39 protein-coding genes (2 of these 39 only partly in view) are annotated in these 57,671 nt (G+C 42.4%); 24 read left to right on the top strand and 15 right to left on the bottom strand.

The window, feature by feature from the left end; genetic code table 11:
* The 8 genes from AB8P51_RS04365 to AB8P51_RS04400 all read left to right on the top strand — a co-directional run.
* Nucleotides 1-2,394, top strand: the 3' portion of a protein-coding gene (locus AB8P51_RS04365) for a substrate-binding domain-containing protein (protein WP_369747534.1). Its footprint begins 348 nt before the window's first position; the window shows 2,394 of its 2,742 coding nt (coding positions 349-2,742); its start codon lies off the left edge, out of view; the stop codon is at nt 2,392-2,394.
* Nucleotides 2,395-2,637: 243 nt separating this feature from the next.
* Entirely contained in the window at nt 2,638-4,005 is a 1,368-nt protein-coding gene (locus AB8P51_RS04370) for a sugar porter family MFS transporter (RefSeq protein WP_369747535.1), read from the top strand.
* Nucleotides 4,006-4,028: 23 nt separating this feature from the next.
* Nucleotides 4,029-5,648: a glycoside hydrolase family 32 protein gene (locus tag AB8P51_RS04375; RefSeq protein ID WP_369747536.1), complete on the top strand. Its 1,620-nt coding sequence runs from the start codon at nt 4,029-4,031 to the stop codon at nt 5,646-5,648.
* A gap of 6 nt (nt 5,649-5,654) precedes the next feature.
* On the top strand, nt 5,655-8,810 hold the full coding sequence (locus tag AB8P51_RS04380) for a SusC/RagA family TonB-linked outer membrane protein (RefSeq protein WP_369747537.1): 3,156 nt from the start codon (nt 5,655-5,657) through the stop codon (nt 8,808-8,810).
* A 16-nt stretch (nt 8,811-8,826) separates the two neighbouring features.
* A complete protein-coding gene (locus AB8P51_RS04385) occupies nt 8,827-10,569 on the top strand; it encodes a RagB/SusD family nutrient uptake outer membrane protein (RefSeq protein ID WP_369747538.1) in 1,743 nt (580 codons plus the stop codon).
* A gap of 102 nt (nt 10,570-10,671) precedes the next feature.
* Nucleotides 10,672-10,920 (top strand): ROK family protein, encoded by a 249-nt coding sequence (locus AB8P51_RS04390; RefSeq protein ID WP_369747539.1) that lies wholly within the window; start codon nt 10,672-10,674, stop codon nt 10,918-10,920.
* Complete coding sequence (locus AB8P51_RS04395) at nt 10,921-11,421, top strand: ROK family protein (RefSeq protein ID WP_369747698.1); 501 nt, start codon at nt 10,921-10,923, stop codon at nt 11,419-11,421.
* Between the two features lie 123 nt (nt 11,422-11,544).
* Nucleotides 11,545-12,348, top strand: coding sequence for a Cof-type HAD-IIB family hydrolase (locus AB8P51_RS04400; RefSeq protein ID WP_369747540.1), 804 nt, complete (start codon nt 11,545-11,547; stop codon nt 12,346-12,348).
* 283 nt (nt 12,349-12,631) lie between these two features.
* Here AB8P51_RS04400 and AB8P51_RS04405 read toward each other — a convergent pair whose 3' ends face one another.
* The gene (locus AB8P51_RS04405) at nt 12,632-13,879 is read right to left on the bottom strand and encodes a site-specific integrase (protein ID WP_369747541.1); all 1,248 of its coding nucleotides are present in this window, start codon (nt 13,877-13,879) and stop codon (nt 12,632-12,634) included.
* A 567-nt stretch (nt 13,880-14,446) separates the two neighbouring features.
* A complete protein-coding gene (locus tag AB8P51_RS04410) occupies nt 14,447-16,390 on the bottom strand; it encodes a helix-turn-helix domain-containing protein (RefSeq protein ID WP_369747542.1) in 1,944 nt (647 codons plus the stop codon).
* A 192-nt stretch (nt 16,391-16,582) separates the two neighbouring features.
* On the opposite strand from AB8P51_RS04410, the gene AB8P51_RS04415 reads away from it, so the two are divergent.
* Nucleotides 16,583-17,281 (top strand): hypothetical protein, encoded by a 699-nt coding sequence (locus tag AB8P51_RS04415; protein WP_369747543.1) that lies wholly within the window; start codon nt 16,583-16,585, stop codon nt 17,279-17,281.
* Nucleotides 17,282-17,386: 105 nt separating this feature from the next.
* Here AB8P51_RS04415 and AB8P51_RS04420 read toward each other — a convergent pair whose 3' ends face one another.
* Nucleotides 17,387-17,800, bottom strand: coding sequence for a hypothetical protein (locus AB8P51_RS04420; RefSeq protein ID WP_369747544.1), 414 nt, complete (start codon nt 17,798-17,800; stop codon nt 17,387-17,389).
* A 204-nt stretch (nt 17,801-18,004) separates the two neighbouring features.
* Here AB8P51_RS04420 and AB8P51_RS04425 point away from each other — a divergent pair, with 204 nt between their 5' ends.
* From AB8P51_RS04425 to AB8P51_RS04440, 4 genes are all read left to right on the top strand, one after another.
* Nucleotides 18,005-19,135, top strand: coding sequence for a glycerate kinase (locus AB8P51_RS04425; protein ID WP_369747545.1), 1,131 nt, complete (start codon nt 18,005-18,007; stop codon nt 19,133-19,135).
* A gap of 124 nt (nt 19,136-19,259) precedes the next feature.
* The gene (locus AB8P51_RS04430; protein ID WP_369747546.1) at nt 19,260-21,362 is read left to right on the top strand and encodes a DUF5916 domain-containing protein; all 2,103 of its coding nucleotides are present in this window, start codon (nt 19,260-19,262) and stop codon (nt 21,360-21,362) included.
* Between the two features lie 43 nt (nt 21,363-21,405).
* Entirely contained in the window at nt 21,406-22,143 is a 738-nt protein-coding gene (locus tag AB8P51_RS04435; RefSeq protein WP_369747547.1) for a PHB depolymerase family esterase, read from the top strand.
* 46 nt (nt 22,144-22,189) lie between these two features.
* The gene (locus tag AB8P51_RS04440) at nt 22,190-24,301 is read left to right on the top strand and encodes a thioredoxin domain-containing protein (protein WP_369747548.1); all 2,112 of its coding nucleotides are present in this window, start codon (nt 22,190-22,192) and stop codon (nt 24,299-24,301) included.
* Here AB8P51_RS04440 and AB8P51_RS04445 read toward each other — a convergent pair.
* The 3 genes from AB8P51_RS04445 to AB8P51_RS04455 all read right to left on the bottom strand — a co-directional run bounded on the left by AB8P51_RS04445 (nt 24,258) and on the right by AB8P51_RS04455 (nt 32,552).
* On the bottom strand, nt 24,258-27,584 hold the full coding sequence (locus AB8P51_RS04445) for an FG-GAP-like repeat-containing protein (RefSeq protein WP_369747549.1): 3,327 nt from the start codon (nt 27,582-27,584) through the stop codon (nt 24,258-24,260). The genes AB8P51_RS04440 and AB8P51_RS04445 overlap by 44 nt on opposite strands.
* Nucleotides 27,585-27,688: 104 nt before the next feature.
* Nucleotides 27,689-29,374 carry a RagB/SusD family nutrient uptake outer membrane protein gene (locus AB8P51_RS04450; RefSeq protein WP_369747550.1) on the bottom strand — a complete coding sequence of 562 codons (1,686 nt, stop codon included), beginning with the start codon at nt 29,372-29,374 and terminating at the stop codon, nt 27,689-27,691.
* 4 nt (nt 29,375-29,378) lie between these two features.
* Nucleotides 29,379-32,552, bottom strand: a complete 3,174-nt coding sequence (locus AB8P51_RS04455) for a SusC/RagA family TonB-linked outer membrane protein (RefSeq protein ID WP_369747551.1) — start codon at nt 32,550-32,552, stop codon at nt 29,379-29,381.
* A 304-nt stretch (nt 32,553-32,856) separates the two neighbouring features.
* On the opposite strand from AB8P51_RS04455, the gene AB8P51_RS04460 reads away from it, so the two are divergent.
* Genes AB8P51_RS04460 through AB8P51_RS04470 form a run of 3 tightly spaced genes read left to right on the top strand, consistent with a single transcriptional unit; the run spans nt 32,857 to nt 36,167 of the window.
* Nucleotides 32,857-34,575: a GMC oxidoreductase gene (locus AB8P51_RS04460; RefSeq protein WP_369747552.1), complete on the top strand. Its 1,719-nt coding sequence runs from the start codon at nt 32,857-32,859 to the stop codon at nt 34,573-34,575.
* Nucleotides 34,576-34,579: 4 nt separating this feature from the next.
* Nucleotides 34,580-35,293, top strand: a complete 714-nt coding sequence (locus AB8P51_RS04465; RefSeq protein WP_369747553.1) for a gluconate 2-dehydrogenase subunit 3 family protein — start codon at nt 34,580-34,582, stop codon at nt 35,291-35,293.
* A 37-nt stretch (nt 35,294-35,330) separates the two neighbouring features.
* Nucleotides 35,331-36,167, top strand: coding sequence for a sugar phosphate isomerase/epimerase family protein (locus AB8P51_RS04470; protein WP_369747554.1), 837 nt, complete (start codon nt 35,331-35,333; stop codon nt 36,165-36,167).
* Between the two features lie 5 nt (nt 36,168-36,172).
* Here the strand turns inward: AB8P51_RS04470 and AB8P51_RS04475 are convergent, their stop codons facing one another.
* A complete protein-coding gene (locus AB8P51_RS04475) occupies nt 36,173-37,276 on the bottom strand; it encodes a glycoside hydrolase family 130 protein (protein WP_369747555.1) in 1,104 nt (367 codons plus the stop codon).
* A gap of 79 nt (nt 37,277-37,355) precedes the next feature.
* Here AB8P51_RS04475 and AB8P51_RS04480 point away from each other — a divergent pair, with 79 nt between their 5' ends.
* Nucleotides 37,356-38,069, top strand: a complete 714-nt coding sequence (locus tag AB8P51_RS04480; RefSeq protein WP_369747556.1) for a M15 family metallopeptidase — start codon at nt 37,356-37,358, stop codon at nt 38,067-38,069.
* On the opposite strand, the gene AB8P51_RS04485 is transcribed toward AB8P51_RS04480, so the two are convergent.
* From AB8P51_RS04485 to tsaD, 6 genes are all read right to left on the bottom strand, one after another.
* On the bottom strand, nt 38,050-39,240 hold the full coding sequence (locus AB8P51_RS04485; protein ID WP_369747557.1) for a class I SAM-dependent methyltransferase: 1,191 nt from the start codon (nt 39,238-39,240) through the stop codon (nt 38,050-38,052). The two genes, AB8P51_RS04480 and AB8P51_RS04485, sit on opposite strands and share 20 nt — an antisense overlap.
* Nucleotides 39,241-39,247: 7 nt before the next feature.
* A complete protein-coding gene (locus AB8P51_RS04490; RefSeq protein WP_369747558.1) occupies nt 39,248-40,348 on the bottom strand; it encodes an AI-2E family transporter in 1,101 nt (366 codons plus the stop codon).
* A 3-nt stretch (nt 40,349-40,351) separates the two neighbouring features.
* On the bottom strand, nt 40,352-41,002 hold the full coding sequence (locus AB8P51_RS04495; RefSeq protein ID WP_369747559.1) for a DUF4159 domain-containing protein: 651 nt from the start codon (nt 41,000-41,002) through the stop codon (nt 40,352-40,354).
* A 93-nt stretch (nt 41,003-41,095) separates the two neighbouring features.
* Entirely contained in the window at nt 41,096-41,803 is a 708-nt protein-coding gene (locus AB8P51_RS04500) for a 16S rRNA (uracil(1498)-N(3))-methyltransferase (RefSeq protein WP_369747560.1), read from the bottom strand.
* A 14-nt stretch (nt 41,804-41,817) separates the two neighbouring features.
* Nucleotides 41,818-42,162, bottom strand: a complete 345-nt coding sequence (locus AB8P51_RS04505) for a TfoX/Sxy family protein (protein ID WP_369747561.1) — start codon at nt 42,160-42,162, stop codon at nt 41,818-41,820.
* A gap of 74 nt (nt 42,163-42,236) precedes the next feature.
* Complete coding sequence (tsaD, locus tag AB8P51_RS04510) at nt 42,237-43,262, bottom strand: tRNA (adenosine(37)-N6)-threonylcarbamoyltransferase complex transferase subunit TsaD (RefSeq protein WP_369747562.1); 1,026 nt, start codon at nt 43,260-43,262, stop codon at nt 42,237-42,239.
* A 130-nt stretch (nt 43,263-43,392) separates the two neighbouring features.
* Here tsaD and AB8P51_RS04515 point away from each other — a divergent pair, with 130 nt between their 5' ends.
* From AB8P51_RS04515 to AB8P51_RS04530, 4 genes are all read left to right on the top strand, one after another.
* Nucleotides 43,393-47,784 carry a translocation/assembly module TamB domain-containing protein gene (locus tag AB8P51_RS04515; protein WP_369747563.1) on the top strand — a complete coding sequence of 1,464 codons (4,392 nt, stop codon included), beginning with the start codon at nt 43,393-43,395 and terminating at the stop codon, nt 47,782-47,784.
* 148 nt (nt 47,785-47,932) lie between these two features.
* The gene (pfkA, locus tag AB8P51_RS04520; protein ID WP_369747564.1) at nt 47,933-48,922 is read left to right on the top strand and encodes a 6-phosphofructokinase; all 990 of its coding nucleotides are present in this window, start codon (nt 47,933-47,935) and stop codon (nt 48,920-48,922) included.
* Nucleotides 48,923-48,932: 10 nt separating this feature from the next.
* Nucleotides 48,933-49,934, top strand: coding sequence for a type I glyceraldehyde-3-phosphate dehydrogenase (gap, locus tag AB8P51_RS04525; protein ID WP_369747565.1), 1,002 nt, complete (start codon nt 48,933-48,935; stop codon nt 49,932-49,934).
* Between the two features lie 81 nt (nt 49,935-50,015).
* Nucleotides 50,016-50,867: an N-acetylglucosamine kinase gene (locus AB8P51_RS04530; protein ID WP_369747566.1), complete on the top strand. Its 852-nt coding sequence runs from the start codon at nt 50,016-50,018 to the stop codon at nt 50,865-50,867.
* On the opposite strand, the gene AB8P51_RS04535 is transcribed toward AB8P51_RS04530, so the two are convergent.
* Both AB8P51_RS04535 and AB8P51_RS04540 read right to left on the bottom strand, forming a co-directional pair.
* Nucleotides 50,860-51,246, bottom strand: a complete 387-nt coding sequence (locus tag AB8P51_RS04535; protein ID WP_369747567.1) for a RidA family protein — start codon at nt 51,244-51,246, stop codon at nt 50,860-50,862. The two genes, AB8P51_RS04530 and AB8P51_RS04535, sit on opposite strands and share 8 nt — an antisense overlap.
* A gap of 19 nt (nt 51,247-51,265) precedes the next feature.
* A complete protein-coding gene (locus tag AB8P51_RS04540) occupies nt 51,266-53,974 on the bottom strand; it encodes a putative LPS assembly protein LptD (protein WP_369747568.1) in 2,709 nt (902 codons plus the stop codon).
* Between the two features lie 170 nt (nt 53,975-54,144).
* On the opposite strand from AB8P51_RS04540, the gene AB8P51_RS04545 reads away from it, so the two are divergent.
* The 3 genes in view from AB8P51_RS04545 to AB8P51_RS04555 are tightly spaced (at most 54 nt apart) and all read left to right on the top strand, a layout consistent with a single transcriptional unit that may run on beyond the window.
* Nucleotides 54,145-55,386: an N-acetylmuramoyl-L-alanine amidase gene (locus AB8P51_RS04545; RefSeq protein ID WP_369747699.1), complete on the top strand. Its 1,242-nt coding sequence runs from the start codon at nt 54,145-54,147 to the stop codon at nt 55,384-55,386.
* 54 nt (nt 55,387-55,440) lie between these two features.
* The gene (locus AB8P51_RS04550; protein WP_369747569.1) at nt 55,441-56,403 is read left to right on the top strand and encodes an MlaD family protein; all 963 of its coding nucleotides are present in this window, start codon (nt 55,441-55,443) and stop codon (nt 56,401-56,403) included.
* Between the two features lie 3 nt (nt 56,404-56,406).
* A protein-coding gene (locus AB8P51_RS04555; protein WP_369747570.1) for a 4Fe-4S dicluster domain-containing protein crosses the window boundary here: on the top strand, nt 56,407-57,671 show its 5' portion. 64 nt of this gene lie beyond the right edge of the window; only the first 1,265 of its 1,329 coding nucleotides appear in the window; its start codon is at nt 56,407-56,409; its stop codon lies beyond the right edge, outside the window.

The following is a 57,671-nucleotide window of genomic DNA, read 5'->3' on the forward strand; positions in this document are numbered from 1 at the left end:
AGAAAAACAGAAAGCCAGCAATATACTGCCTATTTGGGTGCAGATAATATTGAGGTTGGAAGAAATGCGGCAAAGGAAATCATTGCATCCAACATTAAAGACTCCATTAGAATTATTGAAATAAAAGGTTTGGCCGGATCTTCGCCTGCCGAGGAAAGAGGCATGGGCTTTAATCAAATAATTAATCAGTTTAAGAAGGCACGTATTACAGCAACGATTGAAGGGGATTGGGAAAAAGAGTCTATTCAAGATCAATTAAGACTTCTGTTGAAGGAAGGCATTAAGGCAGATTATGTTTTTGCTCATAACGACAGAATGGCGGTCGGAGCATGGGAAGTCGCACACGATTTGGGAATGGAAAAATCAATCAGTTTCATTGGTGTCGACGGCCTTACCGGTGCCAATGGTGGAATAAAAGCAGTAAAGGATGGGATTCTAATGGCTACCATTCTTTATCCAACCGGCGGTGATGAAGCCATCAAATTGGCTTTGAAAATCTTTAACAAAGAAGCTATACCAAAGAATAACATCCTCTCAACGACTATTATCAATAAGTTGAACGCGGATATTATGAATAACCAATTTGAAAAGATAAATGAACAGCAAGATCAAATGGAAGAACAATTGGCAGCAATAAAAAAACAAGAAGAACTCTATTATTCGCAAAATAACCTTCTTAAAATTACAATGGCGTTGTTGGCAATTATCTTAAGCCTTGCTGTATATAGTGTATATTCCATTTTTGCAATTCGAAAGAAAAATAAGCAACTGGTATTGACGAACGATAAGGTTACCGTACAGCGGAATCAAATCGAGAAAATCGCGAAGGAAGTAAAAATAAGTAATGAGGCGAAACTTAATTTCTTTACAGGTCTTTCCCATGAATTTAAAACTCCCATTACTTTGATTTTAAGTTCTGTTGAATCCATGAGCGACTTTGTCAAGGAGAAAGGCTCAAAAATGCGTAACGAATTGGAGCTGATACACAACAACTCTAATCGACTGTTGAGATTGATCAATCAATTGCTTGATTTTAGGAAAATTGAAGACCGTAAGTTCAATCTAAAAGCATCCAAAACCAATTTATTCAGTTTTTCAAAAATCATTTTTAAAGATTTTGAACGAGAAGCGAAGAAAAGTAATATAGATTTCAAATTGACTTCCAATAATGAAGCGTTGGATGTTTTCATAGATAGGAATTTAATGGACAAAGTATATTTTAACCTACTTTCCAATGCCTTTAAGTTCACTCCTGATAATGGAACGATTGGAATTCATATTGAGGACGATGATAAAAAAAACATGGTTGTCATCCGCTTTAGAGATTCAGGCATTGGAATCCCTCCGAACGAAATTGATGGAGTATTTCAAGCATTTTTCAAAGGTTCGAACAACAGAAAGAACAGTTCTGGAATAGGTCTGCATTTAAGCAAGGAATTTGTGGAGATGCACAAAGGTACCATTCAGGTGAATTCCCTTCATGGCACAGAATTCATTATATCCCTATACAAAGGTCAGGCACACTTTGATGAAACGGAGATTATTTCAGAACAAGATTTGGTCGATTCCAATATTATCGATTTTTCTTCTGACCATTTGATTGACGATAATTACTTAATACAAGATCCGGGAAAAAACCAAGAAAAATATTCCGTATTAATTATAGAGGATAACAAGGATTTATCACAGTTTCTCAAAAACAAATTACAATTGGAGTATGATATCCATCTATCCGATGGCACGGATGCTATTGAAAAGGCTTTTGAAACCATTCCGGATATAATTTTGTGCGATATCAACCTTCCCGAGAAAGATGGTTTCGAAATCTGTGAAATCTTAAAAAAAGATCTACGGACCTCGCATATTCCTACGATAATACTGACCGCCTTGGGCAACAAAGAGTCCTATCTTAAAGGACTTCAATCAGGTGCCGATCTATATTTGACCAAACCTTTCAGCTATTCCATACTGGTTCAATCAATCAAATCTTTGCTTTATAATCGAGAGAAACTTCGGTATTACTATACCAGTAACATACATAAAATTGAAGAACTAAATACCTTTGGGAATATAGAACAAAAATTTATCAACCAATTGAATTCCCTTATCAATGAAAATTTGGGAAATTCTGACTATTCGGTTGAAAACCTAGCAGAAGACCTTACTATCTCAAGGGTGCAACTATACAGAAAAGTAAAGGCGATGATGGGAATTAGTATAAGTGATTATATTGGTAACATCAGATTGGAAAAAGCCAAAGTGATGCTCGAGACTGGCTCATTAACGGTAGCCGAAATTGCATATACCAACGGATTTTCTTCTCCAAATTACTTCTCAACCGCCTTCAAAAACAAATACGGCACCTCTCCCATAGCGTTTCTGAAATCTATCTAGTTTACATTTCATACTATCCTTACCTCGTAGTCCCTTTTGAATGTATCAATTTTAAACTTCATGTAACATGAGTGTAGTTAGTGCGTTTAAGCCCATGTTAAAATTCTATTTTTAAGTGCTGTTTATCAAGCACTTATCATTTTAAACATGCACCTTAACAAAAACATAACATATTGATACATCATCAAAATACCCTCTTGTTTTTTACGAATACTTTAGTAACCATACTAGAGAATTACGATTATGAAAAAAATATGGGTTTGGTCTATTACCGCAGCATTGGCAGGTTTCCTGTTCGGATTTGATACGGTAGTTATCTCTGGAGTAGATAAAAAGTTGCAGGCCTTGTGGGGTTCATCAGATGTTTTTCATGGTACTATAGTTATGGCGATGGCATTATGGGGTACTGTAGTAGGTGCAATTTTAGGCGGAATTCCCACGAACAAGATAGGCAGGAAGAAAACATTATTATGGATAGGTATACTTTATACTATATCCGCTCTTGGTTCTGCATTTGCCAATGATCCGATCACATTCGCCATTTTTAGATTTATAGGTGGGCTGGGGGTTGGTGCATCTACCATTGCTGCTCCTGCCTATATATCTGAAATAGCACCTGCCAAGGACAGGGGAAAATTAGTGGCCCTTTATCAATTTAATATCGTGTTCGGAATTTTGATTGCCTTCTTTTCCAATTATCTATTAAATGGTATAGGTGAAAACGCGTGGCGATGGATGGTGGGTGTTGAAGCCATACCTGCAATTATTTATACAGTCTTCGTATTGAGCGTTCCAAAAAGCCCTAGGTGGTTGTTGACCAAAATGAGAAACGAAGAGGCAAAAAAAGTGTTGCAATTAATCAATCCTGATCAGGATCCTGAGGTATTGATGTTAGAATTAAAGACTGAAAGTGAGAATACGGTTTCGGGAGAGAATATTTTTATTAAGAAATACCGGTTCCCTTTGTTATTGGCTTTTTTCATTGCCTTTTTCAATCAATTGTCAGGCATAAATGCCTTTTTGTACTATGCGCCAAGAATTTTCGTAGAAGCTGGCCTTGGTGAGAGCACTGCTCTTTTAAGCAGTATAGGAATAGGGGTGACCAATATGATTTTTACTCTTTTAGGGGTATTCCTCATTGACAGGCTAGGAAGAAAACAATTGATGTACGCAGGTTCTATTGGCTATATCATCTCTTTGACTTTGGTGGCCTGTGCATTCTTCCTGAATTGGGAAGGTATGGTCGTGCCCATTTTTCTTTTCCTTTTTATTGCTGCACATGCAATAGGCCAAGGCACCGTGATTTGGGTATTTATTTCAGAGATTTTCCCGAATCATTTAAGAGGGTCCGGTCAATCGTTCGGTAGTTCGGTGCATTGGATTTTAGCCGCTATCATACCCTCGTTAGTTCCCGTGTTGTTTACCTCGATCGGAGCGGGTACCGTATTTGCTTTTTTTGCCTTTATGATGTTCCTACAATTGCTCTTTGTGATTTTCGTAATGCCAGAAACCAAAGGTATCTCGCTAGAGGAACTTAGTAAAACACTAACAAAAGGAAGAAAGAATACAACCGATGATCTTATAGGTCTTGATGAACAAAAATTAAACTGAAGTATTGTAAAGAACCAACAAATATGAAAAATAAGATATACAAGTTCGTGATGACAATAGGAATTTTCGCAATGGTCTTTTCTTGCAAAAATACAACCGACAAGAAAGCTGATCAGGTTCAAAATGGACAAGATACTGTTGCCATTTCCAATGAAGACCTCTACCGCCCAAACTTTCATTTTTCGCCCGAGAAAGGATGGATGAACGACCCCAATGGTATGTTCTATTATAATGGATATTACCATCTCTATTTTCAACACTATCCAGATGGTACCACTTGGGGGCCAATGCATTGGGGGCATGCCATTAGTACGGATTTGTTTAATTGGAAAGAGCAACCTATCGCTTTGTTCCCAGATGAACTAGGCTATATATTTTCTGGTAGTGCTGTGGTAGATATTGAAAATACGTCAAGTTTTGGTGTCGATGGCAAAACGCCTATAGTGGCAATCTATACCAGTCATGATCCCAAAAAGGAAAAGACGGGTGACATAGATGTGGAAAATCAAAGTATTGCCTATTCGTTGGACGAAGGTCTTACATGGACAAAATATGAGGGTAATCCGGTTTTGAAAAATCCAGGCGTTAGAGATTTTAGGGATCCAAAAGTTAGTTGGGATGATGAGAGGAAAAGATGGAACATGGTTGTAGCTGCGGGCCAAGAAATTCAATTCTACATTTCCAAAGACCTAAAATCTTGGGAGAAACTTACAAGTTTTGGGGAAGGAATAGGAAATCATAGCGGCGTTTGGGAATGTCCAGATCTATTTCAATTACCGGTTATTGGCAGTTCAGAAAAAAAATGGGTCTTGTTGGTAAGTATAAATCCTGGCGGCCCTAATACAGGCTCTGCAACCCAATATTTTGTGGGTGATTTTAATGGTTCAAATTTTATTGTTGATGAATCATTTAAAGAAGAAATGAAAAGGGAACATAGTTTTTGGGTAGACCATGGCCGAGATAATTACGCAGGCGTTACTTTTTCAAATATTGAAAACAAAGATGGCGGCAAGCTGTTTATGGGATGGATGTCTAATTGGCTATATGCCAATGAGGTGCCCACTGAAAAATGGCGTAGTGCCACAACTACGGCAAGAACATTAGAATTAGTTAAAGGTAAAAATACATACCGTCTTATAGCGAATCCTGTACCTGAATTACATGAGTTTAAAAGCAAAAAGCTTGAAAGTTTAGATGTTGTATTGGAAGGAAATACCCTGCTGACCACTTCTAAGGCAATCGATTTAACAAGTGCCCAAATTAATTTTAAGGTTGAAGATTTAGTTGATGGCGTTTATACTTTTGAACTTTCCAACAGTGAAGGGGATAGTTTACGTTTCGGTTATGATGCCACAAAGGGTAATTATTTTGTGGATAGAAATAAGGCAGGAATTACTGATTTTTCTAACAAATTCAGTGACAGGATTGCTACAGCCCCAAAAATCGCTACTCAAAAGGATTGGACAGGAACAATAGTCCTTGACAAAACTTCCATAGAATTATTTTTTGATGACGGCCAAACCGTAATGACAGAAATATTCTTTCCAAAAGCCCCATTCGACAGTCTTTATTTTGAAGCTCCATTAGAAGAATCCAAACTCGATTACATAGAAATACATCAACTTAAATTTAACTTAAACTAAACAATTATGAAATTAAAACTCCTGCTATTATTAATGGTAATTGTTCCTATAGGTCTATTGGCCCAAGGACAAATTACAGGTACGGTCACCTCCTCAGATGATGGTTTTCCTTTACCTGGAACTTCGGTAATTATTAAAGGAACAACAACTGGTACCACCACTGACTTTGATGGTAATTATGAATTGAACGATGTAGCTGGTGATGCCACCCTTGTATTTAGCTATATTGGATTTACCACCATTGAAGTTCCCGTGAACGGCCAATCACAGATAAATGTTGCGCTACAAGAGGATGCACAACAGCTTGATGAAGTCGTATTGACAGGATATTCCACCGAACGTAAGGTAGATTTGACAGGAGCTGTAACCGTCGTGGATATTGCCCCAATAGAAGGTCAAAGTTTAAGTTCTGGTAATGCCATGCAGGCCTTACAAGGACGAGTCGGTGGTCTTTTTATAGAAAAATCCGGTGATCCTACGGGGCTGAACAGTAGAATACTTATACGGGGACTTACCACTTTAGGGAATAATGACCCGCTTTACATCATAGATGGTGTGCCCACAAAAAGGCAAGAGGTATTCGCAAGTTTAAATCCTGCTACAATTGAATCCATTCAAGTGTTGAAAGATGCTTCCGCCTCTTCAATATATGGGTCAAGGGCTGCAAATGGGGTTATCGTTGTAAGTACAAAAGGAGGTCTTAAAGGAGAACGTCTTACGGTTAGTATCAATTCCAATCTATCTGTACAATCAGAGCGTAAACAACGCTATGAAATGTTAAATTCCCAGCAACGCGGTGAAGCTTTGTGGAGAGCATCCGTAAATGATGGCGCAGATCCAAATGCGGGCTATGGTGAAATATACAATTTTGATTGGAACAATGATTTTACTAATCCAGTTCTTAACGGTGTAGCTGTTCAGCCTTTTGTTGGTGGGAACCCAGATGTACCGGCGGGTAATACGGATTGGCAAGACGAAGTTTATGAAACAGGATATGTTTTCAATAACGAAGTTACCGTTTCTGCGGGTTCGGAAAAATCCTCTTTATTGATAAATCTAGGCTATCTAAAGAATACTGGTATGTTAAAGTATACTGGTTATGATAGATATACTGCAAAAATTAATGGTACCACTAACCTTTTCAACGACAGGGTGAAATTTGGTGTTAATACTCAAATTTCAACATCCAATGAAACCTTGGTTGCAAGTGATGTTGGTGGTGCACCCACTACAGGTTTGTCTATTACCTTGGCACCAACAATTCCTGTATATGATGCGAATGGTGAATTTGCTGGGCCGTTGGGAGCGGGGTATTCAGATAGGAACAATCCGTTATTGATGCAATATTTGAACAGATGGGACAATGCTACTAAAAACAACTTCTTTGGAAATGTTTTTGCTGAGATAAGTATTCTTGATAACCTTAAATTTCGCTCTAGCTTAGGCATAGATTTCAGCGACTTCAAAAGGAAAAATATCGAGCCTAAAGTATTTAATGGTTTTGTTACCAGAAGTAATAATAGGTTGATTTTTGACACCAATAAGTTGAGAACATTAACTTTTTCAAATACGTTGAATTATAATTTAGAAGTTGGAAAGCACAGATTTGGAGCACTATTAGGTATTGAGTCGATAAGAGAGGATTTTGACACCATTTTTGCACAAGCCGATGATTTTGCAGTAGAGCAAGAATCCTATTTTGTACTTTCTGCTGCTACAGGTGCCCGCACCAACAATGGTATTTCCACTCAGTACAGCCTTGCTTCTCAGTTTGGAAAATTAAATTATACTTACGATGACAAGTATTTGGCATCATTTACTATTCGTAGAGATGGTTCTTCAAGATTTGGCGCGAATAATAGATATGGTGTTTTTCCGGCCGCAACTTTGGGTTGGAGAATTAGTCAGGAAGAGTTTTTAAAGGATAGTGAATTGATTTCCAATTTAAAGCTTAGGGCAGGTTATGGAGAAGTAGGAAACCAAGAAATTGGTAATACTGCAAGATTCGGTTTATACGAATCAAGATATGGTCAAAACCAAGCACAATTGACCGGTGGGTTTTTTGAAATTTACTATAATGTTGGTACAGCATATGACATTAATGGTAATAACACAGGTACATTACCATCAGGTTTTGTTTCTACTCAAGCACCTAACCCTAATTTAAAGTGGGAAACTACCAAAGAATGGAATTATGGTATCGATTTTGGGTTTTTAAATAACAAAATAAGCGGTTCCTTCGATTATTTTACAAGGGAAACTACGGATATTTTGACTACTCCTCCAATTGCCTCCGTTATAGGCGAAGGACAACAACGAGTATTGAACGGTGCCGCAACGGCCGCTAAAGGTTGGGAATTTAATGTTGGATATTCCAATGTTTGGGATAATGGATTTTCTTTAGGGGTTTCTACAAATTTTGGTGCCTTCAAGGATGAAATTACCTTTCTACCAGAAGAAGTTAGAGCAGCATTTCCCGGTACTGCCCAAAACTCAATCCTTGGACAGTCGCAAACAGCTATATTCGGTTATCGTACAGACGGACTGTTTCAAAGTCAGGCAGATGTTGATGCACATCCCACAGGAGGTGTACAAACTGGTAATGCTAGACCAGGTGGTATAAAAATAGTGGATGTAGACAATAATGGCGTTATCGATAGTAATGACCGTGATTTTATTGGTAATACCCTTCCTGATTTGGAGTATGGTATTCGATTGGATGTAGGTTACAAAAATTTCGATTTTTCAGTCTTCGGTTCAGGAGTTGCAGGTCGTATAGGAGTTGATTCCTATATGTTTTGGAACAATTTTGTTCAAGGAAGAGATAATGCAGGTCTTGGAGTCTTAAACGCATGGACACCACAAAACACAAGCTCTACAATACCTTCATTATCATTGGTGAACAATTTTACGGATACTTCAGACTATATCTTTAGAAACAATTCCTATTTTAAAATTAGAAATTTACAAGTAGGATATTCATTGCCAACTGATATTATAGGTAAGATGGCAGGTATGACCGGACTTCGAATCTATTTACAAGGGGAGAATTTATTTTGGTTTACTCCTAAAGGATATATAGGAGCCGATCCTGAAAGAATAGATGTAAATAGAATTCCCGTACCTACCGTGTATTCCGTAGGCTTGAACATTAACTTTTAATAAAAAATTGACAATCATGAAATATAATAAAATATTAGTTATAGTGATGTACACAGCCTTAGTGTTCACTTCATGTTCCGATGACTATTTGGAATATGAACCAGAAGGTGTTTTGTCTAGTGAAAACGTGGCAACTGCTGAGAATGCAGAATCTTTGGTCATTGCTGCATATGCAGGAATTGCAAATGATGAAATGATTGGACCATTAACACATCAATGGGTTTATGGTAGTGTACGTTCGGACGATGCCTATAAAGGTGGTGGTGGCCGAGGTGATGTTGACGTTGTTGATAAATATGAACAATATAATCTCACTATCGCAGATATGGGAGATTGGATGGCACCTAGAACGTGGACCGATTATTATAAGGCGATTTCTAGGGCGAACTTTGCACTATCTGTAATTAATGATATCCCGGATGGTGAATATGCTCAAAAAACTACTAGACAGGCAGAATTACGCTTTCTAAGGGCTCATTCTCATTTTATGCTTAAATTAATTTTTAAGAAAATCCCATATATCACGGAAAATTTAACACAGGAAGAGATTGCTCAAACTTCAAATGATGTGGATAATGATGCGTTATGGAATACGATTGCTGAGGATTTTCTTTTCGCGTATGACAATCTACCACAAGCTCAAGATGAAGTGGGTAGGGCAGACCGAAATGCAGCTGCAGCTTATTTGGCAAAATTACGTTTATATCAAGCTTATGAGCAGAATGACCAACACCAAGTAACCAATATCAATACCGCACGTTTACAAGAGGTGATTGATTACGCTGATGAAGTTACCGGGAGTCTACAACCGGATTTTGGAGAAAATTTCTTGGATGGTTTTGATAATGGACCGGAATCTATCTGGGCGGCCCAGTTTTCTATCAATGACGGTACAACCGTTGGTAGAGTTAGTTTCGTAACTGGTTTAAATTCGCCACACGGCACAGGCCTTTATGGGTGCTGTGGATTTCATTTGGCCAGTCAGAATATGGTGAATTCATTTAAGACTGATGCTGCGGGATTACCACTGCTAGATACCTTCAACGATACTGACATTTTCACCAATGTAGACGCCAATGGCACAACACCTCCCGACAGTGGTTTGAGTGTTGACCCAAGGATTGACCATACTGTGGGAATACCGGGAAGACCGTTTAAATACAGAAATACGGTAAGTGAATCAGGAGATATGGTTTATAATTTCAGTTGGGCCAGAGATCCTGGTGTTTATGGTTATTTTGGAAATATGAAAGAGCAACAAGCTCCTGATTGCTCGTGCTATGTAAAAGAAGGGCCATTTGTAGGTACATCAAAGAATGTGGATTTTATCAGGTATGCCGATGTTCTTCTTTGGAAGGCTGAAGCCTTGATTCAATTAGATCGATGGAACGAAGCTTTGCCCATCATAAATCAAGTCAGGAATCGTGCAGCAGCAAGTACACAACGGCCATTGGATGCAGGTGCAACCGATATCTACGCTATTGGAACTTATGACTCGTTTCCAACCAAGGATTTGGCGTGGAAGGCGCTAATGTTCGAACGAAGGTTGGAATTTGCCATGGAAGGTCATAGATGGTATGACCTAGTAAGATGGGGGATTGCGGAAGAAACGCTAAATGCGTATTTGGCGGTGGAAAGGACAAAAAGAGATTTTCTAGCGAATGCCCAATTCACATCCGGGCGAGATGAATATTATCCAATACCGCAAAGAGAAATTGATTTTACTGGAGGTCTCTATGTTCAAAACCCAGGATATTAGAGGGCATTATCAATCAAGAAAATTCAGTGATCTGAGTTAGTTGAGTTAGTTTTGAAAAGCACGGGGGTTGTTTCCCGTGCTTTTTTATTTTTAAATGACACTATGGAAATCTTAGGATTGGATATTGGTGGGTCAGAAATTAAAGGGGCCATCGTTGAAACAGAAAGCGGAAGATTAGTTTCAGAAAGACTCCGTCTTTCGACTCCGCAGCCAGCACTTCCTGAGGCAGTAGCAAAAACCGTTGAAGAATTGGTAAGTCGGTTAAATTGGCAAGGTGTTATCGGTTTCAGCTTTCCGATGGTAGTTGTTGATGGTAAATGTAAGACAGCGGGAAATATGACCAATGACTGAATAGATGTACAAGATGATGAACTCTTTGAGACCGCATATCCGAACACCAAATTCCATATAGGAAATAACGCTGATTTAGCAGGATTGGCGGAAATGCAATTAGGTGTTGGCAACGGTCTAAAAGGTAAAGTGATTATGGTTACTATTGGCACAGGTTTGGGCACAGGAGTTTTCTATAATGGTATTTTAATAGCAAATATCGAAATGGGTCGTGTTTTATATAAAAATGGAGAATCGATTGAATTTTTTGCTTCTGGACTGGCAAGGAAAAAAGATAATTTGAAATTGAAAGAATGGGCAGGGCGATTTGATTACTTCCTTACGCATTTGAAAAGAATAATGTCACCAGACCATTTTATCATTGGAGGCGGATTAAGTAAAAAATATAAAAAGTTTAGCAGCTACTTATCTGTAGATGTTCCATTATGGGTGGCACATTTTGAAAATGATGCCGGTATTATTGGTGCAGCACTTTATGCAGAATCTCGCTTGAATATCTAGGATTGAAATAATTGAAATCAAAATATAATATTCCAGCAAGAAAATTTTTGTCATCAATAATGTAGTGGCAGGAAACAAAACCTTTCTTAATCAAAACTAAATAAGGATTTTCAGTCTATGAAAATGAAATACAAAATTCTCTGTTCCGATTTGGATGGCACATTGTTATCTTCTAAAAATGATGTTTCAGATTCTACTATTTCGGAAATTTCAAGAATAAAGCGAAAACTTAAGGTAGTCCTAGTATCTGCGAGGATGCCAAAGGCAATGACCTATCTGCAAGAACGTTTGGGAATCGTCAATGAGCCAATGGTATGCTATAATGGCGCTTTGGTGATGGAGGGAACTAATAGGGTTTTTTCAACCACAATTGATTTATGTCTTATTGAAGAAATTTACTTAATGACCAAAGAACTAGATATAAAAATCGGATTTTATCATGGTGAAGAGTGGAACACAAGTGAAAACACCGATTTCATTCAAAAAGAAATTCAATATACTAGAACCAGTCCTATTTTTATGCCTACTTCTGATAATTTAAAAGATTGGAAAGAGAGAAGATTGGGAGCACATAAATTGATGCTCATGGGCAAAAAGAAAGCACTAGATTTAATTATAGGGCAGATTAAGAAAGAACTTGGTTCGAAACTGATATTGTATCGATCTAATGATATACTTATTGAAGTTGCACCACAGCATACCTCAAAACTTTTAGGCATTCAAAATCTTTTGAAAGATGATGAAACTTTGGATGATATCATTGCCTTTGGAGACAACTTCAATGATATTGAAATGCTACAAGGGGTCGGTTACGGTGTGGCCGTCGGAAATGCGCGAGACGAAGTAAAAGCCATTTCAGATTATATCACATTGAACAATACAGAAGATGGGGTTGCACATTTCATTAGGAAGTATTTATCCATTTGAACTTTATGAGATTGAAATTAATTCATTTGGGAAAAGCAAAAAATCATTGAGTCCTAATCCTTGATTTAAAGTGTAGTGTTTCAAAAAACGGCCGATTAATAGTACACTTTGTACAAAACAAGAGGACTCTCAGCAGACTGTCCCATTTCCCGTCTTTTATAGTGGTTTCATTAATTGACCTTTTATAGGACACTTTTATCAATAACCCTTCAAGTAAAAATTTAATAGACGATTAAATTTATCATATTCTTCCGGTACTATATCTAGGCTGCACATTTATACTCTAGCATATCCGGAGATGAGGATAGGAAGTAGGTTTTAGGGGCAGAAGTAGCTCGGAAGCTTTGTCTAATATCGAACTATCTAATTCTTTTAGATACGCTTGGGTAACTTCCAAATTTTGATGCCCTAATGATTCACTAATAACATCCGTGGCTACTCCCTTTTGTTTAAGGCAATTGGCAAAACTATGACGTGCTACATAGCTGGTCAAGGTTTTTTCAATCTGGCAATGATATGCGATTTGTTTGAGATCCATATTGAATATCTTCAGCGTTTGTTTTTTCGCCCTTTCGATTTCAATAGGAGTAAGGTGGTCACTTTTAAGCAAAGGAAATACATAGCTGGTTCCTGTAGGCCGAATACGGTAATAATCCAATATTTCCTTAACGGGGGGCAATATCTTTATTTTAAAATTCCCTTTGGTTTTCAAACGTGTATATTGAATGATACCATCTTTGATATTGCTCCATTTCAATCTCATGATATCGGCGAAATTCATTCCCCTTGTATAAAAGCTAAAAAGAAAATAATGACGGCTATCAATAAGTTCAGGATACTTGGAAATAGGCATATTCAATATTTTATAAATCTCACTTATTTCCAAAGCCCGCTTAGCACTCTTGCCTTTGAGCCTTGATATTTTATACTTTTTGAAGGGGTAATTGTCGGCAGAAGTCATGTCCCTTTCTATCGCGATATTGAATACGGTTCGTATGCAGCGCATTCGAACACTTATACCCCCATCACTACCGCCGCGAAAACGAAGGAACCCTTCAAACTTTGATAGAAATGCCAAATTGACGTTTTCAAAATTCAATCGTGTACTACCATGAAATTTTTGGAGGGTAGAAAATGCATCTTTATGACATCTGGCACTGCCAGTTCTTCCAGCAGTCAACATTTCGGAAATCAAATCATCCCAAAAATAAAAGATGTTGTTTCCATTGGGATTCGATCTCACCCTGAACGCATGTTCGAAGTCAGAAAGAGTAAAACGTTCATTTTCGGTCTTAAGATTTAGATAAACGCGGTAAGCCTTGTCCTTAATGTTAGAAAGTAGCCTGTTTTTTTGAATATAGTTAGGGCTCCTTTTAGTAAATATTTCGGAGTTGGCATCCCACTCATCCGGAAAGGCGTTGAGAATAGTCTTGAAAAACTTTGATTTCCTATCCTTGGTCACACGCAGGTAAATCGGAAAAGATCCGTTGATGCGATTTTTTTTTCTGAGAACAATTTTTATGCTTGCCATGAGTTTGAAAAAAGTGGTACAACATAGGTACAACAAAATGCCTTTTAAATATACTTTAAAGGAAAATCAAAGAAAAATATATTTTCATAAAACATTGATAATCAAATAATAAGAAAATATATGACGCTAAATGAATATTATTTTTCGCTTCTTCTAAGCAGACGGTCACAGGTTCGAATCCTGTCGCGATCACGAATAAATCAAAAAAGCAAGCAAAATATAAAGCTTGCTTTTTTATTTTGTGACTTTTTTGATTTTCAGCACGGAGTGCTGTCAGGATCACGAGCGAAGCGAGTAATCCTTTTGTTCAGGCGGAGCTTTGTCGCGATCACTTAAAGCGCATCGCGCTTTGCCGGTTTGTACCTGCCTGCCGGCAGGCAGGTTTTCACAGGGGAGTGCCAAGGATCACTGCAGGTAATCCTGTCAATATCCCAAGTAATAAAAATAAAAGCAAGGGTGGTAACTCTTGGATTTTCTACCTGCCTGCCGGCAGGCAGGTTTTCAAATGGGAATGCAAAGGATCACTGTAAGTAATCCTCTTTATTTCCAAATAGGAACTTTGTAGTATCAACGAATGGCGACGTCTCCCTCATCTGCATTTAGGCTTTTATCCCAGGCGGGATCCCAATCCCCCTCCGACTTTAAGTATGCGATGACCTCCGCCCGCATTTGCTGCATTTCTTTTTCAATATCGTTGTAGAGTTCCAGGAACTCCGGATTATTTTCAAAGGCGGCATACTTCGAACACTTTAAATTTCTGTAAAAGGCCAATCTGTTCTTCTCCTTAAAAAATGTTTGCCTGGCCAGACTAATAAACCCATCTAAATTATTTTGCAGATAGAAACAATCCAATGGATCAAATTTCTTGCCCATGGAATTTCTATCGTAAAACTTCTCATAATAGGAGCAAAGGAAATCAGCAAAGACATCAGCCTTAGGGTGTTCTTCTTGCATTCGCAATACTTCCACATAGGTCTTGATAGATTCTATATCCGAGTTCCGGATACATTCAGGACCGGAATTTCCTGTCTCAATGCTGTCATATAGACCGGTAAATTGGTCTAACAATATCCGCTCTGATTTCTCAGCATCACCATTTAAAAGATATACCTTCGCTATTCTGGCCAGGGCCAGATCTTCCTGCAGGCCCTTGTTCACTTGCCAGATGATGGTCAGGTCTAACGCATCTTCGTACCTGCCTTCGGCGATACAAAGAGCAAACGCAGGTTCGTAGGTATAATAGGTATTTTCCGGATATCGTATTTGGATCAGCTGACTGTATTTTTTAGCCATAGGTAACAGGTCCAGGTCAAGTGAGATCATGCTGTTCCAGTACATATAGCCATACAAGAAGGGAGAAACCTTCAGTGCTTTATGAAAATTCTTAAAGGCCTGCACATGTCCGTCCCTGGAACTCTCAGCCAGAAACAATGACTTGAAATATAAGCCTCCTGGTCGATCGCTGTTAATGATGACCTCCTCTATCATCTCCATGGCCCTTTCTCGCTCATTCTTTTTCCAGAACAGGTCCCTGGCCAATATGGTTTTATAGAAATAATTCTGCGGCTCCAGGGCCGAAGATCTTATTAAATGAGCATGAGAGGCTTCGTACTGGCCCAGGCTTCGATACACCTGGTACAAACGATAATGCGCCCTGTCATTTTCCGGATCTTTTTCCAATACGTTTTGGAAAGCTCCGATGACCACGGAGGAATCCTGGGGAAAAACCCGGTTCTTCCAGGCCAGATCTGCATTTGCCAATAGTACCTCCGGACTTTCCGGGTCTAGTTCCATGGCCCTCTGGGTATATTTTTTCATCATCTTGTCCCTTTCCTGCTTTTTCAGGCTGCCGTAATAGTACCATTGTCCATACAGGAAGGACAACTCGGCATAGGCTTCGGCAAAGGACGGATCGAGGGCAACAGCCTCCTCCAGCAAGCCAATGGCCTTGGGCAATGAACTGTCCTTTCTTTGCTCTCCCAACTCCCGGGCTTCAACATATAATTTGTAGGCCTTCAGGCTTGTTCTGCGGTTGACAGATAAATCGACAGTATTTTGCTTTTCAGATTTTGAGCCACCAAGAGCGCCTGCAGACCAGAAAGCCAGGATGAGGATTGCTATGGCACCCAGAACAAGAGGAATAGTCCTGTTTTTTGTTTTTGGAATTTTCTCAGATTTTGCAACATTTCCATTCTGTTTGGAAACACTTGGGGAATAGCCATAATAATCTTTGAAAGCGGTGGAGAAATAGGTTGGGCTGCTAAAGCCGACCATATAAGCGATCTCGCCAATGGAATAGGATTCGGTTTTAATAAGTTCCAGGGCCCTTTCCAGCCTGATCTCCCGGATAAACTGGCTGGCCGACTTATTCTCAAACTTCTTGATCCTCTTGTATAGCTCAGAACGGCTTACCCCTAATTCCTTAGCGAGCATCTCCACCCCGAACTGAGAATTGAGAAGGTTGTCTAAGACGATCTCCCTGGCCCTGGAAATAAAGTCTGAAGCATTCACGAGGTAGAAGTAAATTAGGTACCTATTAAAGTTAAGGGATTCGCCTGATTAATAAAAATGTAACTCATTGAAAGTGAATGACATCATAATTTAAAACCTTAAAAAAAATTTTAAAGCATCGGCCACATGGTTGAAATGCTCTTTTTCTGTTTTTAGGGAACTTTAATTCACAACCTTAAAAACACTCGCATTATGAAAACTAAAGCACTGGTTTCACTGTTTACAATTTTCTTCTTTTTTTCCTGTTCAACAGAGGAAGAATCCGACCTCCAATTAAATGACATGCAAAATCTGCAAACCCAGCACCCCCTGGCAGGCATGCTGGCTACTGAAAGTGGCAGGCAGTCCCTGGCTTACCTCTTCAATACACAAAACACGGCTAAGGGAAATGGCAATGGCGTCATCTTTATCAAAAACGGAGCTGATTATGTAGCTTGCGGCGGAGATGACAAAAACCTGGTCTGTGTGTATGAGATCGAAGACGGGTTTTACAAATCGCCCATCGATGTCCACATCCTGCCCAATGGAGAGGCACAGTTCAAGGCTCAATCAAAGAATTTTGCGGTAGAGGTATATACCCTGCCCAACTTTGACCTAATCTATTCTAACCTCTGTATGGAGGAGTTTGAAGGGAATCTGCATATCAACGTGAAAGGGACCTTTGAATTGATCACGGATGATCCCTTTGTGGATTTCGATTATTACACCTTTGTGGAGGCAACTTCTGCAAACAATATGCAGATTACCACAGCAGTAAATGATGCAGTTCGCAATCTGGATATTGATCTTTTAACCTGGGATTGCGTTGAGCCTACCTCAGAGAAAAAATTAAAGGTCACCAGTTTATTTAAGAAAAATGGGACTCAGAATTTCAAGATTAGAGGTTTGTAGAAACCCGGGAGATTATCCGGCCGTATGGAAAACAGGATCAATAAATAGAAAAAGTCCACCTCCGTGGACTTTTTAAATTAATTCATAGTAGGAACCAACTACAATCTAAGGCCTTTCCCACCCAAAATGTTCCTTTACCAAGGCCTTTACCTGATTATCCGTCATACTATCTGCTGTATCAACGGCCTTTACTTTAGCTGCTATTTCAGGATGCTTTTCAGACAATTCTTTGGCAAATTTTTCCTTCACTTCTGCAGGTCCGAAAACTGATATCACATCTGCATTTTTGACGGCGTCGGCCAGAGTGGTAAAATAATCGCGCATCTGATGCTTCTCTCGCTCCAGATACTTACTATCATGAACTACCTGTTGCGGGCCCCAGCGGGTCTTGGAACGCGATCCCCCGCGTACATTAAACGATTCCAGTTCTGATGCTATCGTTTTAAAGTGCTCTTTTTCTCCCTCCAAGGTGACGATATGTGCCTTTTCCTTATCTATCCAGATTCCAATTTTTTTCATGGCTGTAAATTTTAATTCAAACTATATTCCGCCTCCTGTTCAAGGCAATAAGTCAAATTACAACTTATAAATTGAGGTTAAAATGATAATTGTCAGGCAGCCATGACAATTGATCTATTCTTTTTATCGAGCTTATCCAACTATTGATTATTTTAATGCGATGGATAGATTGAAACTAATATCTCTTTCTAAGCTTTTCGTCCTATGAAAAAAATGGTGCTTGCCCCGGATAAGTTTAAAGGTTCCCTCACAGGCCTGGAATTTTGTGAGGCCGTTGAGACCGGTTTGCGAAAGGTATATACGGAACTTGAAATCATCAAATCTCCTCTGGCCGATGGAGGCGACGGCACCATCGAAGTGGTTCGCTATTACCTCAATGCCGATACCGTTGAAGTAACCGTAAACGACCCCTTATTTAGACCAATCCAGGCATCCTACCTGTATTCGCCCTCCTCCGGAACCGCCTATATCGAAATGGCCGAAGCTTCTGGCCTTAAAGTATTGCAGGACTATGAAAGGAACTGTATGCAGACCACAACCCTGGGAACAGGACAACTCATAGCAGATGCCATTGATAAAGGTGCTAAGGAGATTATTCTGGGTATTGGCGGCAGTGCCACCAATGATGCCGGAATGGGAATGGCCACTGCCCTGGGTTTTCAATTTTTAGACGAACACGGAAATACGCTTAGTCCGGTTGGAGCTAATCTCATCCATGTCGCCAGCATACAAACCTCTGAAGTGATTCCCGCACTAAAAGATGTACTATTTAAAGTAGCCTGCGATGTGACCAATCCATTCTATGGCCCCACCGGCGCAGCCCATGTCTATGCCAGGCAAAAGGGAGCAACTAATACAGATATAGTTGAGTTGGATAAAGGATTAAAAAGTTTTGCTTGGGTCCTTAAGGAGCATTTTGAATTGGATGTTCAGAAAATTCCCGGGGCAGGGGCGGCCGGGGGTCTGGGAGCTGCTGCCTGCGTTTTCCTCAATGCGGAACTCGTCTCGGGGATTGAGCTGGTCAAGGACCTGGCAGATTTTGACAGCAAAGTAAAAGGGGCCGACTGGATCATTACCGGGGAGGGAAAACTGGATGATCAGACCTTGTCAGGCAAAGCCATACAGGGAGTCCTTGATTCAGCTAATAAATTTGGAATTCCGGTTGCAGCTTTTTGCGGTAGTATTGAGATATCCGAAAGCTCGGCTGAGAAATTAGGCTTGGCCTACTGGGTTTCCGTTTCCCGTGACATGCCCAATTTAGAAGAAGCTTTTAAGCATAGTTATACCAATGTGGTAAAAGCTGCGGCCGATTTTGCCGAAAAACAGCTCAAATAATACATCAGTATTTAGGGCAGATTCCCGTATCTTTAGTTTCAACTTCACATGAAATTACCTGGTGTTCCGAAACCTCTTTTTTATTTTTTTCTTCGCAATCTTTAGCAGTATTCTACACGCTCAGGTGGAGGCAAGACCCTCGCTGGCGGCCGGGAGATTTCAAAGAGAGATCAGGATTGACGGCCTGCTCGATGAGGAGGAATGGAAGAATGCCCCCGTACTTGACAGCTTTCTTACAACGGTCCCTGAGGAAAAGGGAACTCCTTCTGCCCGTACCCTGGTGAGGGTACTCGTCGATGAAAGAGCCGTGGTCATTGGAATCCAATGCTTTGATTCCGAACCCGATAAAATCGTGCGTTTTTCCAAGCTTAGGGATACGGATATTTCGGAAGAAGACCACTTAAAAGTAGTGATCGATCCCTTCCTTGACGGCCAATCTGGATATATCCTGGCCGTAAATGCCAATGCAGCGCGTTACGATGCCCTGGTCTCCAACAGGGGCGAGTCTGAGAATGAGGACTGGGACGCTATCTGGGAAGCCCGAACAAGTATTAATGAAGAGGGATGGGTGGCAGAGATCCGATTGCCCATCCAAAGCATCTATTTTGATAAAAGCCTCAATGAATGGGGGTTTAATGTGGAAAGGCGCATTCAACGGAATCAGGAGACCATCCGCTGGGCCAATGTACAGCGCGATCAATTCTTTGGGCAGACTAGCCGGGCCGGCTTACTCACCAACCTGCCGGTCTTCAACTATGGCATAGGCGCAAATATCAGGCCCTCCCTTGTAGGGGCCATGAATAAGGTTGGGGAAGACGGGGCCGCCGTGGTAGATATGGCAGCAAGCCTTGATGCCAGTCAGAGGTTGGGTGCCAATGTGCTGGCTACGCTTACCGTAAATACGGACTTTGCAGAAACAGAGGTAGACACCCGTCAGACCAACCTCACGCGCTTTCCGCTCTTTTTTCCTGAAAAAAGGACATTCTTTCTCGAAGGTTCCGACATATTTGAATTTGGTTTTGGAACGGGAAACAGGACCGTTCTCCCTTTCTTCAGTCGGAGGATCGGGCTCTTTGGAAGTAGTCAGGTCCCCATTATGTTCGGGGGTAAAATAAACGGTAGAATAGGGAATACAGCCTTTGGAGGGCTGGGGATAAGAACAAACTCCTTTGATGAAGATGGGACCTCTTATGACGCTACCACCATGGGGGTCATGCGCGTTCGCCAGAATGTCTTTAAAGAAAGTACAGTAGGTATGATCACCTCAATTGGTGATCCTCTAGGGAGGGAAGGAAGCTTTATGTCGGGCCTCGATTTTACCTACCAGACCACCCGTTTTAATGGTAACAAAAATTTTATTGCCGGCGCCTGGGCCTTGTATACAGACCGGGAGGATCTCACTGACGATCGCTCCGCTTTCGGTTTTAAGGTAGACTACCCCAATGATAAATGGGACCTTTCCTTAACCTATGCACGGATCGGTGAATTCTTCGACCCTTCCCTCGGCTTTGTTCCGCGAAAGGGCATTCACTCTCTGAGGATAGGCTCTATTTATGCGCCCAGGCCTGAATGGCCATTGGTGAGGCAGATGTTTTATCAATTCTTTCTCACTTATATCAAAGGTATAGGAGAAGAATGGCAGTCGTATAGCGTTTTTACGGCTCCGATAAACTGGCAATTGGAAAGCGGGGACCGCATCGAAATGAATGTAAGACCTGCAGGGGAAAATATCCTGGTGCCTTTTGAAATTGCAGACAATGTGATCATCCCTGAAGGCAAGTATAATTTTATGAGGTACAGGATTGAGGCCGAGTTTGCACCGAAGAGACGCTTAAGCGGACAGGCTACCTGGTGGTTTGGAAGTTTTTATGACGGTACCCTGGATGAATTGAGACTTGAATTGAACTGGAACCCCACTTCCCTGCTCGGATTCGAATTTAACGGCTTGAGGAATATAGGCAGGCTGCCCTTCGGGGATTTTGATCAAACCCTGATAGGGACACGGATTCGTTTTAATGTTACCTCAGACCTGCAACTCAACAGTTATGTTCAGTACGACACAGACAGCAGAATACTGGGGGTCAATGCGCGTATCCACTGGATCTTTTCGCCTCTTGGAGATGTGTTCCTTGTTTTTAACCACAATACATTTAATGATATAACAGACCGGTGGACACTTCAGAATGAACAGATCTTGCTAAAAGTGCGCTATAACTTTAGATTGTGAATGTGTAACAGGCTTATTTAACGATTAAACGAATAATAATTAAATGGAAACTCTAAAGATGTATAACAACCTGTCACTTAAGATATTAATAGGGGTTTTTCTAATGATATTTTCCTCCTGCAGTGCCCAGAAACAACTCATTGAGGGGGAAGAAGAGACCCTGATCAGGGAAAATCTCCAGTACTATCTCTATTTTCCGAAAACTTATGAAGCGGATGAAGGCAAATTGTTTCCTATGTTGCTTTTTCTCCACGGCGGAGGGGAGTCCGGGGATAGTCTGGCCGTGCTGAAGAAGAACGGACCGCCTAAAATGCTGGCTGAGGGGAAGCAGTTTCCCTTTATGGTGCTGGCCCCTCAGAATCCCCATAAAAAACAATGGTGGAATGTCCGTGCAGTGATGAAATTGCTGGACACAGTGATGACCCAATACCGCATAGATCCAAAAAGGATCTACCTCTCAGGGCTGAGCAGGGGCGGAAGTGCAGCCTGGGAAATGGCGGTACAGTACCCTGATCGATTTGCTGCCCTGGCCGTTGTTTGCGGAATGGCCCCTGTACCTTATGCGTCCTGGATCAATAAAGACCTTCCTATCTGGGTGTTTCACGGCACCGAGGATAGATCCATCCCCTTTTCGGAGTCTGAGGCGATGGTCGCCGCTTTAAAACAAATGGGATACGATGTAACATTTACGGTCTATGAAGGCGTAGGCCATGACTCCTGGATACAGGCCTATCAAACGGAGGCTTTATACGATTGGATGATGAAACAGAAGCTGGATTGAAGATGTGTAAATATTGTATTTTCGTCATTCAAACTGCACTATTATAATGAAGCTGCCTTTCCGTTATTCTTTTCTCCTGATCACAGTCCTTGGTCTGATCTTTTCAGCTTGCAAGGATAAGGCCGATAAAGGGGAAGAACACGCCTATACCAATGCCCTGGTGCATGAGACCAGCCCTTACCTGCTGCAGCACGCGCATAACCCGGTGGATTGGGTGGCCTGGAGCGAAGAAGCCCTGGAAAAGGCCAAGGAAGAAGAAAAACTGATCATTGTAAGCATTGGATATTCTTCCTGTCACTGGTGCCATGTGATGGAGGAGGAATGCTTTGAAGATGAGGAGGTGGCTGCCCTGATGAATGAGAATTTTATCAACATAAAAGTAGACAGGGAAGAACGGCCCGATGTGGACGAGGTGTATATGACGGCGGTACAACTCATGACAGGAAATGGCGGGTGGCCGCTGAACGTAATCCTGCTACCCAATGGTAAACCGCTTTACGGGGGCACCTATCATACCAAGGCGCAGTGGATGGAAGTCCTGAGCGAGGTCAACGCCAAGTACAATAATGACAAGGCCGGGGCCGAAGACTACGCCAACCGGGTGGCCCGGGGAGTAGCTGAGGTCAATTTTATTCCAAAAGTAGCATCAGAACAACCCCTGCCGGATGATTTTCTGGAAAAGCCCATGGAGTCCTGGAAATTGCAATGGGACATGGAAAAAGGTGGAAACCTGGGGCGGGAAAAATTTATTATCCCGGCCAATCTGAATTACCTGCTTAATTACGCCCGACTTGCAGATGATCTGGAATCTGATGTTTTTGTGAAAAATACCCTGGATAAGATCCTTCAGGGTGGGATCTACGACCATGTGGGAGGCGGATTCTTCAGATACAGCACAGACCCATCATGGAAAGTCCCTCATTTTGAGAAAATGCTGTATGACCAGGCACAACTTCTAAGCCTGTATTCCAAAGCTTTCGCCATTTACAAGGAGCCGGCCTATAAAAAAGCGGTACTAGAAACTATTGCTTTTCTCGAAAGGGAGATGAAGGGATCGGATGGGGGCTTTTATGCGGCCATGGACGCCGATAGTGAAGGGGTAGAAGGCGCCTATTATACCTGGAAGGAAGAAGAGTTAAAAAGCACATTAGGAGACGACTTCGCGTTGTTTGCTGAATATTATTCCATTAATCCTGCCGCAGCCTGGGAAGAGGATCGGTATGTGCTTTTTAAAAAGGAGCCCGATGTTGGATTTGCAAAGGCACACGATCTGACCCTTGCCGATTTATCATCCAAGACAGATACCTGGCATAAGGAATTGCTGGAGGCCAGAAAAGAACGTGTTGCTCCACGGAAAGATGATAAGATCATCACCTCCTGGAATGCCTTGCTGATCTCTGGTTTTATAGATGCCTATAAGGCTTTTGGAGATCCGGTATTACTGGAAAAGGCAATTGTGATATTCCAATCTTTAAAGTCATCCGCATTCACAGATGGAAAAGTATTACACTCTTATAAAAAAGGAAGCACTCGTGATGAGGGATTTCTGGAAGACTACGCCTTTCTGGCAAGGGCGAGTTTCTCCCTCTATGCGGTTACCCTGGATACTACTTATCTCGATTTTACGGAAAACCTTATGGGAGAATTAGAATCCCGATTTTCAGATGAGGATTCGGGAATGTTCCGATATAATGAGGGGAATGAGCTCATCGCCAGCATCATCAAGATTGACGACGGAGTGATTCCATCTCCCAATGCGGTAGTAGCAGAGAATTATCTTTTACTGGGACATCTTAAGTACGACAAGACTTACCTTGAAAAAGCCGATCAGATGATGATGACGGTAAGTCAGCGTGTGGGGGAGGCCATAAATAATTATTCTTATTGGGCCGATCTAATCTTATCAAGGGTACATCCTTTTTATGAGATCGTGACGGTAGGGGAGGAAGCTGAATTGCTCAGTGCCGAATTCCACAAGCTGTTTTTGCCAAATGCCCTGGTTGTCGGCAGCCCGGTGTCTAGCGAACTGGCTCTGTTTAAGGACAGGTATGTGGAAGGGGAGACCTATATCTATGTCTGCACCAACAACACCTGTAAACTACCTGTTAAAACCGTTATTGAAGGTTTGCAACAATTGAGGGACTTTCAGGGGAATTGACCTTGACCAGTTGCAGGGAATCGCTGTTCCTCGCAACCAGGACATATTCATCCCCATCTATTTTTATTACCGCCATATCCTTTACATCTCCGGGGGTAAACCATCCGCTGTCAATTCCGGTAACGGTAGTAAACTTACCCTTGCTATTACCTTTTAGGAAAAGTCCGTTGCTGGCATCGTTTCTGGGTGTTTCAACTTCTGAACTGTACAGATTACCTGCGATGACGATATCCAGGTGGGAGTCTCCGTCATAATCGTCTACCAGGATCTGATTGATGCTGGAGAGCTGTGCCATATTCGGCAATTGATGGGAAACGAATCCCTGGTCTGTATTTTCCAGATATACGCTGGCAAATGAGGTAACCTGGTAATGTAAAGCCTCTTCCAGGTATTGTTCGGTATAGACATCCTCCAGGGTAGCGGTTGAAAAGGAGGCATAATCCTCAAATTTTTTCTTGATTCCCGGCATTTGCTGAGAGGAGCATTCGCGCCCGCGAAGCGGATATTTCTTCCCGCCGTTGAAATAACTCAGAACAATATCAGAAGTTCCGCTTTTGTCAAAATCGTGGTAGTAAATGTCAAAGGTCTCCTGTTCATTCGCCTTGTATTTATAATTCAACCCCAGGTTCCCTGCGATATAATCCATATCCCCGTCTGAGTCGAAGTCGCCTTCCTGAATACTGAACCACCAACCGGTAGTACCTGCCAGTCCCACATTTGTGGTCACGCTTTCAAAAGTCCCTTTCTTGTTCTCAAGTACCGTTAGTGGCATCCATTCTCCGGTTATGAGCAGATCCTCCCACCCATCATTGTTGTAGTCTGTCCATATGGCATCGGTTACCATCCCCAGGTCATTGAGGAAGGGAGCTACTTCATCTGTGATGTCGGCAAAGAGTGCTCCGCTTTTGTCGGTACTTATATTTTCCAAAATATAACTGGCGGCTGGCAAGGGATACTGCCCCGGAACAAGCCTTCCTCCAACAAACAGATCCAGGTCCCCGTCCTTGTCAAAATCAGCTGCTTTTACCCTCGATCCACTGCTGAACATCTGCGGCAGTGATTTGGGAGCCTTAACGAGCTGACCGCTACCGTCATTGAGGTAGAGTCGGTCCTGCAGTAATTTTGAACCGGCACTGAATTCATTTCCCCCGCTCACCATATACAGGTCATTGTCACCATCACCCTCGGCATCAAAAATTAGAATACCCAGGTCTTCATAAACACTGTCGCGGGCTACGGAAGGCATCACTTGTCTTTCGAACCCTTCAGCGCTTTTAAAATAGATTCCTGCAGGGTGATTAGCAGCGCCTCCCACTACAAAGTCGTCTTCCCCGTCCCCATTGAGATCCCCAACCCCAATCCCAGGGCCAAACATGGAAGTCTGGTGGGGGAGGAGGATCTCCTTGAGGAAATCGTTGTAATAGTTTTCCTCATGCCTGAAATCTATCCCTAGCATTGCAGGGTCTGCCTTCTTAAAAGGTTTTTCCTGAATGGCAATTTCATTTCTAATCGCCTTCGCGGCTTCGGCATAATCAATTAGCTGCCTACTGTTTGAATTTAATCCGGTGAGCAATTGTTCTTTCCCATCCGGCCAACGTACCAGCAGACTGTCTAGTTGCTCCTGCTGTCCCAAACCGAAATGCAGTTGTGGTGCCACAGACGACTGAAATCCCCTGCTGAGCGTCATTTCCTGAAACTGTTTTTCCCTCTCGCTTATCGCTGTCACCTGTACGCCAACACCAAAAGGATTTTTCTCGGGCCCTTTAAAGTTAAGGGTGAGGGAATTACTGCTTTCTGAGCTCAGGTTTTCAAAAACTGAAGCTAGGTCGTCAATATTATTGGTGATGACCTCCAGGTCGCCGTCATTGTCAAGATCGGCATATACAGAACCATTGGAAAAACCTTCGAAACTAATACCCCAGGTCTGGTTCATCTGGGAGAATGTGAGGTCCTTGTTATTTCTGAACACAAAGTTATCTATGGGTTCTGAAGGAATGGTTTGTGATCTTTCAAGGAGATTATCCATAGGCCTGCCTTCTTTTTCCCAGTTGAGGAAAAAGTCGCGGTTGTTGATTTCTCGCCGCGTCCCGTTGGAGATAAAAATATCCTTCCATCCATCGTTGTCGAGGTCGGCAAATAAAGGCCCCCAGCTCCAATCTGTGGAAGAGACTCCTGCCAGCCTTGAGATATTACTAAAATCAGGCAGGCTGTCATAAAGAAGACCGTTGTTGAGTTGCAGGCTGTTCTGCATGTACTGATAATGGAAACCGGAATTAACAGTAGACCAGAAAAGATCCGGGTTCATACTGGCCATGTTGGCCTTTGACCTGCGGTTTACATTGGCGGTCATGTCTACCTGTAGGATATCGAGCAGTTCATCGTTGTTAAAATCTGCGATATCGGTTCCCATGCCGTAAAAGGCTGTATTCTTGGTTACCTGTCTTACGACTTCGGAAAAAGTCCCGTCCTGGTTATTGACAAAGAGATAATCGGGCGTGGAGAAGTCGTTCGAGACATAAATATCGGGCCAACCGTCCTTATTGAGGTCTCCTACAGTGGCACTGAGGGAAAGTCCAAAGGTCACTAATCCCGCTTCTTTGGTAACATCTGTAAAATAATCTCCGTCATTTCGGTAGAGCTTATCCGTCTCAAGGGGTTTTGGGTATTGTTGTTTAAAGTAATAAAAACTATTAGGGGCATCGAAACGTGTAGGAGGGTAGTTGGCCAGGTACATATCCAGATCACCATCCAGATCATAGTCGAAAAATGTAGCCTGTACGCTGTTCCCGGGATCTGCCAACCCATAGGCTTCGGCTTTTTCTGTAAAGGTATTGTCTCCGTTGTTGATAAATAATTGATTTTCTTTTGTGCCGAAACGACCTCCTACGGAGCAGTAAATATCGAGCAGCCCGTCATGATTTACATCAGCCATAGTGGTTCCTGTATACCATCGATCATCTCCCGAGATACCGGCGGACTCTGAAATATCTTCAAAGGTCATATTTCCTTTGTTGAGGTAGAGTTTGTTGGGAACCATATTCCCTGTAAAAAAGAGATCAATAAGGCCATCATTGTTGATGTCTCCTGCCGAAACACCTCCCCCCATGTAGATATAGGCATAGGTAAAATAATTGAGGGAATCACTTTCTACCAGTCGGTTTTCAAAGGAAATCCCGGTTTGATTCATTTCCAGTTTTCTGAAAATGGGGTCACTTTCCTCTTTGTTAGATGAACAGGATAGTAGAAGTAAAATTGATAATGTGGCTAAAAGAAAACGGTTCATGAAAAAGATTTTGCAGAGAATATAAAAATAGAAAATCTCGGGGTACAGCTCATAAAAAAACAGGGCATTTAACATGCCCTGTTTTCTATAAAGGTTGGTTTGGCCTAGAATCCCGGATTCTGTGACAACACTCCTCCACTTAAGTCGATCGCGTTGATAGGAATCGGCATTAGATTCATATTCGGCATATAAGTACCAGCTTTGGTTCCAAAGTTAGGAATTGTTCTGGCTTCATTCTGTACATAAGCGTTTAGTACGCTTTCCGAAACCCCCCATCTTCTTAGGTCAAACAGACGATGACCTTCCATGGCCAGTTCCAGTCTGCGTTCGAAACGAACGGCTTTACGGGCTTCAGTCTGATCAGCAAAAGAAGGATAAGGCTCTATCTGGTAATTGGCCGCAGGCCCTGTCCCTGTGTCGTTTTGGACATAGGTCATATTCTTGGCCCGGTTTCTAACCTGATTTACATAGTTAAGAGCCGTTGCCAGATCATTAGCTTCAACAGCTGCTTCTGCAGCCATCAGCAATACATCTGCATATCTGATGATATGGTAGTTAACTCCGGAATGTTGCTGTCCCCATGCTCCTGTTCCCACATTGGCATCTTCGCCAGCCTGGTAAACATTCTTTTTAGAAAGGTAAGGTCCTGATATATCAGCATCAGATGCCCGTATCCAGTCCTGCCCTACATGTAGTCCGTATCCATTATAGTCGATTCCCCTTCTCCCTACAGTATAATCCAATCTTGGATCGAGTGGCCCGGCATGTGGAGTAAAAGGATCAGCGCTTGCCAGATCCTGATCATTTGTCACATCGGTCTGATTGAAGGTATCGAGTAATGGTAACCCTGTACCATCGGTCTGATATGCATTTACAAGGTCCTGAGTAGGCTGATAGAAACCGCAGCAGGATCCAAATGGTCCCGGATTGGGAAAATTCAAAGTACCTCCTCTGTTTCCATTAAAAGACTGTCCTCCATCGGTAGTAAACTGAATGGAGAATATAGCTTCAGATCCGTTCTCTCCTGCAAGGGAGAAATTGGCAAGGAATTCAGGGTTCAGTGAATAGGGTCCATTGTTGATAACATCAGTAAATAAAGGAGCCGCTGCCGCATAATCTGACTGGTGCATATGCACTTTTCCCATATAAGCTTTTGCTGTCCAGGAAGTAGGTCGCCCTACATCTGCCTGAGACGCAGGCAAATTGTCGATGGCGTACTGGAAATCAGCTTCGATCTGGTCCCAGATTGGTCCTGAATTGGGCTGATTAAATTCCGTGTTAGCAAAATTCTCTTCAGAGATGTAAGGAACATTACCGAACATCTTTTGAAGTTCAAAGTTATAATGTCCTCTGAGAAACCTGGCTTCTGCCAATTGAGAAGAGAAGTCTCCCTCGGGAATGTTGTTTATAAGATTGATTACAGCGTTAGCTCTGTTCACCCCTGCAAATCGACCATCCCATACTGTAAGATAAGGATTAGCTGATGTCCAGTCGTAAATCTCCAAAAGGTAAAGGTCGGCCTGATCTCCGTCCGTACTCCCTTTATGGGCGTCATCCGAGATCACATCAAACCACCAGTTATCACCACTAACGGTCCAGTCGGCGCCTCCCTGGTTATTTCGAATTCCGTCCAATACGGAATAAGCCCCAACCAGTAAGAGATTTACACCTTGTTCATTTTGCAGTGTCGCGTCACTCAGGGCTCCAATAGCCGGCACGTCTGTAAAATCATCGCTACAAGCAAAAATTGCAGCGAATAAGGTTAAATAATAAAAGATTCTCTTTTTCATTTTTTTAGAATTTTGTGTTTATACCAATTGTAAGTATTTGTGCAAGTGGGAATACAGGATTTGGTCCATCCACACCTAAAGATAAGTTATCTGTAGAAATTACTTCAGGATTTAATCCTTCGTAATCCGTGATAGTGAACAGGTTGGTACCCTGTATATATACCCGGAACATATCCAGTCCGATAGAGCTGGCGATGTTTTCATCAAAAGTATATCCTATCTGTAGATTCTTCAATCGCATAAAGGATGCGTCTTCTACAAAATAAGAATTAGGCTGTGTTTCTGCATTCGTAATGGACTGACTCAATGCAGGTAATGTAGCATTGGTATTTGATGGTGTCCAGGAATCCAGTACACGAGTACTTCGGTTACCGTTAAAGAAGGTAGGGAAGTCTGTAAAGATCTTCTGATAGTTGTACGCATCATTCCCTGAGGATCCTGAGAAAAATGCTGACATATCAAACCCTTTAAAGTTCAAGGCTATGTTGATACCATAGGTGAAATCAGGGTGTGGAGATCCAATATAGGTTCTGTCGTCATCATTGATGGTTCCGTCTCCATTGACATCTTCATAGGTAAAACGTCCACTGCCGTCAAAACCTGTTACCCTGCGTCCGTAGTATTCAGAGATTGCTCGTCCGACCTCGGTACGAGTTACAGCCCCTCCCCTGAGATCAGTTCTTCCTATCTGGAAATCACTGATCAGGTTCTGAACTTCATTCTTATACCTGGAAATATTTGCATCGATGGAATAATTCAGGCCAAAAGAGGTCTCATCGCTATAACCTAAAGCTAAATCAAAACCAGTGTTTTGAATATCTCCAAGGTTTACCAATGGCGCCGTAGCATCAATTGCTGTTGTACTGATCAGGCTCAGATCACGGGTGATCAAATCCTTAGTATCAATATCAAAGTATTCGAAGGATACAGAAAGTTTATTGTTGAATAACCCCATATCAAAACCAAAGTTGGTTGTGACACTGGTCTCCCAACGCAAATCGGGATTTCCTACCTGACTCAGAATCGCCCCGGTAGAAATGGAACTTCCATTTAAGGCGTAGTTGGCAAGACCTTCGTTAAGATTTGAAATATTAATAGTTGGGTTACTAGACGGCAAGGTCTGGTTTCCTAATTCCCCGTAAGAGGCTTTCAACCTTAATCTGCTTACCCATCCATCCTGAGGGAAGAAATCCTCGTCGCTGATCTTCCACCCTGCACTAAAGGAAGGGAAGGTCTGACTCTGATTGTCTCCCAGGAATCTTGAGGATTTATCATTACGAAGGGTAACCGTTGCAAAATACTTGCCCTGGTACGAATAGTTGGCCGTACCGAAGATGGAGAATAATGTATTTCCTCCGTCGTAGGCAAATTCTACGTTAGGTGTTCCACTACCATTACTCAGCAAATAGAAATCGGGTGTTTCAAAAAGAAACCCATTACGACTAATTTCCTTCCCTTTGCTGTTTTCCTGAACGGCCTCAACACCGGCAAGAGCATTGATGTTGTGTTCCCCAAATACTCCGTTATAGTTAAGGACGTTGTTCCATGTCCAGGAATAATTGTTGATATCCTGCTCAAACAGTGTATTAGTAGATAAGGGCTCTATAAATTCAGGATCTAAAGCCTGGAATCTTCTCTGGCTGAAATTCTCTATGTTTCCACTCACTGTTGTTTTAAAGGTCAGACCTTCGTAAAGCTGAGCTTGTAAATACACATCTCCGAAAACACGGAAGATTTTGTTGTAATTGTCTGAACCTCTTGAAAGCAATGCCACAGGGTTACGCGTATTACTCAAACCAGGACCACCTGATCCGGCAAAATCTCCTTCATCATCGAAAACAGGAACCAGTGGCGTGAATCGGTAAGCCATATTGATGGCCTCGAGCGTTCCCTCTTGTTGGCGGGAAAAAGAGGCATTGAGGTGTTCCCCAATAGTGATGAACTCGCCAATTTTGAATTCAGAGTTCAATCGGGTTACTCCTTGTTTAAATCCGGTATCATTTAGGATACCTTCACGATTCAGGTAGTTAGCAGAGAGGAAGTATCTCCCGGTTTCATTACCATTGGAAATCGATAGATCAAAATTTTGTGTAGGTGCATTCTGGGTGATTTCATCAAACCAGTTTGTTCCGTTTGGTTGTTTAACTGTCGCCGTACGAGGAGCTCTTGTTATAGGGTCGTAGGAGACAACTCTAGTGTAGTCCTGAACAGTGGTTGGTACAACCGGCGAAGGACCATTTCCGTATTGAGGGTGTTCAACAGATGCCCCGTCATTGGCAAGACTCTGGAAAATCATTTCCCCGTGTTGCTGCACGTTTAACATGCTGGGCAGATTCGTCGCTCTGGAAATACCGGTGTAAGCATTAAAAGTCACGGTAGGCTCGGCCTGGTTGTAACTTCCGCTTTTGGTAGTGATAATAACTACCCCGTTAGATGCCCTGGCACCATAAATCGCTGCTGCACCATCTTTTAAGACGTTGATCTGCTCAATATCTCCGGGATTTATACTATTAAGTATTGAAGGATTGTCTGTCTGAACGCCATCAATAATATAAAGTGGGTTGGTATTATTACTGGTACCAAAACCACGGATGACAATTTTCGGTGAGGAACCCGGTGTACCGGCATTGGTCACTGTAACACCAGTAACCCGCCCTTCGAGTGCCTCGGCTGCATTCACCAAAGGTGCTTTGGTGGCCTCACTGATATCAACGGATGCAACAGAACCGGTAATATCTCCCCTGGTCTGAGTGGAGTAACCCGTTACGACAACTTCAGAAAGCTGACTGGCATCTTCTGCCATTTGAACGTCAATTCTGCTTTGTCCGTTAATGGGCACTTCCTGCCGGGCAAATCCGATATAACTAAAAACAAGTACATCGTTGGCATTAGCTGTGATGGTGTAGTTTCCATCAAAATCGGTTTGGGTACCATTGGTGGTCCCTTTTACCACTACGTTTGCTCCCGGAAGAGGAGCCCCGAGGTCGTCGGTTACCGTTCCGGTGACTGTTTGCTGTAAATTTTCTTCAAGTCCATCATCCGGAATTAAAACCGGATTGGCAAATCCCACGGATGCTGAAAAAAATAAGAGCAGAGAAAATATCCCTGCCATAGCGGATTTCACAATTGAATTCCACGTCCCCGGATTTAACCCGGGTTGGGTAATTTTTCGATTCATAATCGTGTCTCGTTTAGTTAGTTAATGACTACCTCTTTAATTAAATCATCCTACGATATCGATTGCGTAAAATGTTAAAAAAATATAAATGAAATATAATATTACTAAAATATTGTGAAAGCCTCCAAAAGATTAGCGATATTTTTACGAATTAATCATGTTAAATTATTTTAGATCTTACAGGATATGTCTTCAGAAACAAAAATAATCTTAGGTCTCTCTTATTTTTTGATCTGAAATTTAGATAGACGCGATATGTCCAATTTAATTTTTAACTTGTCTCCATATCCATAATTCATTCCCAATGCAAATTAAAGAAACTAAGGTCCTTTACGATGCCATCATAGTCGGCTCGGGGGCGGGAGGCGGTATGTCTGCCAAAGTCCTGGCGGATGCCGGACTGAAAGTTGCCGTCGTGGAAGCCGGACCCTATTTTGATCCGGCAGATCCAAAGCAAATGACCCAGCTGAAATGGCCTTATGAATCACCCAGAAGAGGTGCGGGAACCTCCCGGGCATTCGGAGAGTTTGATATGGCTTACGGTGGATGGGAAATTGAAGGAGAACCTTACACTCAAAAAGACGATACCAATTTCTGGTGGTTCCGATCCCATATGCTGGGAGGGCGAACGAATCACTGGGGCCGGATATCCCTTCGTTTTGGCCCTAAGGATTTTAAGCACAAGGATGTGGATGGCCTGGGCGATAACTGGCCCATTGGTTACGAAGATGTAAAACCATATTATGATAAAGTAGATAAACTAATAGGCGTATTTGGAACCAATGAAGGATTACCCAACGATCCGGACGGTTTTTTTCTTCCCCCACCAAAACCCAGACTGCACGAGTTATTCTATATCAAAGGAGCCCGGAATTTAAATATTCCGGTGATTCCTTCGCGTATGTCAATGCTTACCAAAAAGATCAACAATGATAGGGGAGTTTGTTTCTATTGTGGACAATGTTCCCGTTCCTGTCAGGTGTATGCCGATTTCTCATCGGGTTCCTGCCTGATATTTCCCGCCCAGAAAAGTGGAGGGCAGGTAGACCTGTATGTGAATTCAGTGGTGAGGGAAGTGACCACAAATGAAGAAGGAAAGGCTACAGGCGTATCTTATATTAATAAAGAAGATCGGAAAGAATATAAATTAAAAGGAAAAGTGGTCGTCCTCGCAGCATCAGCCTGCAGCTCTGCACGTATTCTTTTAAACTCAAAAAGTAAACAACATCCCAATGGCCTAGGGAACAGTAGCAACCTGGTTGGCAAATATTTGCACGATTCAACCGGGAGCAGCAGAGCTGGTTTTATTCCAGGATTGATGAATCGAAAAATGTACAATGAAGACGGAGTAGGAGGGATGCACGTCTACACCCCCTGGTGGTTAGATAATAAGGATCTCGACTTCCCCCGTGGTTACCACATTGAAGTGTGGGGTGGCATCGGTATGCCCAATTATGGATTTGGCTTTAATCCCAATGATTTCAATAAATTTTTTGGGCTACCCACAGGAGGGTACGGACCTTCCCTCCGGGGGGACGTGAAAAAATATTATGGCTCCGTTATCGGATTCGGGGGACGGGGTGAAGCCATAGCACGGGAAGATAATTATTGTGAAATCGACCCCACTACAGTAGATGAATTCGGGATCCCTGTACTCCGCTTTAAGTACCAATGGTCCGATTTTGAAAAGAAGCAGGCAAAACATATGCAAGAGACCTTTGAGGAACTAATCCACGGTATGGGCGGGGAACCATTGGGCGATACGCCTACCAAGGAACAGGATTACGGGCTACTTGCGCCCGGGATGATCATTCACGAAGTAGGAACTACCCGGATGGGTGACGATCCTAAGAAATCGGTTGTGAATCGTTTTCAGCAATTACACGATACGGACAATGTCTTTATCACAGATGCAGGCCCGTTTGTCTCACAAGCCGACAAGAACTGTACATGGACCATCCTGGCACTATCATGGAGAGCATCAGACTATATCGTAGAACAATTGAAGCAACAAAATATTTAAGGAGATGGACAGAAGAAAAAGTATAAAATCGATCTTACTGGGTTCTGTGGCCGGAGGTTTGGCTATTCATGGTTGTAAACCGGGTGAAGAAAACGAGGCATTGGCCCAGGAAATACTCAAGGACACTAATTACTTTGGTCGTACTCCCGAAGAGTTGGAGGAGATCGAGAAACTCAATGCAGAGCAATTTTTTAATGAACACGAACTAGAAACCATTGATGTACTGAGCAATCTGATCTTGCCCCCGAATGAAAACGGAGGCCCGACAGAAGCAGGAGTTCCCGATTTCGTGGAATTTATGGCCAAGGATATTCCGGAGCTGCAAACCACCCTCAGGGGGGGTCTTATGTGGCTGGATCATAAAAGCAATACCAATTACGGTACAGAATTCAAGGTTTCGGCGGAGGCCTCCCAGAAAGAGATTTTGGATGCTATTGCATTCTACGATTCGGAAATCCCCATGGACGACCACCCTCTGGAAGTTCAGTTTTTTAACCTGATGCGTAACTTAACCTTAACCGGGTACTACACCTCTAAAGTGGGGATTAAAGACCTGGGATACCAGGGAAATATGCCCAATATCTGGGACGGGGTTCCTCAGGAGGTGCTCGATCAACACGGAATGGCATATGAGGAGGAGTGGCTCGCGAAATGTGTGGACCAGAGCAAACGAGCTGTGATCGCCGAATGGGATGAAAATGGCAATTTGCTCACTTAAAGAATCAACAATCTGATCAAAATCATTTATAAATACTATGGATAAATTTAAAAGTTTTTATTTACTCGTTCTGATAACTTTAATGGCAATGCCTTCCCTGATGGGACAGGAGGTGGGACTGCAGCTTTACAGCCTGAGGGATCAGTTTAAAAATGACGTTGAAGGTACGCTGAAAACCATACACGATTGGGGCATTACCAAGATTGAAGGGGGCGATACCTATGGCCTGCCACTTGACGAATTTATCACTCTCCTGAAAAAGTACGAACTCGAAGTAGTTAGTGTAGGTGCCTCATTTGAGGAATTAGAAAACAATCCGGAAGGGGTGGTTGAAAAAGCCAAAGCTTATGGAGCCTCCTATGTGATGTGTGCGTGGATTCCTCATGAAGGAGATAATTTTACGTTAGAAGACACCCAAAAGGCGGTTGACGTTTTTAATAATGCAGGGGAAATTTTAGACAGGGATAATATTATTCTTACCTATCACCCTCATGGATATGAATTCAGGCCTCATGGGGAAGGAACCCTCTTTGATCACATGTCTGAGAATGCCGAAGACTTCTATTTTGAAATGGATGTATACTGGGTGCAGCACGGAGGGGCAGATCCGATGGAGTTATTGAACAGGTACTCCGATCAGTTTGTCCTTATGCATCTGAAGGATATGGAAAAAGGAGTGAAAGGGAATGATACCGGACATGAAGATGTAGAAACCAATGTTGTTCTCGGGACCGGGCAGATAAATATGTCCGCGATCGTGGCAAAAGCAAAAGAACTGGGAATTAAATACCTCTTTATAGAGGACGAATCTTCCCGAGTAGTGGAACAGGTTCCTAAGAGTCTGGCCTATCTCAAGACTCTTGAGAACCAATAAAATACCTATTCCTTTTGTGATTCTGCTATGGCAACGCCTACCATGGAATCGGCTGTGCCGTAGTAGAGGAACCATTTATTCTTGTAAAAAACTAAACCTTCCACAAAGGTGGTTCCGGCCTGATATTGCCCGCTGGTCTCATGAGGCAGGCTTGGACATATAAATGGTTCGGAAAGACGTTTTAAGAACTTAGCTGGATTCTCCCCACTGAATAAAACCTGCCCACCACAATAAGTATTCTCCGCAACCATCGTTCCTGCGCCCTCACCACTGAGATTTTTCCCATTGTAAAGTACCAGGATACCATTATCGGTATAGAGGGCCGGTGGTCCGGGTTCTACCAAATGGCTGTCAAAATCCCCCAGTGTAGGTTCAAAAGCATGAAGTAGTTCACCCTCATCATCCAGCAGGGGTTCCCAGTTGACACCATCCTCAGAGCTGGCTACATTCATAAATAATTCACCCCAATACATCCAGTATTTATCCATAATTTTCTTAGCGATGAGTCGGCCATCCACCAATTCGGTAACGACAGAGCCCGACTTGCTCCAGATATCGAGGAAACGCCCCTGATGTGCCTTTTGGAAAACGGGACCTTTCTTTTCCCATGATCTTAAATCCTGTGATACGGCAGCAGAAAGTCGTGCCGTTTTTGTATTCCAGCTGGTGTATAACATCAGGTAAGTTCCATCGGGTAATTCAACTACCCGTGGATCCTCAACTCCACCGGGTTGATCCCAGATGGCAAAGTCGTCATTGTCAGGATATAGAACCGGATCATCATACTTGGAAAAATGAATGCCATCTGTACTATAGGCCAACCCAATTCTGGAAGTTCTTCCTCCCAGGATGGCGGTGGGATCGTCTTCTGCCCTGAAGAGCAGAAATACAGTGTCGTTTCGCACTATGGCCCCGGGATTGAAGACATCAGCCTTTTGCCATTGAACAACGGTTTTATCTATTGGATCATTGAATAAGGCCGTACTGTCGGCCTGCAAGATAGGATTGGTTGCAGGTTTTTCAAAGTTGAGAAGCCAGGGACTCTGGGCTGTTAAGGAACATCCACAAAATGTTAGGACAATAAACGAAATTACTTTGAGGGATTGCATCTGTATCTTGATTTACCTTGTAAGGTACGCCTTTTTGATATTATCCTTACTTTTAAATCGGTTTATAAAAATCGTCGACTTGAAAATAACATTTCAGCTCCTTTTGTTACTTCTATTGCTCTTTGGCTGTAAGGAGAAAGGCCAGGATAAATCGAAAGAAATCCCAATTGAGGTAAAAGAACAACTAGTTGATACAGTAAAGGCTGCTGAAGTTAAGAAGCCTTTGCCTTCACTTGATGAATTGGCCGATACTACCTTTGTACGGCTTGCAGATTATAGTTCTGATTTCACTTTTGATATGCGTTATGCCACATCGAATAACTTTCTTAAAACCCAGGTGTACGACTGTCCGGAATGCTATACCCGGAATAAAACAGCTCAGGCGCTTATCGCAGCCAATGCAGAATTAATGAAAAAAGGGTTCCGGATTCGCTTCTTTGATTGTTACCGGCCAAATTCTGTTCAATACAAAATGTGGGAAATATACCCCAATCCGCAATATGTGGCCAACCCTGATAAAGGATCAATTCACAATAGGGGTGGGGCCGTGGATATCACTCTTGAAACCCTCGATGGCAAAGTACTGGATATGGGCACAGATTTCGATTTCTTCGGAAGGGAGGCGCATCACGATTACTTCGAATTACCGGAGGAAGTACTCCGAAACAGGGCACTTCTCAAAGAGGTGATGGAGGCTCACGGTTTTTGGTCGGTGCGGACGGAATGGTGGCATTACAACCTGGGAAAAGCCACTAGGGATCCGGTTGCAAATTTTAACTGGACGTGTCCTTAGTGCATTGAATAACAATACGTTGATCCTTATTATTTGTAGTAAAAAATAAATAACTATCACCCCCGTCTTTTAGCTGGAATTTTTTCCTGATCCCGGCAACGCTTTCAGGAAAATTCCTGGTGCTTACATTTGCTTTAACGCCTTTAAACCTTTTCATGGATTTCTTGTTAAAGGGTGTAGTTTCAATGATCTTAAATACCCGTCCCGGGAAAGGAAGCAATGATTCTGAAGTATAAAGGTGACTGTGTTCATGAAGTTTATTTACTTGAAAAGCTCCGCACATTGACCTGAATCCACCGGCTTTGAGAATAGCACTATTTGGTTCGTACAAAAAGGTCTGTGGAGCGGTATAAGAACACTTGGTTATCTTTTCTTCTGCCCGATAGAATTGGAAGGCCTGTTGCTCATTCTTCATAAAATTAACCGTCCTGATTTTTATATCTGAAACAGGCTTGTCATTTCTGAGGATCCACAATAATTCCTTTACCTCATTGCTAACGGCAATAATATGGATAACGTCAACATGTTTCAATTGACCTATGCCGGCGCTGAGGTCGAGCAGGGGGGAGGTTTTAATCATTATTGCCTGGGCTTTTGATAGCAGAAGATCGAGGTGCATTACTACATCAGGGGTGCAGTCGGAGAGCTGAAAGACTTTGTTTTTAGATTCATCGCGTCTGCTGGGATCGATATAGATCCAGTCGAATCCCAGACTTGTATTTCTCAGAAACTCTATCCCGTCCTCACTGCGAAAGTCCACATTGTCAATTCCTAAAGATGTGGCATTGTGACTCACTATTTCATGCAATTCAGGGTCTATTTCACAATGAGTTATATGCGGTAATTTCCGACTGAAAAAATAAGTATCTACTCCGAAGCCTCCTGTGAGATCCGCAAGCCGGTTTCCACTGACCAAAGCCGCTTTGTATTCTGCGGTTTTTTCGGAAGAGGTCTGCTCCAGATTTACTTTTTCAGGGTAGTATATCCCGGGAGTTTTAAACCAGGTTGGAAGCTTTTGTTTTGCCTTTTTCTTTCCCTCTAGCTGTTGTGCAAGTTCCTGTTGGGAAATTTCAGGAAAATTGGGCTTTGAAAGCAAAACTGACACGATGTCAGTATCGTAATTATTTTTTATAAAAGACTGTACACCAGTTTTTAATATATTTCTATTCAAACTAAAACTATAAATCTTCAGTGAGTTTATTTACGATCTTATTATCGGCCAGAAACTCCTTTAAAATTACCTTAATTGCCGTATATCCGGGTACGGCTACAATCATTCCCAGGACACCGAAAAGCAAACCGGCTATAATGATCACCAGGAAGATTTCCAGCGGATGAGATTTTACACTGTTCGAGAAAATAAAAGGTTGTGAAAAGAAATTATCGATCAGCTGACCAATTGCAAAACCGATGAGCACATATCCGGTTTTTGGAAGGATAACCTCGGTAAAATCTGCCCCCAGGTTTGAAGTCATGGAAAGAGTAACCATAAGTACTGCTCCGATGATAGGTCCGATATATGGAATGATGTTAAACAGAGCACACAGGAAGGCGATAACAATGGCATTGGGTATGCCTACGATCAACAGAACGATGGTATAGATCACAAAGAGGATCATGATCTGAAAAAGCAGGCCAACAAAATAACGGGATAGCAATCCATTTATCTTGTTTATTGAGTTCACCATTCCCGACTCCTTATTATCCGGAACGAATGTCAGAAGCCCCCGTTGAAATAGGGAACTGTCCTTGAGAAAGAAAAACGAAATAAACAGTACTGAGAATAATCCAATTCCGGCAGCGCTAAGGGTATTGACAAATGTGTTAAGGATGTTGGGGATAAAGCCAATGTCGAGGCCTTCGATCATATTTTTCTCCAGTTCTGTACCTTTTATCAGATCATTGACCTGATCGGGCGAAGCCCCGAAATACAGGATAATCTCCTGATACAGTGAACCGATTTTTGACCTCAGTTCCTCAATATTTAAAAGAGAAAGATTTGCAGCCTGTTCAGCCACTAAGGGAAAAAACAAGGCAATAATCCCTGCAAGTACGGCAACCATAAGTAACATGGTTGTGATTACAGCCAGTGTATTTGCGAATTTGAGACGCTTCCTTAGAAACAACACAACAGGCCTTCCGATAAGCGCGACGACTGCCGCCATAGAAAGGTAAGCCAGGACCGATCTGATCTCGTAAAGAAAGTACATGAGAATAGCGATACCAGCCAGTATGCCGATCGCACGTACTATACCTTTGGAAATTGTAATGGAATTCATAATCTAATTCTTAAAAGCATACTGTATGATGTTCGCCCCCATTTGAAGCGCCTTTTGCCTTACCTCCGGAGGGTCGTTGTGAACTTCCGGGTCTTCCCATCCATCACCCAGATCACTCTCAAAAGTAAACAGAAGGATTAAGCGGTTTTTGTCAAAAATGCCCAAAGCCTGTGGCCTTTTTCCATCGTGTTCATGGATCTTGGGCAGGCCGTTCGGAAACTTAAATCGTTCTGAAAAAATGGGGTGTTCAGTACTAATTTCCTCCAGTTCCTTTTCGGGAAATATCTTTTTCAGCTCTTTCTTAAGGTAAGGTTCCATCCCGTAATTATCATCGATATGTAAGAAGCCACCGGCGAGGAGATAAGTCCTGAGGTTGCTCGCTTCTTCATCACTAAAAAATATATTGCCATGGCCGGTCATGTGTATGTAGGGATACTGAAACAGCAGGGAACTTCCGGGTTCTACAGTCTCGGGTTTTGGGTTGATCTCCGTATTGATGGTTTGATTGCAATAGCGGATAAGATTGGGTAATGCAGTGGGGTTAGCGTACCAATCACCTCCGCCCTTGTATTTTAAAACGGCGATTTCCTGTGCCGTTGCTGCCTGGAATATCATTCCAAAACCAATTGTGATTAATAAAGCGAATTTTCTCATCCTTTTTGCCTTTTGGGCACTCAAAAGTACATAATAAGAGGCGTAATCTTTTAACCGGAACCTTCACAAATGTTCCGGGTACTTATTCTGCATTTATCTGCTGTTAAAAACAGCGATTGCCGTACATGCATAAATTGCTGCGGTTTCGGTGCGTAGCCTGCTTTCCCCTAGCGAGACCGATAAGAATCCTTTCTCGTAGGCCAGATCTACCTCTTGCTCAGTAAAATCGCCTTCCGGTCCTATCATGATAGTAATACGCTTGTCCGGGGCGATTCTTCGCTTGAGTTCTACTTTTTCTTCTTCATGACAATGGGCAATAAATCGGATCCCTGGATGATCCTTTTCCAGAAATTCTTCAATACTCACTGCCGGATGCAAAACGGGAAGATAGGCTCTTTGAGATTGCTTCATCGCTCCCTGAATAACCTTCTGTAACCGATCCATCTTCAGTGTTTTTCTTTCAGATCGGGAACATATAATCGGGGTGATCTCATTGATCCCGATTTCTGTGGCTTTCTCCAGAAACCATTCAAAGCGGTCGTTACTTTTTGTAGGGGCAACAGCCATATGGAGGGAATGCATCTTAGGATGTCTTTTCTCTGACGAGACAATTGTGGCGGTAGTGTTTTTAGGATCGGTACTTTCCAATGCCGCTACAAAAATCCGGCCCCTGCCGTTGGTCACATGGAACTGATCTCCTTTTTTCTTTCGTAGGACTTTTAACAGATGTTTACTTTCTTCGGGACTTAAAGTAAATTCTTTTGACGATTTGGTAATCTCCGGATTATAAAATAATTGCATAAGCTTTTGGTGTATTATGATTTTAATTTGCGACGGGCATGTTCAATACCCAATGCAATCCATTCCTGCAGTTCTTTTTCACTTTGAAAGGCCTCCTGCGAAACAAAAATAAATTCTTTCATCGGTTTTTTGGTAAAATCCATAGCTCGGACACTTTCAATAGTGAGCATGTCCTCCATTTTTTCCTCAACGACCCTTACTACCAGTTCGTCGCCAATGATTCCGATTGTCATTTTGCCTTTCAGAAGAAAAGCCAGTCCACCAAACATTTTCTTTTCCGTAATATCAGAACGTAAAGTTTCTGGATAAGTGTGGAACGCTATCCGAATTCTTTCGGCCAATACATCGTCAAAGGGCATGGACTATGAGTTGTGGAATCGAGAGTGATAAATATAGCTCATTTTCCGAAACAGTTTATTTTTCGTTTCCTGATTCAGGGAATGATATATCTCGCCTTGGCTGTTACACTTTGATCGGTAAACTTCCCTTCGCGAAATTTCAGATACCCCACGATCCCAATCATAGCTGCATTATCTGTGCAATATTCGAACTTTGGAATATAAGTGGTCCAGCCCAATTGGCTCTCCGTATTTTTTAATGCGATTCTAATTCCTGAATTGGCAGAAACACCACCCCCGATGGCCACCCGTTTTATTCCGGTCTGTTTAACAGCTTTTTTAAGTTTATCCATCAAAATTTCAACAATAGTATATTGGATGGAAGCACAGATATCTTCCCTGTTTTGTTCGATAAAGTTCGGATTTGCTGCAGTTTCCCGTTGAATAAAATACAGGATACTGGTCTTTAGTCCGCTGAAACTGAAATTTAGCCCTTTTACTTTTGGTTTTGGAAAGGGATAGGCTTGGGGATTTCCTTTTAGCGCCAGTTTATCAACCAGGGGACCCCCCGGATAAGGCAATCCGATAATTTTTGCCGTTTTGTCGAAGGCTTCACCCACCGCATCATCGAGAGTTTCACCCAGAATTTCCATGTCGAAATAATTACGGACCAGCACGATTTGTGTATGGCCTCCACTTATCGTTAATGCCAGGAAAGGAAAATCAGGACGATCAAAGCCTTCTTCCCGAATAAAATGTGCGAGGATATGAGCTTGCATGTGGTTTACTTCGATGAGTGGAATTCCCAGACCAAGCGCTAGAGATTTGGCGAAGGAAGTACCCACCAGAAGGGAACCCATAAGTCCGGGTCCCCTGGTAAATGCTATGGCTGATAGCTGATTTTTGTCGATCTTTGCCTTAGTCAAAGCCTGGTGGATCACCGGGACAATATTTTGCTGGTGTGCTCTTGATGCTAATTCCGGAACCACACCGCCGTATTCTTCGTGAATTTTCTGTGTGGCTACCACATTGCTAAGCGTGGTATCATTGCACATAACGGCAGCTGAAGTATCGTCACAGGAAGATTCTATGGCCAGTATGTATATATTTTGTTTTTTCACCTAGCTTTGGAATAATTATTGGTCGCACAAAGGTAAATCATATCGTCCTATCAAAAAATTAAGAAAAATAGGGATTAGAATACTGCTGACGGTATTACTGGTCTTGGTCTTAAGCTCCATTATTCTTTCTTTGCCGGTTGTCCAGACTAATCTGGCTAATTATGCTACCAGATCGATTAACGAGGAGTTTGGAACCAATATCAATATTGATCGGTTGCGAGTGTCTCTGATTTCCTGGGACACGGCCCTGAAAGGAATCTTTATTCAGGACTATCAACAGGATACTTTGATTTATATTGAAGAATTAAACACTTCCATCCTCAGTATCCGGAATCTGCTGGCCGGTAGCCTGGAATTCGGGGCAATTGATATTGACGGCCTCAATTTTAAGCTCAGAACCTACCAGGGTGAGACCAGTACCAACCTCGATGTTTTTGTCGCAAAATTAGATGACAACAAGCCCAGAGCTCCGGGTAGTCCACCTTTTTACCTCTCCTCTTCAGATATCGATATAAAGAATAGTGTCTTTCGGCTGATCGATGAAAACCTGGAAAAAGAAGAAACCCTTAATTTTAGAAATCTCAATCTCAATGCCCGGGAATTTCAGATTCTTGGGCCGGAGGTAACATCGGAGATTGAAGCTTTGTCATTTATAAGCAAAAGGGGGATAGAACTCAGTAAGCTGGGCACTTCATTTAAATACACTAAGCAACAGATGCGTTTTGATTCGCTTGAGATTATGACGCCAAAATCCCATCTTATCGGAAACCTTGTATTTGACTATAACCGTGAAGATTTTGCCCAATTCATTGACAAGGTGAATCTCACAGCCAACTTTGTTGATTCTAAGGTATCTCTTGATGACATCAATACGCTGAGTGACCAGTTCGGGACAGGAAAGGAAGTACTGTTTTCAGCATCCCTGAACGGAGTGCTGAACGATCTAAATGTGAACGAAGTATTTCTAACTACAGAGAATACCGGAATCCGGGGGGACTTTAATTTTAAAAACCTTTTTACTAAAAGCGAACCCTTTGTCCTTGAAGCGGGCATCAAGAATATTACTACCAGCTATTACGAACTTAGGTCACTGATGCCCGAAGTACTGGGTACTTCAATCCCCAGCACATTTTCCAAACTGGGTCAGTTCACCGTAAGGGGAGATGCCACTATCACAGAATCATCCGTAAGGTCGAGGGTAAATATAAACAGCAGTCTGGGAAGTAGTTATGTAGACCTCACCCTTACGGATGTCGACAATATCGATAATGCCCGATACAAGGGATTTGTATCCCTTATAGATTTTGATTTAGGCAAGTTTGTCAATGACGACAATCTGGGGCTGGCTTCCATGGACGTAAATGTGGAAGGGCAGGGGTTTGCCCAGGATAAGTTGAATACCGAAGTAATCGGACAGGTGTATACGATCGACTTCAACGACTACAATTACCAGGATGTTGCCGTTTCAGGTATCCTGAAAGACCAATTGTTCGACGGTTCACTGGTAGCCAAAGATCCCAATTTTAATTTTGAATTTAAGGGGCTGGCCGACTTCGGGGGCACCGTGAATAACTTTAATTTTAATGCCTCAGTGGCCTATGCCGACTTAAAGAAACTGAACTTTATAAGAGATAGCGTATCGGTATTTAAAGGGGATGTTAAAATGGATATTTCCGGAAGTAATCTCGATGATGTTGTAGGGAATGTTTCCTTTTCGAACACCAACTATCAGAACATCAATAATACCTATTACTTTGAAGATTTTAAAGTAACCTCTTCCTTTGCTCAGGACAGTATCAGGACCGTTGAAATAAATTCTCCAGATATCATAACAGGGTTTATGAGGGGTCGTTTCAAGGTCAACGAACTCGACAAGCTCCTAAGAAATTCCATAGGTAGTATTTACACCAATTACAAACCCTTCGAAATTTCGGAGGGGCAGGTGCTCGATTTCAATTTTAAAATCTACAACAAGATTGTAGACGTATTTTTTCCTCAGGTGGCCTTTGATCCCAATACGTTTATTAGAGGCAATATTGTTGCTGATGAGGGTGACTTTAAGCTCAACTTTAAATCACCACGGATAGCTGCCTTTGATAATGTCTTTGATAGTATAGACGTAAAGATTGACAATAAAAACCCCCTTTTCAATACCTATGTGTCGGTATCCGATGTCAATTCAGTCTACTATGACCTTAAAGACTTTAATCTGATCAACACCACACTTTCTGATACCCTCTTCTTCAGAACGGAATTTAAAGGTGGAAGGGATTTCAACGACAGTTATAACCTTAACTTTTACCACACCTTCAATGCCCAGAACCGTTCGGTCATAGGTCTAAAACGCTCTGATGTTAGTTTTAAAGGAAATACCTGGATCCTTAATAAAGATGGAGATCAGAAAAACAAGGTCATCATCAGCAGATCGCTAGACAGCATTCAGATCCAGGAGATCGTAATGAATAATGACAACCGGGAACAAATAAGATTAAGGGGCGAACTGGCCGATTCTACCTATAAAGATCTTCAGCTTGATTTTAAGATTGTTTCCCTGAATAAAATTACTCCGACCATAGACAGCCTTAAACTTCAGGGGGAGATCAACGGAACTTTAAATATCCTTCAGAAAGATGATATTTATTTACCCTCCTGTAACCTGCAAATTTCAGATTTCGGAGTTAATGAAATTCCACTTGGCGAGTTGAGTATTGGTATTGTAGGGAACAGAGATCTTACCGAGTACGTGGTAAATTCACAAATCTCTGATAATGGCATTGAAAAATTCAGTCTGTTAGGAAATTTCAGCAACAGGAATGATATTCCGGATGCCGATCTGATGGCTAATTTTAACAACTTCAGCCTCGAACCTTTTAGTCCGCTTGGGGAAGGAGTCATTACCAACATCCGGGGATTGCTCAATGGTACGGCTCAGATCAAAGGCGATTTGCGAAATCCCGATATCAGTGGCCTCCTCAGTTTAAATGATGCAGGTATTGCCATACCTTACCTCAATGTAGATTACCAATTCGGGCCGAACTCTAGTGTTCGCCTGTATAACCAGACTTTCGATTTTGAAAATATTCAACTGACGGATATTGCCATGAATACCACGGCCGAACTCGACGGTACGATCAAGCATCAATTCTGGGACGACTGGAGCCTTGATCTCGATGTGAATACCAATAACAATCGATTCCTGATTCTCAATACACCTTATGAGGAGGAGGTGTTGTATTACGGAACCGGGTACCTTAACGGGGAAGGGAGGATATTTGGCCCCACAAAGGCTCTAACAATTAAGGTCAACGGCGAAACCGCTGAAGGTACTTCCCTTAAAATCCCTCTGAGCGATGTAGCTTCTGTGGGAGATTACTCCTTTATCAATTTTATAGAAAAGAAGGATCAGCAAACCTTTGAAATTGAAAAGACCCTGCAGGATTACGAAGGCCTCGAACTCAATTTTGACCTCGACGTTACACCTGATGCCGAAGTGGAAATAGTGGTTGATCAGAAAACCGGGTCATCCCTGAAGGGAACAGGGGAAGGGATTCTTCTCATTGAAATAAATACCAAGGGTAAATTTAATATGTTCGGGGATTTTGTAGTTGTGACCGGGACGTACAATTACCGTTTCGGGGGGGTCATTGACAAGTCATTTAATGTTAAACCGGGTGGAAGTATCGTATGGGATGGTACTCCCCTCGCCGCCCAGTTAAATATGGAAGCTGTGTATTCGCTCACCGCAAATCCGGCGCCCCTTCTCGATAATTCTGGGGTCACCAGACGAATATCCACTGATGTGGTGGTACAGCTTACAGGAGAACTGGAGCGGCCCACCATCGATTTTAACATAGAATTTCCCGGTACAAGTTCCATCGTACAATCGGAGCTGGAATACAAGCTTCAGGATCCAACGGTGGAAGAGCGTAACGCCTTTTTCCTGCTTGCCCAGGGCACCTTTGTTGATGAAGGAAGTGGTCTCAATCAGCAGGCAGTAACCGGAAACCTCATTCAGACGGCTTCAGGCCTTGTAAATTCCCTTCTGGGTGGGGGTAACGATAAATTTGATTTTGGCTTTTCTCTGGAACAGGGTACCCTAGACCCCACTCAGATACAGACCGAGAACAGGCTGGGGGTTACGGTATCGACCAGGATCAGTGACAGAGTATTGTTTAACGGTCGGTTCGGTGTTCCGGTAGGAGGTGTCAGTGAAACCGTTGTGGCCGGAGATGTGGAAGTACAGGTACTTTTAAACGAAGAGGGAACCTTGAGGGCTAAGATCTTTAACCGTGAAAATGAAATCCAGCAATTCCTGGCAGACCAGACCGGCTATACCCAGGGGGTAGGTTTATCATATGAAGTAGATTTTAATACCTTCAACGATCTACTGCGTAAAGTGTTTAAACCCAAGCAGGAGAGTCAGGATACCAAATTAAAAGCTGAACAAACAAGGGCGACAATGGGCAGGGACAGTCTGATTAAATTTTATCAGAAACCGAAGACACTTCCAGATCAGGAATAGGTCAGCTATTGTTATTTCCGCAATATTGTAAACCATTCCTTTATTTTTATTAAACTACATCGTTTGATTAGTTGATAAATGGCAATTAAGCCTTTGTATATACTATGATTTCATAATTGTTTGCTATTTTTGAACTTCGAAATTTTTTATGGAAGCAAAAATTCAGAAAGTAGCGGTTTTTACCTCCGGAGGAGACTCTCCCGGAATGAATGCTGCCATCAGATCAGTCGTTCGTACCTGTGCCTTTATGAAAATTGATTGCGTAGGGATTTACAGGGGATATGAAGGAATGATTGAGGGGGATTTCCTTCCCATGAATGCTCGAAGTGTCAATAATATTATCAACAAAGGAGGCACCATATTAAAATCTGCCCGCTGTGAAGAGTTCAGGACAAAGGAAGGAAGACAGAAAGCATACGATCAGCTCAAATCGGAAGGTGTAGACGCCATGGTCGTAATTGGGGGTGACGGTAGTTTCACAGGTGCCCTTTTATTTAATGAAGAATTTGGAATACCTGTCATAGGAATACCCGGAACTATTGACAACGATATATTCGGCACCCGTTATACCCTTGGTTTCGATACGGCTATCAATACGGCTATGGAGGTCATAGATAAGATCCGCGATACGGCCAGTTCTCATCACCGACTATTTTTTGTTGAGGTAATGGGAAGAGATGTAGGTCATATTGCATTAAATGCAGGGGTAGGAGCAGGAGCGGAAGAAATTCTGATACCAGAGGAAAACCTGGGTCTGGAACGTCTTTTAGATTCCCTTAAGCGGAGCAAACTCACCGGGAAGTCTTCTAGTATTGTGGTTGTAGCCGAAGGGGATACAACTACCGGTAAAAATGTCTTTCAGCTAAAGGAATATGTAGAAGAAAACCTTCCCATCTACGACGTGCGTGTTTGTGTACTGGGGCATATGCAACGCGGGGGTTCACCCACTTGTTTTGACAGAGTACTGGCAAGCAGGATGGGAGTGAAGGCGGTAGAAGCACTTTTGGATGGAAAGACAAACCTTATGGTAGGAATCCTGGATGACGATATTGCTTTTACTCCGATAAGTGAAGCGATCAAAGGAAAAACGAAAATAAACAAGGAGCTCATAAGAGTCTCCGATATAATGAGTACATAAAAGAAAGAATATGGCAACATTAAAAGTAGGAATAAACGGATTTGGTAGAATTGGAAGATTGGTCCTCAGATCTATCGTAAAAAGAGATGGGATTGAGGTAGTTGCAATCAATGACCTTCTGGACGTAGAGCACCTGGCCTACCTCCTGAAATACGATTCAGTACACGGAAGGTTTGACGGAACAGTGGATGTTAAAGACGGCCATCTGGTTGTTGATGGGAAAACTGTAAGGATTACAGCAGAAAGGGATCCAAAAAATGTAAAATGGGATGCCGTAGGAGTGGATATTGTTGCGGAATGTACCGGTATTTTCACTACGATGGAAACTGCTCAATATCACATCGATGGCGGGGCTAAAAAAGTAGTGATCTCTGCACCATCAAAAGATGCGCCTATGTTTGTCATGGGAGTGAACCATAAGGAAGTAAAAGCTTCGGACAAAATCGTTTCCAACGCTTCCTGTACCACAAACTGTCTGGCGCCAATGGCCAAAGTACTTAATGATTCCTTTGGAATTGAAGAAGCACTGATGACTACAGTTCACGCCACCACAGCTACACAGCTCACCGTAGACGGTCCTTCAAGAAAGGATTACAGAGGCGGTAGAAGTGCCATGCTTAATATTATACCTGCCTCGACAGGTGCAGCAAAAGCTGTAACAAAGGTTATTCCTGCACTGGAAGGAAAACTCACCGGAATGGCGTTCAGGGTGCCTACGGCAGATGTTTCAGTGGTTGACCTTACTGTAAAACTTCAGAAAGATACTTCCTATGAGGAGATTAAAAAAGCCTTTAAAACAGCCTCCGAAGGAGAATTAAAAGGAATTCTTGGATATACGGAAGAACTTGTTGTTTCTCAGGATTTTGTTGGTGACCCCAGAACCAGCATATTTGATGCCGATGCAGGGATCGAATTGAATCCTAGATTTTTTAAAGTGATTTCATGGTACGATAACGAAGCAGGATATTCCAATAAATTAGTAGACCTGGCTCAATATATCCACAAGCTCTAAGGGCTGATTCTTAACTCTAAAAAATCCTTAGAATAGGTATATTTTGCTTATTTTAAGGATTTCTTTTTTAAGCGTAATTCTATGATATTAATAGTAGATAGCGGAGCGACAAAAGCAGACTGGATCGCACTGGATGAAAAGGGCGAAGAGGTTTTTATGACGCAAACCCTTGGCCTGAGTCCGGAAGTACTGACCAGGGAGGTCATCGAAGATCGACTGGCAAATAACTTTGAGATTTCAAAGAGTAAATCCAAGGTTAAACGACTCTATTTTTACGGAGCCGGTTGCGGTACAGATCGGATGAAGAAGTTTCTGCGGAATATCTTTAAATCGTTTTTCACAAATGCCAAGATTGAGGTAAAGGAAGATACCTATGCTGCGATCTATTCAACAACCAAGGTAGGATATCAGGGAATTGTATGTATCCTGGGAACGGGCTCTAATTGCAGTTACTACGATGGTCACCAATTATTTCAAAAGGTGATTTCTCTGGGGTACATCCCCATGGACGATGGAAGTGGTAACTTTTTTGGGAGAAAACTGATTCGGGATTATTACTTCCATAAGATGCCTCAGGCCCTAGGTCATAAATTTGCCAGTGAATACAACCTCGATCCGGATGTGATCAAGGAAAACCTCTACAAACAGCCCAACCCAAATACCTACCTGGCTACTTTTGCCCGTTTTCTGATTGAAAACAAGGACCATCCTTATTGCAAAGGTGTAATAGACAAGGGATTACAGCAGTTTGTAAATAACTATATTATGCAGTTCGAGCTGGCTACCAAGGTGCCCATTCATTTTGTGGGAAGTATCGCCTATTTCCTGCGTGATGAGTTAAAAGCCGTACTGGAACGGAACGATCTTGTAACCGGAGTTATCAGACAACGACCTATTGAAGGCCTGGTTGAATTTCACAAAGCAACTATCTGATAGCGATCATCGAGATCTCCACATTGACAAACTTCGGGAGATTGGCAACTTCAACCGTTTCACGGGCAGGAGCGTAATCCGAATCAAAATAAGAAGCGTAAACTTCATTGATTTCTGCAAATTGCTTCATATCCTTTACAAAAATAGAAGCCTTAACAACCTGCTCAAAGCTCATACTGGCCTTGGTAAGAATTGCTCTGAGGTTTTCCATGCATTTTCTGGTCTCCTCTTTAATATCTCCTTCAATCAGTTCCCCGCTATTCGGATCCAGGGCGATCTGGCCGGAAATAAAAAGAGTATTGCCGGCTAGTATGGCCTGACTGTAAGGCCCGATGGGGGAAGGGGCTTTGGAAGTGTGAATAATTTTTCTACTGCTCATTTCCTGTAGTATTTTGGGTTTATCTTCTGGGTGGCTGACTCCGGTTTTCCCATTTGAGATCCTGCAAAATGGAACTCTTGATCCCAATAAAGAAATACCAGCGTTCAAAGTCGCCGAAAGGTGTCCAGTTAAATCGCAGATTAAAACTCTTTAGGTCGCGTTCAAATCGCAATTGGGTTACTGTAAAACCTTGGTTTTTAATATCATAACCTGACGAAACTCCTACCTTCCAGCGCGGAGCCAACTCTATATTTCCCGAAAACATCAGGGAATGGCTCGAGAATTCGTTTTGTCGGTTACTGTTATTGTAGTTCGCTGCATATTGAAGCCTCAGGTCCCAGGGAATCTTTGTTCTGTACCTGGGGTTTTCTATATCGTCAGGGTCACGATTTTTAAAACTACTCTCGTTAAAATTGTCGGCAGCACCAAAAAGGTCATCCGTCCTTCCCCCGCTGGCTGCCACGTAATTCTGGCCGTCATAAGGATCTTCTTCTTCTCTGTCATCCTCGTCCTTTGCTCCAAAATCCTTGCTACTGATATTGTAGCTGATATTCATCCTCGCATTAGTTAGCCTCAGAAGGCTCCCGCCATTATTAATATTTAAGGTATTTATTCTCCTACCATTATTGTCGATAGCATAAGGATCAAGGCTAGCGCCGAAGTTTACAGACATTTTGTTTTTCAGCAAATTGGTACCCCCACTCATGCTAACCGGACTAATTTTTAAGGAATCGGCTTCAAAGTTGTACCCTGATGAGAAATTAAGGCTGTTGAGGAGCTGTATCTTTTTAGGTTCGGTTGCTGTTGAATCCTTATCCCGCACTTTTGCCTCAAGAGTGTTTTGCAGTGAAAATGTCAGGGCATTGGATTTTCCAAGTCGGGGTGCTCCGTAAATTGTATTCTGAAAACGACTGTATTGGACAATATCACCACTAACTTCATTCAGGTATTCGTCGTAATACTGCTCAAAAGAAGGAGCGTATCCATAACTTACCGTAGGTCTGACCACATGTCTTAGTGCCTGGAATTTTTTTCCCTCTCCAAAAGTGAAGGTTCCGTAAAGAGTAGTTCCCACACTAGCACTAAAGTTGTATTGATTATAGCGGTCAAAACCACTTATGGTGTCGGTTACAACGGTCTGGGAATCCGGATCAAATCGCTGACCAAAGGTCTGAAGCGACCATATATCCTCATAATTCCCACCCATAGTTACACTAAAATGCTTGGCCACCTTGAAATTGGTGCTTATAGGAATCCTATGTCTGACACCTACCTTTGCATCGTCGAACATTTTACCGGTCAGGAAATCCTCATCATTTGTTCTGATGCTGTTTCTCCCATTGAGATCGTATTGAAAGTTGATGTTCTGCAAAGCTCCTTTTTTGATTCCTTCACGCGGGGCGAAGGGAAATACACGTTCCATACTTGCCTGCAGGGTAGGCAGGGTAACATCAACTACATTGGTGTTTGTGTTCTGGTTATGCGTTGCCGTCAAACTCATATTTACCGAAGGATAGGCCGGAAAAGTTTTCGAATAGGAGATAGAAGATGATAAGTTATTGGTCTGTGTCAGGGCCAGGTTCTGCTGTAGCAGAGAATTCCGGTAATACTGACTGCTACCCAGGTTCACCGAGGCCGATAGCCTGCTATTAGGGTTTGATTTAGGATCCTGTGAATGTGAGATCTGGATGTTGTAGATCGTACCCCTGCTGTAATCATCGAAACCTTTCTGGCTCACCACCTGATTTTCATATCTGAAATTGAAATTACCCCTGTATTTATATCGTTTAGAATAAACCGATTGTGCGCGGATTCCATAACTGCCGTTGGTGTAAAGGTCACCTGTGAGTGTAAGGTCTACATAATCATTAATGGGGACGTAGTACCCGGCATTCTGGAGGAAATACCCGCGGTTGGGATCATTCCCAAAAGTGGGCATCATCACCCCGGCCGTCCTTCCCACGGTAAGCGGAAAGTAGGCAAAGGGCAGGGCAATAGGTGTTGGCACATCTACTATGTATAAGTTGCTAAAGCCGGCTATCACTTTTTTCTTGGGAACAAACTTTGCTTTTCGAACCCGGATGTAGTAATCAGGATCTATAGTGTCTTTGGAAGTAGTGAGTTTCCCTTCACTTAGGAAGTAGACCGAATCATTTTCCTTCTTCGTACGTTCTGCATAGACTTTCATGGCATCACTCCCTAATTGTCCGAGACCTGCTTGTTGCTCGGTTCTCGAATTCCATATGACTGCCTTCTGGGTGTCAAAATTAAAGCGGATGGAATCGGGTATTACCACATTTTCACCTTGCTTAAAATAGGGGAGTTGGGTATAATTCCCCAGGGAGTCTTTTAACCGCCCGGCATAAACCTCGTTCTTTATATAGTCGAGAATTATAATTCCTGCTTTTAATTCCGTGTCCTGATAATATATTTCAGCCTCGTTGTAGAGGTAGATCTTTTGATCTTTCTGACTCAGTTTTACGTAATCTTTGGCCTTATATTTGATATTATCCAGTAAGAGAGCAGGCTTTTTTGGGAGTGAATCTGTGCGGACTGTGTCGGTTTGAACACTATCCTGAATAAGGCTCTGAGGTGGTAGGGGAGCTTTGATACTGTCCTGTACCGCTTTGATGGGCAAAGGTTTTTTCAGGTCCTCCTGTCCAAAAATCATTGTTGCAACCAGGAGGAACAAAGCAGAGAAAAGAAAAAGCCGTTTGTTTGATTGCAAAGCTATATATCCTATTTTTGTAATGATATGGCTTGATATTTGGAAATCAAACTTACATATATTTTTTTTCTGCCCGTAGCAGATTACAATAAATTTAACCTGAGAAAAAGAAGTAAAATTCCCCGAATACTATGAACAAAAAATTGCTTTTTACAGCTGGTTTTTTTCTCATGTTTTGTATTCAGATGATCGCGTCTAACCCACTTCCTGAAGTCAGGGGAGATGAAGGTTTTGTTGTGGTCCTCGATGCAGGGCATGGTGGTCATGACCCTGGTAACCTGGGAAATGGCTATATGGAGAAAAATATCGCCCTCAGTATCGTCCTTAAAATTGGGGAAGAGCTTAAAAAAGTCCCGGGTATCAAAGTAGTCTATACCAGGGACGATGACTCCTTTGTAGACCTTTTTGTAAGGGGAGAGATCGCCAATAAGGCAGGAGCCGACCTGTTTGTGTCGGTTCATTGCGATTCGCACACCTCCAATGCGCACGGCGCCGGCACCTTTGTTCTTGGACTCCATGCCAATAAACAGAATTTCGAGATTGCAAAAAAGGAGAACTCGGTAATCTATCTGGAAGATAATTATGAAGCCCGATATGCGAATTACGATATTAATTCTCCCGAATCGGTAATAGGCCTTACCATAATGCAGGAAGAATTTCTCGATCAGAGTATCTTGCTGGCTAAACTGATTCAGGATAATTTCACTGGTAATTTAAAGCGAAATGACCGAAAAGTGAAGCAGGCTGGTTTTATTGTCCTTCATCAGACCTTTATGCCCAGTGTCCTTATTGAAACGGGGTTCCTTACCAATAAAGAAGAGGGCAAATACCTGAATTCTTCAAAGGGTCAGGCCGAAATGGGAAAGGCTATTGCACAGGCCATCATCAAATACCGCAGTAGTATCCCGGATGAAGAAACCGTAATTTCAAATGGGCAGCCACCAGTGGCGTCGCCTGAAGTGGCCGAAATTCCTAAAAAAGCAAATCCGGACCTCAAACAAGAGGAATTACTGGAGGTTAATAAGGAAGTAAAAGAGGCAGTGGTTGAAGTGACGGAAAAATCTTCTACTGAATCCGCCGGGAAAAATGAAAATCCTGAAGAGACCAAGGAAAACACACCTAAAGCGAGGCAATTAGTAGAAAAAAGCGGAGTGACTTTCAAAGTCCAGATTATGGCAACGGCAAGAGACCTTCCGCCTAATTCACCTGAATTCAACGGTCTGAACAGGATATCAAAGGAACCGATCAAAAATTTGTTCCGATACCTCTACGGGGAAACAGATACCTACATGGGGGCTAAACTATTAAAATCTAATGCCGATATGAAGGGCTTTACGACCTCCTATATTGTGGCCTATAAAGAAGGGAAACGCATCGCGCTACAAGACGCCTTGAAATACGAAGATGAATAATGGCTTGTCTTTCGATTTTATTCATAATTTTGTTTAGAACCTAAAAACGTATCCTTGAAACTATCGCGGGAAATTAAGACTGGAATTATAGTTATCGGGGGTATTCTCCTATTTATTCTGGGATTCAGCTATTTGAAGTCCACCCCACTTTTTGATAACAGCAAGATATTTTACGCGGTCTATGACAATATTGGTGGTTTGCAGACGGGCACTCAGGTATCTATTAACGGGTTTAGCGTTGGAAAGGTTAATGATATTCAGTTTAAGGATAATAGCGGTAAGCTGGTTGTAACATTTACTGTTTCTAACGATTTTCAATTTTCCCGAAATAGCAAGGCAGAACTTTACGATACAGGGATCATAGGGGGGAAAGGGATTCAGATTAAACCTGTTTTCGACGACGCCCCAATGGCAAAATCCGGCGATACGCTTGTTACGAATACCCGCCCCGGCCTTACAGAACTCGTACAACAAAAACTTACCCCATTGCAGTTAAAGGTGGAAGGAGCAGTTTCAAATGCAGATTCCTTGTTGATGAATGTCAATGATGTTTTGGATGATGAAACCAAGAAAAATCTGCGTGAGAGTATTCAGGGTTTATCTCAGGTAATCTCGAGTTTTCAAAAAAGTGCAGGCACACTTAATGAAATGCTGTCTGAAAATAGAATGCATATCGATAGTTCTTTGAGTAATATCAATACCCTTACGGCCAATTTTGCAAGCCTGTCAGACTCTTTAGCGGCCAATAACCTGGGCGCAACAATCCGGAATCTGGAATCTACCATGAAGAATCTGGATGCTGTCCTGGAGAAGATCGAGAAAGGGGAAGGAACCATGGGGAAATTGATGAATGATGAAGAGCTGTATAAAAACCTTGCGGATGCCTCAAAGGAACTCGATTTACTGCTTCAGGATTTTCGTTTGAATCCTAAGCGCTACGTCAACGTATCCGTCTTCGGGAAGAAACAGATCGACTACACCCTTCCGCAAAATGATCCTGCCATAAATCAAGACTAATTGATGGAATACCTTCCCAACATCCTCTTTGCCCTCCTCCTGATCACAGGAATTGGCTTTTTTGCCCGGAATGTTAAAAAACTAAGACGAAATATTCTGCTGGGGAAGGCAGAAGATCTTTCCGATAACAAGCCCCAACGCTGGAAGAACATGATGAGGATTGCCCTGGGGCAGTCCAAGATGGTAGTGCGGCCTGTTGCAGGGATCATGCATATCATCGTCTACCTAGGTTTTATTATCATCAATATAGAGGTACTCGAGATCATAATTGACGGCCTTCTGGGGACGCATCGAATCTTTGCCTTTATGGGTGGGTTTTACGATTTTCTTATTGCCTCCTTTGAAGTCCTGGCTCTGTTGGTGATCCTGGCTGTTATCATTTTCTGGTTGAGGAGGAATGCATTAAAACTGGCCAGGTTTGTTAAGCCTGAAATGAAAGGATGGCCAAAGAATGATGCCAACTGGATTCTATATATCGAACTCATTCTGATGGGGCTGTTCCTCACCATGAATGCAGCAGACTATCAATTACAGCAGATGGGAGTTGCCCATTATGAGGCAGCCGGGATGTTTCCTGTAAGTCAGTTTATTACACCACTGTTCGAAGGGATGTCTGCCAGTACAGTGATTCTGATTGAGCGAATCGCCTGGTGGCTGCATATCGCGGGGATTCTCTTCTTTTTAAATTATTTGTATTACTCTAAGCATTTGCACATTCTGCTGGCATTCCCCAACACCTATTTTGGCAACTTAAAACCTAAAGGACAATTTAAAAATAACGAAGCGGTAACCAAGGAAGTAAAACTGATGATGGATCCCAATGCAGATCCTTTTGCCGCCCCAGCTGAAGATGCGGGACCTCCTGATAAATTTGGTGCTTCCGACGTACATGACCTGAAATGGGTTCAGTTGCTCAGCGCTTATACCTGCACCGAGTGTGGTCGATGTACCAATGAATGTCCGGCGAATCAGACCGGCAAAAAGCTTTCCCCCAGGAAGATCATGATGGATACCAGAGACCGACTTGAAGAAGTGGGAAAAAATATTGATAAAAACACAGGTAAGTTTGTAGACGATGGTAAACAACTCCTGGATGATTATATCAGCAGGGAGGAATTGTGGGCTTGTACCTCTTGTAATGCCTGTGTGGAGGCCTGTCCGGTAAGTATAGACCCTTTGTCGATCATCATGGATATGAGGCAGTATCTGGTAATGGAGCAATCTGCTGCCCCGGCTGAATTAAATGTGATGATGGGAAATATTGAAAA

The sequence above is a fragment of the Muriicola sp. SD30 genome, assembly GCF_041205185.1.
In the GTDB taxonomy this organism is placed as follows: Bacteria; Bacteroidota; Bacteroidia; order Flavobacteriales; family Flavobacteriaceae; genus Muriicola.

Coding starts and splice junctions, on each gene's coding strand:
- AB8P51_RS04370 (WP_369747535.1), top strand. CDS start 2,638: ATGAAAAAAATATGGGTTTGGTCTATTACCGCAGCATTGGCAGGTTTC.
- AB8P51_RS04375 (WP_369747536.1), top strand. CDS start 4,029: ATGAAAAATAAGATATACAAGTTCGTGATGACAATAGGAATTTTCGCA.
- AB8P51_RS04380 (WP_369747537.1), top strand. CDS start 5,655: ATGAAATTAAAACTCCTGCTATTATTAATGGTAATTGTTCCTATAGGT.
- AB8P51_RS04385 (WP_369747538.1), top strand. CDS start 8,827: ATGAAATATAATAAAATATTAGTTATAGTGATGTACACAGCCTTAGTG.
- AB8P51_RS04390 (WP_369747539.1), top strand. CDS start 10,672: ATGGAAATCTTAGGATTGGATATTGGTGGGTCAGAAATTAAAGGGGCC.
- AB8P51_RS04400 (WP_369747540.1), top strand. CDS start 11,545: ATGAAATACAAAATTCTCTGTTCCGATTTGGATGGCACATTGTTATCT.
- AB8P51_RS04405 (WP_369747541.1), bottom strand. CDS start 13,879: ATGGCAAGCATAAAAATTGTTCTCAGAAAAAAAAATCGCATCAACGGA.
- AB8P51_RS04415 (WP_369747543.1), top strand. CDS start 16,583: ATGAAAACTAAAGCACTGGTTTCACTGTTTACAATTTTCTTCTTTTTT.
- AB8P51_RS04420 (WP_369747544.1), bottom strand. CDS start 17,800: ATGAAAAAAATTGGAATCTGGATAGATAAGGAAAAGGCACATATCGTC.
- AB8P51_RS04425 (WP_369747545.1), top strand. CDS start 18,005: ATGAAAAAAATGGTGCTTGCCCCGGATAAGTTTAAAGGTTCCCTCACA.
- AB8P51_RS04435 (WP_369747547.1), top strand. CDS start 21,406: ATGGAAACTCTAAAGATGTATAACAACCTGTCACTTAAGATATTAATA.
- AB8P51_RS04440 (WP_369747548.1), top strand. CDS start 22,190: ATGAAGCTGCCTTTCCGTTATTCTTTTCTCCTGATCACAGTCCTTGGT.
- AB8P51_RS04445 (WP_369747549.1), bottom strand. CDS start 27,584: ATGAACCGTTTTCTTTTAGCCACATTATCAATTTTACTTCTACTATCC.
- AB8P51_RS04450 (WP_369747550.1), bottom strand. CDS start 29,374: ATGAAAAAGAGAATCTTTTATTATTTAACCTTATTCGCTGCAATTTTT.
- AB8P51_RS04455 (WP_369747551.1), bottom strand. CDS start 32,552: ATGAATCGAAAAATTACCCAACCCGGGTTAAATCCGGGGACGTGGAAT.
- AB8P51_RS04460 (WP_369747552.1), top strand. CDS start 32,857: ATGCAAATTAAAGAAACTAAGGTCCTTTACGATGCCATCATAGTCGGC.
- AB8P51_RS04465 (WP_369747553.1), top strand. CDS start 34,580: ATGGACAGAAGAAAAAGTATAAAATCGATCTTACTGGGTTCTGTGGCC.
- AB8P51_RS04470 (WP_369747554.1), top strand. CDS start 35,331: ATGGATAAATTTAAAAGTTTTTATTTACTCGTTCTGATAACTTTAATG.
- AB8P51_RS04475 (WP_369747555.1), bottom strand. CDS start 37,276: ATGCAATCCCTCAAAGTAATTTCGTTTATTGTCCTAACATTTTGTGGA.
- AB8P51_RS04490 (WP_369747558.1), bottom strand. CDS start 40,348: ATGAATTCCATTACAATTTCCAAAGGTATAGTACGTGCGATCGGCATA.
- AB8P51_RS04495 (WP_369747559.1), bottom strand. CDS start 41,002: ATGAGAAAATTCGCTTTATTAATCACAATTGGTTTTGGAATGATATTC.
- AB8P51_RS04500 (WP_369747560.1), bottom strand. CDS start 41,803: ATGCAATTATTTTATAATCCGGAGATTACCAAATCGTCAAAAGAATTT.
- AB8P51_RS04505 (WP_369747561.1), bottom strand. CDS start 42,162: ATGCCCTTTGACGATGTATTGGCCGAAAGAATTCGGATAGCGTTCCAC.
- pfkA (WP_369747564.1), top strand. CDS start 47,933: ATGGAAGCAAAAATTCAGAAAGTAGCGGTTTTTACCTCCGGAGGAGAC.
- gap (WP_369747565.1), top strand. CDS start 48,933: ATGGCAACATTAAAAGTAGGAATAAACGGATTTGGTAGAATTGGAAGA.
- AB8P51_RS04530 (WP_369747566.1), top strand. CDS start 50,016: ATGATATTAATAGTAGATAGCGGAGCGACAAAAGCAGACTGGATCGCA.
- AB8P51_RS04535 (WP_369747567.1), bottom strand. CDS start 51,246: ATGAGCAGTAGAAAAATTATTCACACTTCCAAAGCCCCTTCCCCCATC.
- AB8P51_RS04545 (WP_369747699.1), top strand. CDS start 54,145: ATGTTTTGTATTCAGATGATCGCGTCTAACCCACTTCCTGAAGTCAGG.